Raw genomic sequence first — 57,671 nt, forward strand, 5'->3', positions numbered from 1 at the left:
TATTACGAGACTACCACAAGGGTACGACACTGTTATTAGTGAGGAAGGTTCGTCTTTATCGGGAGGAGAGAAACAGCGGTTGTCCATCGCACGAGCTATTTTGAAAGATGCACCGATTGTACTGCTGGATGAAGCGACGGCCTCACTTGATTCGGAAAACGAGCTTTATATCCAGCAAGCGATACAAGCGCTTGTTCGCTCCAAGACGGTCGTGGTGATCGCCCATCGCCTTAAAACGATCCGCAACGCCGATCAGATTATTGTAATTGAGAATGGCCAAGTAGCGGAAGCGGGCACCCATTCAGAATTAATAAATGACATGGGGATATACAATCGATTGTGGAATGAACAGCAAAAGGCAGGCGGCTGGAAAATGAGTAAAGCAGCTTATAAAGGTTAGTCAAAAATAGTGTTGATGCTGTCCAATTAATCGCCCGTTAACTCCAACCAGCTTGGAGACGGGCTTTTTTTGTTATACTCCCCTTTCAGAATTCCTATTTAATGGTATGATAAGCAAGGAGATATGACCTAGGTTGATATGAGATGAAACGGAGTGTTGACGCATCTTGCGACGAATATGTATAATTCCATGCGGTTCCCGAAAAATATGGGATAGTGATAGAAATGCTGTTGGTCCTTATGAAGCGCAGTATGCATATACCGGAGCGCTGCATCGGAAATGTCAAGCCTATGCCCGTGCTCACTATGAGCATTGGGTTATACTGTCAGCCAAGCATGGCTTGTTGTTGAAGCACGATATCGTGCCAGACAACTATAACGTTCGTTTTGGAAGCGATCATCCGCAGCTTGTGACGATATCGGAATTACAAAGGCAAGCAGCAGAAAAAAAGTTAGATCAGGCTGCTGAGGTAGTCATGTTGGGTGGAAAGAAGTTCCGAACGATACTGCCGTTGATTTTTACATCCGAAGATCTAATCTTTAATTATCCTTTAAGTGACTGCTCGGGTATCGGATACATGCTGCAAAGATTAGACAATGTTATCGAAAACAATTTAGAAATGAAGCCGATTCTTTTGTGAGGCGACACACTCGTTTGAAGGGGTGATATTACCGATAACGTCGTATCACTTGAAAAGTTCAACGTCATGCGAGTGATGATTAAGGTGAGGATACATGTTAAAGTCAAAAAAAGTTAGAGTGGGATGCGCAATCCTTGTTGTTGGTTTGTTGGGTTGGATATATCAGATGATTGGAGTATGGCTCGATTTCAGAAATGTATCCCCAGCAGGCAAGCTTATTTCGATTAATGGGCATCAGATGTTTGTTTCTGCAAGTGGTCAGCCAAGTGCTAAGGGAACGCTCGTGTTGTCGGCTGGAAATGGGACGTCTTCTCCTTATGCTGATTTTTATCCAATAACAGCAGAAATGAAGCACTATACCCGTGTAGTTACATATGAAAGACCTGGATATGGCTGGAGCGAAGCTACCGACATCTCAAGAGATATCGATACGATGACTAATGAAATGCGGCAGCTGCTGCAGCAATCTGGTGAACATCCGCCTTATATCATACTAGGTCACTCTATGGGAGCTCTTGAAGGAATCCGATTTGCACAAATGTACCCAGAAGAAGTGAGCGGTCTAATTATGTTAGATGGCATCAGTCCTGAATTCGCTCGCGATGCTGACATGGACTGGGGATATAAAATGGGCTGGTACATGATTGAAGGTGCTAAAAAGCTAGGTGTACTGCGTGGATTAAGTGATCTAGGCATAATGACCCATTCGTTTAATGACATGGAGGATCTCCCAGAGTCTATTGAGAAGCTTAAAGTCAGCATGATTCTAAAAAACGCCAACAATCGGATGATGCTGGAGGAACGGAAGCAATTTCATCAGAGCGGTCTCAAATTATTGGAAAAAGGTAAGGTTGGGGATATTCCTGTACTCATCCTGTCTGCCCCCAACAACGGCTATCCGAATTGGCGCGAGGTGCAGCGTCAGCTTATGTCTATTTCGTCCAAGGCGACGCAAAAGTCGTACATTAGAGCAGGGCATTATATTCACCATGACTACCCACAGGACGTCAATAACCGTATCTTGAAATTTATTACAAGTATTCCTCCACAGGAGAACTCCACAAAAAAAGCTGATTAAGAAAGAAGCTTGCTCTTTACAAGTTGTTTCCTCTGATTGGTTTGGTATGTTATGTTGCAAAAGGCGCTCGGTCTTGAGCGCTGTTTTTCGTATCTTTTGATGGCCCGTGGAGCATGGTATATTCCGAAAGGCCTCATCGATCCATTTGTTATTTTCCACTGTAAGAAAGAGGGTCAGAATTACAGATGAATGATTATTTATTTCCAATTAAGCAAGCGATCATTACCTTTCCGTTTATCGCTTTGGTACTCACAGCTCCGTTTCTCATTGTTCAATACCGTAAATACGGGTATGTCAACAAACTGCGGTCTGTCGTGCTGTATTCCTTGCTGCTTTATTTGCTCTCTGCTTATTATTTGGTCATTTTACCTCTGCCGGCAGACTTCAGTAATTGTCTTCGTGAGGGTTCATTATGGTCATACATGCAGACAAAGCCCTTTACCTTTATAAATGACATCAAGAAGGAAGCAGTCATTACTTGGAGCAGTCCCGCTTCTTATATTTACCTGCTTAAAGAACGTTCATTTTTACAAGCGTTGTTTAATGTGGTGTTAACATTGCCCTTAGGTGTCTACTTGCGTTATTATTTCCGTCGCGGATGGATGAGCACCTTGCTGATCAGTTTACTTGTCTCTATCTTCTTCGAGACTACTCAGCTTACAGGTTTATATGGCATATACGAATGTCCGTACCGTCTTTTTGACGTAGATGATCTTATGCTGAATACGTTGGGTGGTATGATCGGTTTTGTTGTGGCGCCTATTCTCACTTACTTCCTGCCGCGAGCAGACAAGTTGGACGAGCATATAGATTTGGAAAAAATGACGGTTGGATTTATCCGCCGCGGTATCTCTTTTGTCATTGACACTACTGTGCTCGGGATGCTTGCGAGTATTGTCGGTCTTGTCTTGTACGGTGCTGATACGATGACATTGGGATATATTGATCGCAACATGGATGCCACTTCGTTCCGCTTAGTTGCACTTGCCATATCTGTGTTTTTATATTTTGTTGTAATTGCTGCGATCACGAACGGGCGCACGCTTGGCAAGTGGATTACTCGAATTCACGTCATTGAAGATGCTCGCCGCAGCAGTAAGCCATCGATTACGTGGCTCGCCTTATTAAAACGATATGGAATGCTGTATTACGGAGTGTTTGGATTAAACTGCATGCTGGCGATCATTTACACCTATGGCGAGTTGCCGTATAGCACCAGCTTGATCCTTGTTATTGTTCATCTCGTGCTGATCGCAGTAATGGGAGTCCATGTCGTTTTATGCTTGTTCAGTCGGGACAAACGGTTATTCTATGAACGTATAAGCGGTACGCGAAACGTCGTGACCCTGCATACAGATAAGGAGGACGAGGGCCTCAAAGGTGAGCGGAAAGCAGCAAACGAGATGGAGCAGATAAGTGCTGATGAAACAGTAACTACATCTGCTCCAATAATGGAACCTGTTAATGTTCCTAAGCCTGAACGTGCACTTATTGGTAACAGGAATGATTCTAATTTGATGCAGGTGACAGCTAAGGCAAATGTGGTTCATTCTGATCACGTTACAGCATCCACAAAACCGGAACAGCTTGCCAATCTGTCTACTGTGGATCAAGTCGATCTAGAGCTGGAACGATTAAGAGCAAAGCTGAGACGTGAGCAGATTCAGACGAAGCTGCCTGCGGAACAGGACGAATAGGACAGGAAGATTCATGAATTATACTCACCATTCCTTAGTCCAATGACTATACTAATAGCAGTTGATATTAAAGTATTGTCGTCAGACAAGAATGAAAGGTGGGCTTGTTATGGGTCCACGGCCAAATCAGCATCCTCATAGTTCTGGATATGGCGAAATAAGGAACGACAGTAACGAGCAGTTCTCCGCATCATCCATGCGGCAAGGGGAACCTTCTCCTGCCGCGTATGGTGAAGGTCCGTTTGTTCACGAAGGCGCAGAGCCGCGGCCGAAGGAAGGCGGCAAAAGACAGCCTCCGTTTCCCAGGCCGCCCAACTGCCCTTTAACGGTGCAGAAGGCTGCGCTTATTGCAGCGCTGCTATATGATTGGCTGCTCATAGAGTCTGTCATTATTAACCGGAACAAATCGGTACAGGTCATTTTGGCTGGAGATTTCGGCAAGATCGGATTTTCGCCGGATTTGTTTAATAGCGAGCAGCTTGCTGAAAATGTAGGTTTGTTCGAAGCGTTAGAAGATGCGCAAATATTCCCTAATGCTGGAGAAATTGCAGCGGAAGAGGCGTCTGTCGTCGAAAGGAATAAGAAAAAGAAGCCGCCGTTATCAAGAAACAAGCAGCGTCCGGGGAATACGCCTGTCCGTAAGCCGAGACGAAAGCGGTTGAGTCGAACTCCATTCTTTAATAAGAACATATAAGATCAGGTAACAAAACTGCATTATGAATGAGCACGGGGCTGTCCAACAAGTCAGTACAAATTGACTGCTGGAAGCCTCGTTTTTGTTAATGTTAAAAATAGGAACGATTTAAATTTTAGCTACACGAACAGTGTTACCGTGCCTCTGTATAAGTCTTAGTAAATCCTCAATTGAAATCCAGATTGTTGCGGTATTTTCATTTGGATGTATGCCGATGTTATTAAGTGGTAATAAATCCTCATCGATTATAACTTCGACTTTACGTTCGGTATCGTTTAGTACGCCCAAGGGTGTCACTGCGCCTTTATGCAAGCCAAGATAGTTAAGCAGATCGTCTTCAGAAGCAAAGCTGAGTGGTCTTGAATTCAGTAGCGCTCGCAATTCCTTCAAATTTACCGTTTTATCTTTTTGAATGGTTAGTAAATAATAACTTCTTTTTTTATCGTCCCGAACAAATAGATTTTTCGCAACTTGATTGGCATTAGGCATTGCGAAACGATCCATTTCTTCGATCGTATACGCAGCGGGATGCTCCACGATGTCATAGCTAATATTCAATTGCTCAAACAATTCCAAGATTTCTGTTTTGTTCATGTTGTTCACCTGTCTTTATGATTATATATTCTCGACTAAGCTAATTACTTATTGGACAACCCTTGGTTATGTTATTCCTCTTGTGAAGCGGCGGTCCTGGCTTGAGATGACGCCCGCCCAATCGGACGAGGCTTCTTGTCCCGAAAGCGAGGGGCGACATAATTATGTTTCTTGTCCCGAAAGAAAATCCAACCTCCGATAAACGAAACGCCGATTGCAAACAAGAGTAAGCCAAATAAAAAGGAAAGCCACTCGAAAGTAGGAGACACGATTGTGCTGTTGCCATTATCCGCTATGTAATGGAAGATAGCGTTTTTCATTTGTAAAAAGCCGATAGTGGCCAGCACTCCAGGAACAACTAATAACAAGATGGCGATAAATCTGGAAATCGTAGTCCTTATGCTCATGCGTTATTCCATCCCTCTGTCTGAATAGTCCAATTCTCTCCATATTTTACCTTGAAATAAGAACGTTGTCTAATCCCATTCATTCGGACGTGCATGATGTCGTTATAGGTGGCGGTTGGTTTGGCGAGAAATAAAATAAGTTGTACAATAGGGCTATATGCAGCATTATCGATCGTAACGGGGAGTGGATATGTCAAATGACCAAACAAGTGGATGTCGCCATATTAGGTGGCGGTACAGGTGGTTACATTGCAGCAATTGCTGCTGCACAGGCTGGGCATCAAGTGGTTGTTGTGGAACGAGACCTTCTTGGAGGGACGTGCCTGCATCGAGGGTGCATTCCAAGTAAGGCGCTGCTTCGTAGTGCAGAAGTATACGCGCAAGCACGTGAGAGTGAACGATTTGGTATACATATGGAAGGCATAACCTATAACTTTGAGCGTGTACAATCACGCAAGCAAGAAATCGTAGACCAGCTTCATCGTGGTGTTCAGTACTTAATGAAGAAACATAATATTGAAGTGATTTATGGAAATGGCCGTGTGATGGGCCCTTCTATTTTCTCACCGCAGAGCGGATCAGTAGCGGTTGAATTAGAAGAAGGCGAGTCGGTTACAATCGTTCCAAAACACCTCATCATTGCTACGGGTTCACGGCCGCGTATTTTGCCAGGATTGGAGCCTGACGGCAACGCTGTTGCAACGAGTGACGAAGCATTGGAGTGGAGCAGCTTACCCCAAAGCGTTGCGATCGTGGGCGGCGGCGTAATTGGCGTGGAATGGGCCTCTCTGCTAGTTGACTTTGGTGTGGACGTAACCGTAATTGAAGCAGGACCGCGTCTATTGCCAACAGAGGATAAGGAAGTATCCAAAGAGATGGAACGATTGTTGAAGAAACGTGGGGTTCGTATTCATACTAACACCACTGTAGGTCATGACGGTGTTCTGAAAGCGGATGATTGCGTACAATTGTTGCTAAACAAAAAGGATGAGCCGATCTCCCTAAAAGTGGAACGAGTGCTTGTATCGGTCGGGCGTCAAGCTAACGTTGAACATATAGGGTTAGAAAATACGAATGTTCGTATTGAGAATGGTTTTATTAAAGTGAATGAATGGATGCAGACACAGGAGCCTCACATTTATGCGATAGGTGACTGTATTGGCGGTTTGCAACTAGCACATGCCGCTTCTGCTGAAGGACTTGCAGCTGTAAAACATTTCAGCGGTGAATCTCAATCGCCGTTATCTGAACATACGATTCCTAAATGTATCTATTCGCGGCCGGAAGCCGCGTCAATCGGAGTGACGGAAGAACAGGCGCGAGAAGCAGGTCTTGACGTTGTGACAGGGAAGATTCCTTTTAAAGCGATTGGCAAAGCAATCGTGCAGGGGGAAACTGATGGATTTGTAAAAGTTGTCATTAACAGCCTGACGCAGGATGTGGTAGGCGTACATATTGTGGGACCGCACGCGACAGAACTGATAGGTGAAGCTTCGCTTGCACAATTGCTCGATGCCTCGCCTTGGGAACTGGGACAAGTGATACATGCCCATCCATCGTTGTCCGAAATTATGAGTGAAGCCATGCTTGCTGCCGAAAATAAGTCTTTAGTGATGTAAGGTAAAGGATAGTAACAGATCGGTGAAAACAGGCTTCGTTGGTTGTGTGAGGAATGAAGTTTTCTTTTTTAAAATGTCGGAGTATAATGGATTTAGGCTCAAGTCTTAGTACCTGGTATTAGTTCCAGCCATAAGTACAACAAGATGCTGTATAAGCTGGGCTATTTTAGCTGTGGTTGCATGAGCTTATCATATCCAGAAAGATAGCCCTGTTAATTCTAGTTTCGGCTAGCAAGGGAATAATAAAGCTACGGCTTGAATAAAGGGAGGAATACTCCATGACACCAGAAACTTCGGTTCGTCAACAAACGAAGCATGAACAGGTTGGTCTAACGGATGCGCAGGCAGTTGAGATGTACAAGATGATGCTGCTTGCACGCAAATTTGATGAGCGTGGCATTTTGTTGCAGCGCTCGGGCAAGATTACGTTTCACATATCAGGTATAGGTCAAGAAACGGCTCAAGTCGCATCTGCTTTTGCGCTTGATCGCGAGCGTGACTACTATTTGCCTTATTACAGAGATTATGGATTTGTGCTCTCCGTTGGTCTTACGGTTAAAGATTTGCTGCTGGCCTCTTTTGCAAAAGCTGAAGATATTAGCAGTGGTGGACGCCAGATGCCAGCGCACTTTGGTGCGAAGCGTCACCGCATCGTCACGAGTTCAAGTCCCGTAACGACACAAGTGCCACACGCTGTAGGCATTGCACTGGCAGCTAAAATGCGCAAGCAGGATATCGTTTCTTTTGTTACCTTTGGAGAAGGCTCAAGCAATCAGGGTGATTTCCATGAAGGCTGTAACTTTGCAGGAGTGCATAAATTGCCTGTCATTATAATGTGTGAGAACAACCAATATGCCATATCTGTACCCTTCTCCAAACAATCGGCTGGACAGATTAGTGACCGCGCCATTGGTTACGGGTTCCCAGGGGTGCAAGTAGACGGAACGGACCCATTAGAAGTGTACCGTGTCGTCAAGGAAGCCCGTGCCCGAGCGGTACGTGGAGAAGGTCCTACATTAATTGAAGCAATGATGTATCGAATTGCTCCGCATTCTACATCAGACAATGACTTGGCTTACCGTTCAAAGGAAGAAGTGGATTTACATCGTGAGCGTGACGGCTTGCCTCGTTATCGTCAGTATTTGATGGAATGTGGCTTGTGGTCGGAAGAGCAGGATGCTGCACTCGTGAAGGAACTGCAAGCTCATATCAATGAGGCGACGAAATATGCCGAAGAAGCACCTTATCCGCAGCCGGAGGATACGTACACACATGTGTATGCACAGTCAGAGGAGGGGCGCAGCTAATGGCAGTTATGGAATATATTGATGCCATTCGATTGGCAATGAAAGAAGAAATGGAACGCGACGGAGAAGTGTTTGTACTGGGTGAGGATGTGGGCCTGAAAGGCGGCGTGTTTACGACGACAAAAGGCTTGTATGAACAATTTGGCGAGCAGCGTGCTATCGATACGCCGCTCGCGGAGTCTGCCATTGCAGGCGTGGCGATAGGTGCAGCTATGGTAGGCATGAAGCCAATTGCCGAAATGCAATACTCAGACTTTATGTTCCCGGCTGCGAACCAGATTATAAGCGAAGCGGCCAAAATCCGTTACCGTTCAAATAACGATTGGAGCTGTCCGGTCGTCATTCGTGCGCCAATTGGTGGCGGTATATTTGGCGGACTATATCATTCACAGTGTCCGGAGTCTGTATTTTTTGGTACGCCAGGTCTCAAAATTGTCGCGCCATTTACAGCTTATGATGCTAAAGGGCTGCTCAAGGCGGCGGTACGTGACCCTGACCCGGTCATTTTCTTTGAACACAAGAAATGTTACCGTATGATTTCAGGCGAGGTACCAGAGACGGATTACGTCGTTCCAATCGGGAAAGCGAATGTGCTCCGGGAAGGAACGGATATTACTGTTATCGGATATAGTTTGCCGCTTCATTTTGCTTTAGAAGCTGCGGAAGAGCTGGCGAAGGAAGGCATTAGCGCTCATATTCTCGATCTTCGTACCATTCAGCCGCTTGACCGCGAATCCATCTTAGAAGCTGTAGCCAAGACAGGAAAAGTTTTGATTATTCATGAAGATAACAAGACGGGCGGTGTAGGAGCAGAAGTAGCTGCCATTATCGCTGAGGAGCTCTTGTTTGAGCTTGATGCACCGATTATGCGGCTTTGTGGTCCTGACGTTCCTGCGATGCCGATCAGTCCTCCGCTTGAGCGTACCTTTATGCTTAACAAAGATAAAGTGAAAGCAGCGATGCATCAGCTCGCGATATTCTAGTTCGGGTGTATGCTTGCCTGTATAACACAGCAATAACGATGCGTAGCGGCGGTACGGGTAGTTCCCGTACCGCGCGTTAGCGATAGGAGTGAATGTGGATGTCCGGAAACGGAATGGGGAAGGATGTAGTCATGCCGCAGCTTGCGGAATCGTTAGTATCGGCTACAATCGGCAAATGGTTAAAGCAGCCAGGAGAAGCAATCGAGGCCTACGAACCGATATGTGAGGTTATTACGGACAAGGTGATGGCTGAAATTCCCGCTACAGAAGCGGGGATTATGCGGGAAATTATAGCTCAGGAAGGTGAGACCGTTCAAGTTGGAGCGGTTATTTGTCGTATGGATCACGGCTCAGCTGAGGTTGCAGGTTCGACTCCCGCTTTTAAGGCTGAACTTTCAGATTTGAGTGTGTCTGAAGCAGTGCCTGCACAAGGGCAAGAGATGCGCAATCGTTATTCTCCGGCTGTTCAGCGCCTTGCCCAAGAACACGGAATTAATCTAAATGATGTGCCCGGAACTGGACTTGGTGGGCGTATTACGCGTAAAGATGTGATTCAATTTGTAGAAAATCATCAAGCGATTGCTGTATCTGTGCCTGCTGCGTCCGTTCATCGGAGCAACCCGGCGGAGCAAGGGACGATATCTTCTGTTTCCACACAAAATGCAGTCTCAGCTCAGCAGCCATCAGTTGTTCATCCTTCCGCGGCACAGGTGTCCCAGAGCAGCAACGGGCATAATGAACCTGTTCGTACGACAGGATTACACTTATCTGAGAATCCTCGTCTGCCGACGATTGAGATTGATAACGGTCAATCGGGTCGCGGCGAGTACTTGATTGACGTGACACCGATTCGCAGTACGATCGCTCGCAACATGAGACAGAGCGTATCTGAGATTCCGCATGCATGGACAATGATTGAGGTGGACGTGACCAATCTGGTTCAGCTTCGAAATAAATTAAAAAATGAGTTTATGCGCAATGAGGGCATTAACTTGACATACTTGGCATTTGTACTTAAAGCTGTTGTTAATGCCATTAAAGATTATCCAATCATGAACTCGGTCTGGGCCGTGGATAAGATTATCGTGAAGCGGGATATTAATATATCGCTAGCGGTAGGCACTGAAGATTCGGTCATAACACCAGTTATCAAGAAAGCCGATCAGAAAAATATTGCCGGCTTGGCTCGCGAAGTGGAAGAGCTTGCTCGCAAAACCCGTGAAGGTAAACTTAAGCTTGATGATCTGCAAGGAGGAACCTTTACGATCAATAATACGGGATCATTTGGTTCAATCTCTTCTTACCCTATCATCAACTACCCGCAAGCAGCGATCCTTACCTTTGAATCGATCGTTAAGAAACCGGTTGTTATTAATGATATGATTGCCGTTCGCTCAATGGCTAATATGTGTATGTCACTTGACCATCGTATTCTGGATGGTGTCATTTGCGGCCGCTTCTTGCAGCGTGTGAAAGAGAACCTTGAAGGGTTTGATCTTGAAACGAAGCTGTATTAATGGCATGCTAGACAGTGGAGAATGAGGATGTCAGATAGATAGAAAGAAAGTGTGAGCGGTTATGGATGAACAGCAGGTACAATCAGTTGGAACAGATGACAATGAACTAAAGCGACTTGTCGTACATACGTTTGATATGCTGGACTACAAGCAGGCTTGGGAAATGCAGAAGCAGGTTGTACGTGCGGTGGATGAAGGGACACGTTCGGATACATTGTTCCTATTGGAGCATCCGCCTACCTATACTATTGGTTCGCAGCGTCACCCTGAGCATCTGCTGCTGTCTCCCGAGCAGTTGAAGCAGCGCGGCATTCAAGTGTATGAGATTGACCGTGGCGGTGATATTACTTATCACGGACCTGGGCAATTGGTGGGTTACCCGATTTTGCTGTTGGATGGTCAGCGGCTGGATTTGCATGGCTACTTACGTAATCTGGAAGAAGTGATTATCCGCTACTTAGCGTCTTTTGGTCTGGTGGGCATCCGCAAGCCTGAATTTACAGGCGTCTGGGTCGGAGAAACGAAGATTGCAGCAATTGGTGTAAAGTTTAACAAGTGTCGCCGGCATCGTGGTTTTGTAACGAGTCATGGATTTGCATTTAATATTAAGAGCGGTATTCAGTATGAGGGATTCACCGGAATTGTCCCATGTGGTATTCAACAATATGGAGTTACCTCGCTAGAAGATGTAACAGGCCAGACTTTTACCGTTCAACAAGTTGGTGCGCAATTATTGCCTTACTTTGTTGAAGTATTTGGGTACGATCAAGTAGTCAATGAGAACTGGTCTGAGTCAGTAGAGCATACGAACACGAGCCATGCATAAAGCATGGCTCGTCCGTCATTGTTGCGGTGGATATATGATATCCATTAATGTACTTGTAATTGGCTTGACTGGCTGATTACAGTCCGTATAAGAATGGTTCAACCAGTACGAACAAGGTAGAAGCTACCATGGCGATAAGCATAAGATAGACAATGATGCGGAACCAGCGCTTTTTATTCATGGATGTAAGGCACTCCTTTCTCGTACGGAACGTTCATATATTCTATTCTAACGAAAATCAAGTCAGGAGGAAAGTCAATATGGTACAGCAGCAGCGTTTAATCCAACATTTTTTACAATTGATACAGGTGGACAGCGAGACAAAATACGAGCGTGACATATGCAATCTATTAAAACAGCAATTCAGCGAGCTGGGTCTTGAAGTGGTGGAAGATGATACAACAGCAGTGACGGGACATGGCGCTGGCAACTTGATTGTCACATGGCCGGCATCGACTGGACAAGAACAAATGACACGCTTATTCTTTACTTCTCATATGGACACCGTTACCCCAGGCAAAGGGATTAAGCCTATTGTAGATGAGGATGGTATGATCCATAGCGATGGCACAACGATTCTGGGTTCAGATGACAAGGCAGGTCTGGCTGCAATGTTTGAAGCGATACGTGTCATTCAAGAAAACGACATCTCTCACGGGCAAATCCAATTTGTGATTACGGTTGGCGAGGAGTCAGGACTGCAAGGCGCACGTGCGATGGACGCCAGTTTTTTGCAAGCTGACCTTGGCTATGCGCTTGACTCTAATGGCGAAGTTGGAGCAATTGCGGTTGCGGCACCCGCCCAAGCCAAGATTCAGATGGAGATTTACGGCAAGTCCGCTCATGCAGGTGTGAATCCAGAAGACGGGATTAGTGCGATTCAGGTCGCTGGCAAAGCGATAGCTCGTATGTCGCTTGGCCGGATCGATCACGAGACCACAGCCAATATCGGACGGTTTGAGGGTGGCGGCGCGACCAATATTGTGACAGATTATGTAAAGCTTGACGCAGAAGCACGCAGTATTGTCCAAGAGAAGGTGGAGCGTCAAGTTGCTTCGATGAAAGAAGCGCTCGAGTCAGCTGCTGTTGACTTTGGTGCCCGAGCTGTCTTTGAAAGCAAACTTATGTATCCAGGATTCCACTTTGAAGAAGGGGACGAAGTCGTGCAGCTTGCTGCACGTGCAATCGAAGGACTTGGTCTGAAGACACGCGTATTTCATTCTGGGGGCGGTAGTGATGCCAATATCTTTAATGGTTTTGGCGTTCCGACGGTGAATCTGGCAGTTGGTTATCTGGATATTCACACCACCAAGGAGAGAATTCATAGCGATGATCTAGTTAAAACCGCTGAATTGGTCGTCGCCATTATTAAAGAAGCAGGTAAATCGTAATTGTCCGTTATTGTTACACGATAGTTGTGTACAGATAATCGAATAATGTAACTTTAAACAGCAATGAGCAGACATGACATGCTGCATTAGTTGGATTTGCAAATAGAGGAAGCCGTCTGCTCTGTTATTAGAGTGTGACGGCTTCTTCAACTATCTATTTTAAATTATTTCTAACTCGGGAATCGATATACCGAAGCGGAATGCAGGCTGATTGGCGCTGATTGACATCGTTGCTGCTCGTTAAAACTAGATCCTAATACGTCTACAAGCTTAATGTCTGTACCCATCCTTAATACCAATCGTTTTAGTGCAGCTTGTATTTCAGTGCTTGTACCACTTATCCATAATTGCTGCTGGTTATGACTCATTTTTACAGACATATGAGGGTCTTCCTTTCTGTATGGCCGTTGGATTTTTTGGTCGAGCCGGACAAGCTGCTTTGATATAATGATTATGTGCGTCTGTCTACAGATATGCATTTAATAAGAACGGATGAATGAAATAGAAATCCAAGTGTACGTATGCTGGATTGTGAAGGAGAGATATGACTATGAGTCAACATGATTCAAATTTTGCTGACAGCCCTTTGTTTGAAGAAGTGACACTGGAGACAAAGTCAATATTTAAAGGAAACATCATTTCATTGGAGATTGACACTGTTACACTCCCTGATGGGTCACAGGCGACCCGTGAAATAGTTCGTCATCCAGGCGCAGTAGCTGTACTTGCGATTCATGAAGAGAAGATGGTTGTAGTGGAACAATACCGGAAGCCACTAGGCAGATCACAAGTTGAAATTCCGGCTGGAAAGCTGGATGCAGGAGAGCTGCCTGAGGATGCGGCTAGACGCGAACTGGAAGAGGAAACAGGCTATAGAACGGAAGCACTGGTTCATCTGGGTTCATTTTATACGTCGCCAGGTTTTGCTGACGAGATCATTCATTTGTATGCTGCTGAGGAGTTGATTGCAGGCAATATGCACACGGATGAAGATGAGTTTCTGGAAGTTAGTGCATTAACGCTGGAAGAAGCTTATGAAGCAATTAGAGCGGGACGTATTAGCGATGCCAAAACGATTAATGCAGTCTATGCTTGGCAGCTCCGTCAATTGACAGGAAAATGGCCTGTTTAGTTGTGAACATGAAGAAAGTGGTTCACACTGAGATGGCTATAATTAGCTGTAGTTCCGGTTGTATTGTGGGAATAATGAACGCATGATGAAATAAAACAGATACAAACAGGATGAGCAAATGACAATGAACAAGTCTGAATTAACAACGTATTATGGGGATTTTCATATCCATATTGGTGCGACATCTGATGGCGCACCTGTCAAGATGAGTGGCAGCCGCAACCTGACATTTGAGGCCATCGCACGTGAGGCGTCTGAACGCAAGGGGCTGCAGTTAATCGGAATTATCGATTGTCATGCGCCAGGCGTGCTGGCTGATATTGAACGATTGCTGGACAGTGGCGAGATGAAGGAACACGCCGATGGCGGTATACGTTATGGTCAGACGACGATTATTCTGGGAACAGAGATCGAGTTCAGGGAAAACGGGCGAGGTGCCGCCCATGTGTTGAGTTACTTGCCGAGTGTCGATGCAATGAAGCACTTTTCAACCTGGATGTCGCGATATGTACGCAATATGAATTTATCCACCCAAAGAAATTACGCGCCCATATCCGTCATTCAGGAGGAAACGGCTGCGCATGGTGGCGTGTTTATCCCTGCCCATGTGTTCACACCACATAAGAGCTTGTATGGAAGTTGTGCGGATCGCATGTCTGATGTGATGGATCTGTCTCTGATCGACGGCATTGAAGTGGGGCTAAGCGCGGACAGCAAGATGGCGTCCAGAATAAAGGAATTGGACTCGTATCCATTCCTGACCAATTCAGACGCCCATTCCCTAAACAAGATTGCACGTGAATACAATGCACTGAGTCTGGCAAGGCCAACTTTCAAAGAGTGGTTGATGGCACTTAGAGGTATAGAAGGAAGAGAGATCCAAGCCAATTATGGCCTCGATCCACGACTTGGAAAATATCACAAGACAACGTGTATTGAAGGTCATCATCAGGCAAATAATCGACAGAATTGTGAAATATGCGGAACCAGCCGATTTGTCACAGGCGTGTCTGACCGAATCGCGACACTTGCCGATCGGAGCGAGACGGAAGCTGACGTGGTTGCAGCGATGAGGGCGCCTTATTATCATCAGATTCCGCTGGAATACATTCCGGGTGTTGGCCCTAAAACGCTAATAAAACTGCTCACCCAATTCGGGACTGAGATGAACGTACTCCATCAAGCAACAGAAGAAGAATTGTCAGCAGTTGTTGGAGAGGATACAGCGAGGCGTATTCATGCAGCTAGGGGAGGCGATTTAACGATTGCTAATGGCGGTGGAGGAAGGTATGGAAGAGTAACGCTTTAATTTAGAACTGTTCACCTGCTCATATGCTTATAGCGGCCGAGTGAAATGTACGGACAAAGAATGATATAGAGAAGACAAGCAGTCATACCCTTATGCAGCACGGCATACAATGTGAACGAATGATAATTGTTCTGATGATCGTGTGTGAAAGGGGAAGATTGCTATGCCTGCGATGATGCCTAATGTCCGGCAGCATCTCCATCTGTACATTTTCGTATCCGTAATTTTTGCAGTAGGTATCGTGTTCGGAGCCCTCTTGGTAAATACGTTGACGTTCGAACAACAACAGGAATTATCAAGGCAGTTAAATCAGGCGTTTGTTAGTGTGGCACAAAATGCAGATGAAACGACTTTTCTTGGAACGTTATGGTCCTATTGGCGCTGGGTTTTTATGATTGCATTATTTGGCCTTTCCATTATCGGTTTTCCACTTGTCCTGATTATGGACTTTGCTAAGGGAGTACTGGTTGGTTTTACAATCGGAACATTAGTCGGGCAGTATTCCTGGAAAGGTGTCATAATAGCGTTGATTACCGTTGCGCCGCAAAATGCAATTGCAATTCCGTTGTTGCTTATCGCCAGTGTTTCATCCATTTCGTTAGCTCTCTATGTGATGAAAAATCGACTTTTTGTGCAGCGAATAAAATCGCTGCGAGAACCGCTTCTCCATTATGCAACTGTCCAAGTAGGGGCTGGTATTGGCATGGCTGCAGTTGCAGCGATCGTAACTTGGATAAGTCCTGCGCTGATGAATTGGGTGTCTACGCTAATTCATCCGGGCATTGCGTTTAACTTATAGCTAAAAGATTTGACACTACTTGCGTTTCCCCCCTATAATAATAGAAGTGAGTCGAATTGCGGCTAGGCGGCAAGGGGGGAGACCATGGAAGCGCGGATTGATAAGATTAAACAACAGCTGCAATCCCAAGGATACAAGCTGACACCGCAGCGTGAAGCTACAGTGCGTGTCCTATTAGAGAACGAGGAAGATCATCTTAGCGCAGAAGATGTCTTTATGCTCGTTAAGGAGAAAGCGCCCGAAATCGGTCTTGCCACCGTGTATCGTACACTAGAGCTGTTAAGTGAACTGCATGTAGTTCAGAAGCTGAACTTTGGTGATGGAGTAGCGCGCTATGATTTGCGCGGGGACAATACGAAGCACCATCATCATCATTTAATATGCGTCCAATGTGGATCGATGCAAGAGATCTTGGACGATTGGCTTGGTCCATTGGAAGAACGGTTAGAGAAGGAATTCCAATTTCAAGTCATCGATCACCGTCTCGATTTCCAAGGCATTTGCAAGAAGTGTCAGGAGAAAGAGAAAGATCAACAAGCGGACCAGTAACTGTAACTTTTGAATTGAATTCCGTCCCTATTGACGGTCAACTTATACGAAGAGCCCCAGACGCAGAGCTGAGGCTCTTTTCGTTGTGCTGTAGAGTGGTTTGCTTATGATCAGATTATTTCCTAGGCTGTCGACTCAAACGTTGTAGATTGTGAGCAGAAGTTCGAACGAGGGCGTCTATACGTTTGCTTTTAAGTTGGTGACTGTTCCGTTGTCTGCGTTGTCTGATCGCACCAGTACGTCTGCCTGAAGCAGCGGCCAAGCTATTTTCAGGTACAGAAGGGAGGTCAGTACGTCGGCGGAGCACAGGAACGAGCGGACGGCGCTTTATGACGCTGCTCTTAACGGCGGCCTTTACGGCTAGCTTGGCGTCTACTAAGCCGTGTCCTTCTGAGCGGCTGTTATACCCCTTCAAATGATGTGCAGTAGACATGATGATTTTTCGCACTTGATCTGGACCAAGCGCAGGATTTGATTGCAGCATGAGCGCTACTGTACCTGTTACGTGAGGAGCGGCCATTGACGTGCCGGAATCCATGGACAAGCCCTGCTTATTATTCGTGGAGACAATGTCAACTCCAGGAGCTGTAATGTCGATTCCTTTGCCACGACTGCTAAACTCTGCTATTTGCCCTTTCTTGTCAGAAGCTGCTACAGCAATCGTTTCCTGATAAAATGCAGGCGCGTCAATTGTATGGTTATCGGGCCCGCTGTTACCAGCAGAAGCTATAATAATGATTCCTCTGCGATAAGCCCTGCGAATAGAAGCATGCAAGGAATCGCTTGGACCATCAAGGCCAAGACTCATATTAATAATGTTCATATTTTGTGCGATACACCACTCGACACCTTCGACAATATCCGAGACAAAACCGTCGCCTTTTTCATCCAATGCTTTAATGGCATATAACGAAACTTGTGGAGCGACGCCATACGGCAGTTTTCTTTTTCCAAGACCAGCTATAGTACCCGCAACATGAGTGCCGTGCCCATTGTCATCTTTGTACGAAGAATCCCGGCTAATCGTATTTATACCTCCAGCGATTCGCAGGTCTGGATGTGGTGATATCCCTGTATCCAGCACTCCCACCTTAATTCCTCTACCTTTTGAACGTGGCCACACTGAGGGCGCGTGTACAGCCGTAATGCCCCAAGGATAATGATGATTATGAAATTGATTGCTGCTGATTTCTTCGGTGGGTGCTTGCAGTTGGAATGGCGCGGCATGAGTATGAACGAGCACATCAGTCTCGATTCGTTTAATACTTGGATGGTGGAGCAAGTCTTGAATCGAAATGTCCTGATCCAAGTGACAACAGACCATGTTCGCTTTTGCCACTTTTTTTACTGGGGTAATCCCTTGCTTAGTAAGCACTTTTACACAGTCCTCATAGCTCTTGCGGTCTTTAAGGACGATCATTTTCCGTACTGTTTGGCTGCTCGGCTTGCAGTGGATCACCGCTGTGAGCATTCGTGATAATTGGCGCATCCGGCTAATCCTCCACTCTACATGCATACTTGCGCAGAAATTTATTAGTTCTATATCTTATGTGACAAGAGCGGAACGGTGAGTGGACCCACGTTAACTTGGTTCCGCCCAGTGTGTCAACTTGATGCGTAGAGGTGAATGAATGGCTCCTCAGAGGAAATGGATCTGAAAGTGCCCTATTTTCCAACAAATGGCGTTAGATGGCAGGAATAGAAAATAGGATTAAACCTAAAGCATAATGAAACACTCCCTTTCATACGCTAATCTTAGCCAAAGCTATCTATCTACGTATCAAGCTTCAAGTGGGAGGGAGTTCATATGATTGTTTCCGTGCGACGATGGGCGGGAAGGCTAAGGTTTGTTGCTTTATTTTTGGTATGTACTTATGCAATGGTTCAGATACTTGGGATCATGTCCAGTTGGATCGCTCCTGTTGATAAATATAAAGAGCCTCAGGGCAGAGCTATTAAAGTCTTTCACAGCGATCCGAATATTAGGATGGAGCCTGACACGATAACGGAACGATTGCGATTATTCTATTGGATGGGTGAATAGCGTTTAAGTAGGGATATGTTGTATGATAGAGAGGTAGTAGATGATGAGCATTAAGGGGTTACGTGGCAAGTATGAAGACTCAATTGGAACGACAGTTGGAGCAGTATGATACCCATTTAAAGGAGGAACGTCATCTATCAGACCATACTCGCGATGCGTACATGCGGGACATGCATGCCTTCCTTATTTATGCACTCGCAGAAGGCTTACAGTGCGCGTCTGAAGTACAGGCACTCCATATTTCACGATATATCGTTCAGTTGCGCACGAAAGGCAGAGCGGCCTCTACCGTCACAAGGCATAAGGCAACGATAAGATCATTCTTTTTGTTTATGCACCGTGAAGGACTTGTTAGAACGGATCCGACACTGGGTGTGGATACGCCAAAGGCTGAGCGCAAAGCTCCACATTTACTTACTATTGAACAAGTAGAGCAATTGTTAAGTGCACCTGATCCAGACACTGCGCAAGGTATCCGGGATAGAGCAATGTTGGAAACGCTTTATGGCACAGGAGTAAGAATCTCAGAACTTATTGCACTGAACTGCGATGATGTGCATCTGAACTTGGCATTTCTACGCAGTATTATGAATCAGAAAGAGCGGATTATCCCGCTTGGTCAGGTTGCAATCGAGGCGCTTGATACATATATGAATCAAGCCAGGCCTCAATTTGTAATGAATTTGCAGCATGCTGAGCTATCCATGTTGGATAACACAGATGCACAGAAGCAAGCGTTGTTTGTGAATACGAGAGGCCAGAGAATAACACGGCAAGGTTTCTGGAAAATAGTAAAAAAATATACGAATCAATTATCGTGGGACATTCCATTTACCCCACACTCCCTAAGACAGTCTTTTGCGGCGCATCTGCTGAATAACGGTGCGGACGCAAGAGCCGTGCAAGAAATGCTTGGGCATGCGGATGTCTCGACAACACAGCGCTATGCTCATTATGGAGAGCGACTCAGCATGAAAGAAGTGTATACGACTTCGCATCCTCGGGCGAGAAAGCCACCTAACAGTTAGCATTGAATCAGGCTTGGCATGTGTAGAATGGAGAGCGTTCACATAACACAGACTAATCAGGAATACACAGAGGAGTGATTAGTGATGAGCCAAGCTGACAACCAGCGTTTTCGCAGAATAACTGTAATTGTGCTAGATAGTGTCGGGATTGGAGAACTACCTGATGCAGCTAGCTTTGGAGATGCAGGTGCCCATACGCTTGGGCATATAGTCGAACGTGTACCTACGATCAAGATTCCCCATATGCAGCGTCTCGGTTTAGCGAATATCGCGAATCTGGGAGCGGTGGAGGAAGTAGAGCAGCCAACAGGCATCTTTGGCAAAATGGCAGAAATATCGGCGGGGAAAGACACAATGACAGGCCATTGGGAACTGATGGGATTACATATTACGACACCTTTTAATACGTTCCCAGAAGGTTTTCCTGATGAGCTTATTCAGCAATTTGAGGAAGCGACTGGACGCAAAGTGTTGTGCAACAAGCCTGCTTCAGGCACGGATGTACTTGTTCAATACGGTGAGGAACAGATGAAGACAGGCGCATGGATTGTCTACACGTCAGCAGACAGCGTGTTCCAGCTAGCAGCGCATGAGGAAGTTATCCCGCTTGAAGAACTGTACCGAGCTTGCGAGATTGCACGTAAGCTCACGTTAGTTGAACCTTATACGTTAGGGCGTGTGATAGCTCGTCCATATGTTGGCGAACCGGGCCACTTTACAAGAACGTCCAACCGTCACGATTATGCGGTAAAACCACCCTCTCCAACCGTTATGAATGCGCTTCACAACGGAGGAAAGGATGTAATTGCAGTTGGCAAGATCAACGATATTTTTACAGGTGAAGGGGTCAGTGCCAGTTATCCAACCAAGAGCAACCAGCATGGGATTGAGATCACAATCGAACAGATGGGACAAGCATTTGAAGGCTTGCTGTTTACTAATTTGGTGGATTTTGACTCCCTATATGGCCACAGACGTGATCCGGATGGATATGCGAAAGCATTGGAAGAATTTGACCTCGCAGTTCCAGCTCTGTTGGAGCGAACAGGACCGGACGATTTGCTTGTCATAACGGCTGATCATGGCAACGATCCTATTCATGCGGGGACGGATCATACGAGAGAATATGTTCCGTTGTTGATCTACAGTCCCTCGCTCCAACCTGGTCGTTCGCTCGGTATTCGCGAGACGTATGCGGACTTAGGCGCGACGATAGCTGACAACTTTAATGTTGTGATGCCGCAGATTGGAAAAAGTTTCTTAAAGGAGTTATAGAATAACGATATAAATCATGGGAGCGGGAGGTTGTTAAGATGAGTTTAAAGGTATTGGCGTATACGCATATTCAGGAAGCTGCGGAATATATCCGTAAGCAAATTCCATCTGAGCCAGAGGTAGGCTTGATATTAGGCTCTGGACTAGGTGTGCTTGCAGAATTGGTAGAGAATCCAGTTACCATTGCTTATGAGGCGATTCCTCATTTTCCACAATCGACGGTAGAGGGGCATGCGGGCGAACTCTTGATTGGTACTATTAAAGGCCGGACGGTTGTAATGATGAAAGGCCGTTTTCATATGTATGAGGGATACGGTCCTGAGATGACGGCATTCCCGGTACGGGTCATGAAAGCAATCGGAGTGAAGCAGCTGCTGGTTACCAACGCGGCAGGCGGTATTAACATGACTTACCAGGCAGGTGATTTAATGCTTATTAGCGATCACCTGAATATGACGGGGCAGAATCCGCTAACGGGTGCCAATGATGACAAGCTTGGAGCTCGTTTCCCCGATATGTCGGAGGCATACAGCCGACGTCTGCGTACGATAGCAAAAGAAGTCGGGGCGCGCCATAACTTTACGTTCCAGGAAGGTGTGTATGCAGGCTTGTTAGGACCCAACTATGAGACACCTGCCGAGATTCGAATGCTAAGAGCTTTAGGCGGAGATGCTGTAGGCATGTCCACGGTATCCGAGGTGATCGTAGCACGTCATGCCGGGATCGAAGTGCTTGGCATTTCTTGCATCAGCAATATGGCTGCGGGTATTCTGGATCAGCCGTTGTCGCATGCTGAAGTAATGGAGACTGCAGAGAAAGTAAAAGGCCAATTCTTGCAATTGGTGCTTGATATTATTCCTGCGATGGCCTAATGACATATGACATTATATGCGAACATGTAACTGCCATTGGCATACAATACGATTGAACCAACTAGGGAGGCACACATCCGATGAGAGCTGTTGATATCATTCATAAGAAACGTGAAGGTCATGTTTTAACAAACGAAGAAATTACATTTATGGTTCAAGGTTATAGCAATGGAGAGGTTCCTGACTATCAGGTTGCGGCTTGGGCAATGGCCATATTTTTTAAAGGAATGACTGCGCAAGAGACTGCTCAGCTCACTCTAGAGATGGCCAAGTCGGGTGATCAGATCGACTTAAGTCCTATTCAGGGAATTAAGGTGGACAAGCATTCTACAGGCGGTGTAGGTGATAAGACAACATTGGTGCTTGCACCAATGGTTGCGGCCGCAGGTGTGCCTGTCGCTAAGATGTCAGGTAGAGGACTGGGGCACACAGGCGGAACGATTGATAAGCTTGAAGCAATAGCAGGGTACCAGGTAGAACTGTCCCGTGAAGATTTCTTCCGACAAGTTAATGATATCGGCGTATCTCTCATTGGTCAGAGCGGAAATATTACGCCTGCTGATAAGAAATTGTATGGTTTGCGTGATGTAACGGCGACTGTAGAGTCTATTCCGCTTATTGCTAGTTCGGTTATGAGCAAGAAGATTGCAGCAGGTGCCGATGCGATTGTACTTGACGTGAAGACAGGCAGTGGCGCATTCATGAAAACGTTGGACGATTCCATTGCGTTGGCGCAGGCAATGGTGGATATTGGAACAGAGGTTGGCCGGGATACGGTTGCGATCATTTCGGATATGGATCAGCCACTTGGGCATTTGATTGGTAATGCGCTTGAAGTGGAAGAAGCCATCCAGACGTTACGAGGAGAAGGTCCTGAGGACCTTCATGAATTATCCTTAATTCTTGGTTCACACATGCTTGTACTTGGTGGACAAGCAAACAGCGTAGAGGAAGCGAGAGGCAAGCTTGAGCAGCATATTCAAGATGGATCAGCATTGGATCGGTTAAAGCAGCTAGTCGAAGCCCAGAAGGGCGACGTTGAGATGATTACTGATCCAAATAAGCTTCCACATGCAGCGAAGCGCATTGAAGTACAAGCGGAACAAGCTGGATATGTTGCTGGTATCGAAGCCGAAAGCATTGGGATTGCAGCTATGCTGTTGGGTGCAGGGCGTGAAACGAAAGATAGTATCATCGATCTTGCAGTTGGTCTTGATTTGCGCAAGAAAGTCGGTAATCAAGTACAAATTGGTGACGTGCTTGCTATTCTTCATGTCAACGACGAGAAGCGGGTAGACGAGGCAAAGGCGCGCATCCTGCAGGCATATCAATTATCTGCAGAGCCTGTTCCGCCGAAGCCGCTCGTTTATGCAATCGTAACAAAAGATGGCGTGCAACGTTTTGTGTAACCTAATTATTTACTTACAATAGAGGACTATAAGGCATACCCTAGACCATTTTGGTTTAGGGTATGCCTTTTTTGCGCAGCACATTTCCTATGTTGGAATATTTTACTTCTTTGTGGACAACAATGAATAACAGGCACATCTGTCTTCTGGTCACCTGTTCTACATAGCGGGTGAGCTTCACTCTAGAAACGGATCGAACGGATGATGCATCACCTTTTAGAGGTATAGGAGGGAATCTTTTGAATCCATGGAATCGCACGTGTATAACGATGATCGTATTTGCGGCGCTGCTGCTTCCAGGTCAAGCAGCTGCTTATTCGGCGGACGTGCCACCTGATTATTCAGACTCCGCCCTGCTGCCGAATAATGGTCAGCTCACGATGCCAACAGCAACCAATGAAACGAATGCGCTGCAATTAGCAACGAGCGCACGTTCTGCGGTGTTAATGGATGCGGACACAGGGACAGTAATTTTCGATAAAAACAGTCATGACCGTCTGCCACCAGCTAGTATCACAAAAATAATGACGATGCTGCTTATTATGGAGTCTGTCAAAGATGGAAAACTGAAAATGACGGATAAGGTTAGAACCAGTGAGTACGCCGCATCTATGGGTGGATCGCAGATCTTCTTGGAGCCGGGTGAAGAGATGACGGTTCAAGAGATGTTAAAGGGAATTGCGATGGCATCTGGTAATGATGCTTCTGTTGCAATGGCAGAAAAAATCGCAGGTTCTGAGCAGGCATTTGTTCAAATGATGAATGAAAAAGCGAAGCAACTGGGGATGAAAGATACCCACTTTGTAAATTGCAACGGCTTGCCAGCTAATAATCACTATACTTCTGCTTTTGATATAGCTTTGATGTCGCAGGCGCTGCTGCAATATCCAGAAATCACAAAATTCACTGGCGCGTATGAAGATTATCTTAGACAGCATACAGATAAGAAATTTTGGCTCGTTAATACGAATAAGCTTGTTCGCTTTTATTCTGGCGCTGATGGTTTGAAGACGGGTTATACGTCTGAAGCAAAATATTGTCTGTCAGCTACAGCGAAACGGGATAATATGCGAGTAGTTGCGGTTGTGCTTGGCGAACCGAATACGAAGACACGCAACAGCGAAGTATCTCAATTGTTCGACTACGCCTTCGCTCAGTATACCAATGTGCCACTAATAAAGAGTGGCGATCGTATTGGTGAGATTCGTATTGAAAAGGGCATGAATGAAAAGTTGGAGCTAACAGCAAAACGTCCTTATCATGTCCTGCTCAAAAAGGGTGAGGCGTCCAATCAAATTCGGTATGCGCTGATCGCACCTGAATCAATCAAAGCACCTATTGCTGCAGGTCAGTCGATTGGCAAAATAGTCGTGTATCAAGGTGAAAAAGTCGTTAAAGAATTTCCTGTCGAATCGGCTCAAACGATTGAAAAAGCAGGCTGGTGGACGATGTTTAAACGCACGTGTGGAAAGTTGTTTTTTGTCAACTAAACAGATGTAGCTTCTAGTTTTGTCGGCAGGCAGGAATTGGCATGCGCTATCACGAAATCGTTCAGCATCGCGGGAGGAGAGTGAGACGCATGAATTTGCAGGTAGAGCTAGTGCATCAACGTAACGTATTAATTACCCGGCTTCGGGGAGAACTGGACCACCACACATCTGAGCTAGTACGCATCCAGTTGGATGAGGCAATTCAGCGTGGCCAAATAAACCATGTGGTGCTTAGTTTAAAAGATCTTACTTTTATGGACAGCTCGGGCTTAGGTGTTATTTTAGGACGTTACAAGCTGATCAAAGCAAAAGGCGGCAGAATGGTTGTATGTGACATGAACCCGGCGGTAAGCCGTTTGTTCGAGTTGTCAGGCTTATTCAAAATTGTAAGTGTGTATGATAACGAGCGCACCGCGCTTACCGGTCTGGAGGTCGTATCATAATGAAGCACTCGGGAACGAACAGAATGAGCCTTCAATTTTCAAGTCGTTCGGAGAATGAATCCTTCGCACGTGTCACGGTAGCTGCCTTCGTATCTCAGCTTGACCCAACATTAGAAGAACTTACTGATATGAAGACAGTGATCTCGGAAGCAGTTACCAACTGTATCATCCATGGATACGACAATGACCCAGATGGTGAAGTTACGATTTCAGCGGAGATCAAGGGTGAGGAAGTGACGATTACTGTGTCGGATAAAGGCCATGGAATCGAAGATATTGACTTGGCACGACAGCCGTTGTATACGTCAAAGCCAGATATGGAGCGCTCCGGTATGGGATTTACGATTATGGAAAATTTCATGGACGAGTTCGAAGTCAGCACTGAACTCGGCGCCGGTACGAGTATTCGCATGAAAAAGCGGATTGAATCGAAAAAAGCGCTTTATAATTAGGGGTTGAAGCCATGAAAGTGGATATGAAGCAATCGTCAAATGCGTACTTGGACGACGCGGAGGTTAAGCGGCTCATTGCTTTAAGCCAGTCGGGAGACGGATTAGCCCGTGAACGGCTTGTAAACAGCAATATCAGGTTGGTGTGGTCTGTCGTACAACGTTTTATGAATCGGGGCTATGAACCTGAGGATTTGTTTCAGATCGGCTGTATCGGCTTACTGAAATCCGTTGATAAATTCGACTTGTCCTACGACGTGAAATTTTCGACTTATGCGGTGCCGATGATTATCGGAGAGATCCAACGTTTTCTTAGAGATGATGGAACACTAAAGGTAAGCCGTTCGCTTAAGGAAATGGCAAATAAGGTCAGAAAGATGAAGGACGAGCTGTCGAAGACACTGGGACGGCTGCCTACGATTAGCGAGGTGGCGTCTGAACTTGGCGTCACGCCTGAAGACGTGGTCTTTGCCCAAGAGGCGAACAAGCCGCCTACATCGATTCACGAGACGGTGTTCGAGAATGACGGCGATCCAATCACGTTGATGGACCAGATTGCTGACGAGTCACAGGATCGCTGGTTTGACAAGCTTGCGTTAAATGAGGCGATTGAAGGACTGAACGAGCGTGAACGGTTAATTGTATATTTAAGGTATTTCCGGGATCAAACCCAGTCTGAGGTAGCTAGTCGATTAGGAATATCACAGGTTCAAGTGTCACGTTTAGAGAAAAAAATATTACAGTCCATCAAGGCGCAAATTGCACAATAGCAGGACTGTCCAACAAAACCGTTCGTCTCACTGCCAGTCAGGAGTGATAGAACGGTTTTTTATTTATTTATCGCTCATGAAGATGATGTAACTGTTCCATACTAATACCATTCCGGTATGTTCGTTCACTGACCGCAATGAACATGTTTTAGGAGGGTAAAGATGTCAAGCACAACGACAACAGGCGGCAAAGAAAACAATAGTGACGGTGAAGGTCTTCAATCTTCGCTCGCGGGATCGTCCCGGCATCAAGCGTCAAGACTTGGTACGATGGAAAGTTCTCAGCAAGGCCATCAATCCAGAAACAATAGCTCACATGAATTGGCATCAAATCAGCAAGTGCCCATGAATACACATTCTACACGCCGCTATCAACAATCGCTAACCGCTGATTATCATCAACAGCATAAGGAGGAAGGTGCTGAGCAAGGAAAAGGATCACCTGGCAGGCAGCGTGACAATAGTCGTCCCTATACATTTGCAGGATTTAGAAACAGCTATGTATCGGATGCTAGTCAAAGTGGTAACCAGTCTGGTGGAAGTATCCACATGCAAGGAGATAATCATCATCCATCATCCATGCAGTCAGGACACGAGGAACAGATTCCTGATAACTACCGCGATAGGGAGGAGTCTAACCACGAATCCGCTCTTACTTCAGGCAATACATCATCACACGAACAGCTCAAGCAGAATAAGCAGCACGAACAGCACAAGCAGGGAGGGAAGCAGGGGGACTATCATACAGAGGATGACAATAAAGATCAGCAAGCCAATCACCATCAAGACAGCCAATCTGAATCCAAGGCAGCAGCTGAAGCAAAGGCTTACGGATCGCACACTGAAGGCGACAGCGATAAGCCATCAGAATCAGAAGAGCATCGTTATAAACGAGAACATGAACTTTCAAACGACTTGGTTGCTTCAATCCTATATTGGCAGAAAGATGATGCGATTCCAAGGCGATTAAAGGACACGAAACGTACGTTAACGGATGTAGTCGGATTCGGCAAGTCATTTGATATTATGTTTCGTGAGATGACATTTGGTCAGCGTAATGTAGGATTGTTCTACATAAATGGGTTTGCCAAGGACGAAGTGATGACGATGATTTTGGCCCGGCTCACGATGTTAGACAAGTCTCAAGTAAGTGCGAACGCCTTTAAATCGTTTTTTGACTGTTACATTCCCCATATCCAAGTGGAGAAAGTAACCAAAATGAGCGAGGCGATTAACAAGGTATTGTCGGGGTGCAGCGCCTTTTTTATTGAACATGAGGCGGCAGCAATTATTGTGGATGTGAAGACATTTCCAGGAAGAGGGCCAGAGGAGCCTTCGCTCGAAAGAGTCGTGCGAGGGGCACGAGATGGGTTTACCGAGACTTTGTTAACGAACGTAACCTTAGTCAGACGTCGTTTGCGGGATCCGGGACTCAAATATGAGATGGTGCAGGTGGGCCGTCGCACTCGAACGGATGTCTGCATAGCCTATATCGATGACATTGCGGATATGCAGATGGTGAAGTCTGTCAGGGATAAGATTAAAAAGGTTAATTTGTCAGGCTTACCGCTTGCGGATAAACAGTTGGAAGAAGCGATTATTAATAAAGGATGGAATCCATATCCGCTTGTGCGTTATTCAGAGCGTCCAGATTCAGTCGCTTCTCATTTGATGGATGGGAGTATCGTCTTGTTTGTAGATACTTCACCTTCTGTTATGATTTTGCCGACGACCTTTTTTGATCTTTGCCAGCATGCGGAAGAGAATCGACAGACTGCGTTTATGGGGACTTACTTAAGGTGGGTTCGGTTCGCAGGTATTTTCGCATCCTTGTTTCTGCTTCCGTTATGGCTGCTAATGGTTATGGAGCCCGGGCTGAAGCCTGCTGCCCTTCAAATTCTAGGTCCGCAGGAGTCCGCGAAGCTTCCGATCATTTTGCAGTTTTTGCTTGCAGAGCTAGGCGTTGATCTGATGCGGATGGCTGCTGTGCATACACCTACGCCGCTTGCAACCGCGATGGGACTAGTGGCCGCGATTCTTCTTGGTGATATAGCGGTAAAGACCGGCGTATTTGTGAACGAGGTCATTCTATATATGGCCGTGGCGGCAGTGGGGATGTTTGCGACACCGAGTTATGAACTGGCACTGGCGAATCGGATTATTCGACTGATGCTGTTGGTTGCCGTCGCAGCCTTTAAGGTGCCGGGCTTTATTATCGGCATTACACTATTTATCGTATTTCTGGCATTGCATCGCTCGTACAACTCATCGTACTTGTGGCCCTTTATTCCTTTTAATGCAAAGGCGCTCTACAACATCTTTGTACGCCAGCCTTTCTTGTTGTCTAAGGAGCGGCCTAGCTTTAACAAGACAAAAGACGCATCCAAAATGCGTCCGAATTCCGATTCCTGATTGAGGATTAATGCAAATGTTGTGCACATTAGTCCATTCTGTGAATTGGAACTTTCCTGTTATAATTTTGGTAATGAATAACTATTGGAAATGGTACAGGAAATGGGGAATGGACAGTGTATTTACATGGAACTAGCACGATTAATGAACTAGGACATTTAACGATTGGCGGTTGTGATGTGACTGATCTTAAAGCCCAGTTTGGCACGCCGCTTTATATTGTAGATGAGCAGTTAGTCAGACAGCGTAGTAGCCAATATATGGAGGCATTTCGAGCCTCTGGATTAAAGTTTCAGGTTGCTTATGCAAGCAAGGCATTTTGTGTAATGGCGATGTGCAGACTTGTGGATGAAGAGGGCTTGTCTTTGGACGTTGTGTCTGACGGTGAACTGTATACGGCGCTGCAGGCGGGCTTTCCGGCCCATCGTATCCATTTCCATGGCAATAACAAGACACCAGATGAGATTGAGATGGCGCTTGAGGCGAATATCGGATGCTTTGTGGTAGATAATTTCACTGAACTACAATTGTTGAATGTGATGGCCAAGCAGCGGGCACGGAAGGTTAGTGTATTACTTCGTGTAACACCCGGCGTAGAAGCACATACACATGAATACATTTCCACGGGACAGACGGATTCCAAGTTCGGCTTTGATATCGGCAATGGCACAGCCTATGAAGCGGTTCAGCAGGCAGCTGCAGCTGAAGGTTTGGATCTATTGGGAGTTCACTCTCACATAGGGTCACAGATCTTTGAAGTAGAAGGTTTCCAAATGGCGGTTGAACGGGTTGCTCAATTCACTCGTCAAGTGAAGGAGCAGTCAGGCGTCAGCTTCCGGGTTGTGAATTTGGGGGGCGGGTTTGGCATTCGCTATACTGAAGGAGATACACCACTTGCCGTGGCAGATTACGTTAAGGCGATTACGGATGCGGTGAAAGTTCACTTTGCAAATTTGAATGAGACATTGCCTGAAATTTGGGTTGAGCCAGGACGCAGCATCGTTGGTGATGCAGGGACAACTTTGTATACAGTCGGTTCTGTTAAAGAAATACCGGGCGTACGCAAATACGTTGCGGTTGATGGCGGGATGACGGACAATCCTCGCCCAGCCTTGTATGAATCCCGCTACGAAGCTTTGCTTGCTAATCGGGCTAATGAGAGTGCCGAAGAAGTAGTATCTATTGCAGGTAAATGCTGTGAGAGCGGTGATATGCTCATTTGGGATTTATCGTTACCGCTTGTACAGCAGAACGATCTGTTGGCGGTATCTTGTACAGGCGCATACAATTATGCAATGGCAAGCAACTATAACCGAATTCGTAAGCCTGCAGTTGTATTTGTACAGAATGGTCAAGCGGACCTCGTTGTTGGCCGCGAGACACACCAAGACATCGTAGGTAAGGACGTCATTCCGGCAAGATTGCAGAAAGTGTTAGTCAGTCAATAATAATTGCGATAGTCGAAGCAGGCGCAACTGTTGCTAATTAGTGCGTTGTGACTTTGTTCGCTGTTGCTGGTGTATAACGAATGATCTACACCGAGCTATAGGAGAATTCTCCTTGGCTCGGTGTTGCTTTTGATTAAGTGAAGTTGCTAAGCTTGGATGAAATCAGGTTGTAATTGATTTCGTTCTGGCTGTAGTCATGACGTGTTTGTTGTGTTGAGTCCACCTGCAATGATATACTGTACACGGTGTGTTTATTTCGTATATGAGAAAGGATGTTTATTATAATGAAAAAAGCAAACATCACGCTGGAAAACGGCGGCCAAGTTGTCATTGAATTGTTCGAAAATGAAGCTCCAGGCACAGTTGCCAACTTTGAAAAATTGGCGAACGAAGGATTCTATAACGGTCTGTCCTTCCACCGTGTAATTAAAGGTTTTGTAGCTCAAGGTGGTTGTCCTAATGGTACAGGCACTGGTGGTCCAGGTTATACAATCAAATGTGAAACAGCTGGAAACACGCACAAACACGTTAAAGGTGCTTTGTCAATGGCACATGCAGGTAAAGATACAGGCGGCAGCCAGTTCTTCATCTGTTATGATGCATTCCCGCATCTTGATGGCGTACATACTGTATTTGGCCAAGTCATCGAAGGTGTTGAACATGTTGATGCCATTAAACAAGGCGACAAAATGGCTAAAGTTGAAGTAGCATAAGCAGCAGCATATAAAAATCCTCTTAGTGTGCATTTCAATGCTCTAAGAGGATTTTTTATATGCTGAAAAGTAGATCTCATCTTATCATTAAGTCGTTCCTTGTACATAAAATTATTCTAAAATAGTTAATACATTGAAAGTCAAGCAAAAGGATTTAATAAAACCAGCGATACTCATTTAACTAACTTTTAGATTGTGTTCCCGCAGAATGTTCGCGCTATTAAAATGTGGAAACCTCTATATTGATTTTCGTTCCACCTTCTCTTCCTGAACCTGTAAGATGATGATGAATCTACTATATGAGGAGAAGAGAGGATGAAATGCAATTGAAGAGAATTGGTTTGATGATTTCCGTTTCCTTGTTGGTACTAACGGCTTCTTTGCCGAGTTTTCAAATTGCCCATGCTGTTGAAGCTAAACAGAAAGGAAGCGATACTGTAAGTGGCATACAGAGCATAAAAACCTGTTATCTGGACGCACACATTGGTATGGTGTTGGGCCTTAAAGGAAAGGTGACAAATGACTATTAAACGTGTTGGTTTGATAATAATAGTTCTCATATCCATTTTCAGTTCAGGTTGTTCGGACGCTCTAAGCAATGTAAAAGCACCAAGAGACCCAATGTTAAGTGAGGGCTTGACCGCTGGATGGATCATGTTTGAGGGAAAAAAATACCCGCTATTCGAGATATACAAGTCAGACACGTACGATGAGAAAGATTTCGAGTCAACAAATTCAGTTACAGGATCAGATGATAAAGCACATCAAGGTTTAACGATATTTATTAATAAAAAAACAGGAAGCCTTTTTATAAAAGATAACGTTGGTGATTTGAACTGGATGGAATATAAGGTCGAAGAAAACAAGTAATGATTTAACAAAGGAAATCTCAGCATTAGTCTTTAAAATGATCTCTTCTTTAAAAAATACCCCTATATCAGAATTGATAAAATGGATATAGTTGTATAAATATTTACTTACTGAAAGACAAGCCTTCTATAACTATGATCTCAATCAATCGTTGCTCTTCTTCTGTTATAGTAATACTCAATTCGTTATAAAACTTTGTTTATTGTATCTAAAGCCAACTTCTCCTTATCTCGTATATAGTCAGTAGCGATATCAGCAGTATCTAATACAACGTTAACATGATCTGTAATATTCTTATCGAGCTTTAACACGGTCATGATTCTTTTTGAAAATGACGGATTGTAATATGAAGTGCGACGGCTAAAATAACAAAGAGCCATGAGCGGAGAGCTTCTAGCGTGTCTGTAGGCAAATATACCAGGGCACTTGCCGAAGGACTCAATCTTAAACTGCAGGAGACTTGGTCACCAGAGCAGGTCGCCGAGAAACGTCGTTCCAAAGGGAAACCTTTCGTGTGCTTCGAAACGATCTACAGATGGTTATACGAGGGCGCCTCGGAGCGGGAGTCAACGCATTACGGCATAAGGGCAAGCGTCATAAGCCGATGGCAACTTGGTATTATCCCCTTCAAGTAGACACTTTCAAAAGCCTTGTGTGGATTAAAGCTTTCTCATGTATAACAGACAAAGCGAATATGTTATGGAGGTTGAAGCTGATTCATAAGAAGCAATAGTCAAAAATGAACATTTTGATTGTATTTGTAATCATAAATCTCAGGAATTTGAAGAAGAAATAAACACATATTTATTAGGAAGTTCAATTCATTGGGTAAAGAGAAGACAAAACAGGAAATGATCCTTTGAAGATAATCTTTGATGATATATAAAGAGTAAAAAATAAATATAGTAATCTATTAAAAGAGTTAATCTGAATATTTATAAGGAGTAAATTGCATATTTGTAGAAGCGACTTTGAAGAATTAACACATTGTTACAAAGAGTTAATAGATTCAGGAGAAACGAATACGGCCAAACATAGAATAATATGCTTGGCCGTATTCATCTCTATGCAATTTATTAATATACTTGATGTAAACTAACAGGTCCTAGACTACCATAAGATCCTTGGAATTGTCCTTTAAGGACATAAGTTCCTGAACTAAGATAACCTACTGAAAACTCAACAGGACTTGGAGTGGTGGGTCCGATATTCACGGTAGTTGAGAATACTTTATGAAGTTGACCGGAGGGCCCTTTGGAATAAAGCGATAGCTCAACGGTTTCATTCGTAGAACTCCATAGGCCAACACTTAATTTATGTTGAGCAGGTTGGCTAACTGTCAAATCATGTGATGTTGCAGTATAGGCAGCAAGTGCGTTAGTAGAGAAAGAGAAGAATGCTAAAAATAGGATCAGTACTACCTTTTTCATTAAATTCACCTCCCTTCTAATTTATGGAGTGTCTGTAGAGAAAAGGTGTGAAATGGTCAGTTTAGATAGTAATATTTTAACTATTGTATCAAAACAAAGAGTATATGCATATATATTTTGAATTAAAAAAATTACACCCGAATATGTACAAAGAGCATATACAATTAAAAAGATTATTTCATCTTAATGAAATTGGTGGTATTAAATCGTGAATAAAGTTACTAGAAGAATAAACGACACTCACATTATTAATTTTGTTGATGGTAAGGGCTACGCGAATTTATCACATGAATAATCTATAAAATTTTGTTTGAAACACTGGCAGCTTGTGAAGATATGCTCGAACCGTGTAATAGCATTATGACTGCTTACTTTAAACTAGAAAATTGGCTTTATAGTGACAATGGAAAAGATAAGTCTACAGAAATTCAAGCTTCAATGATATGGGGAAGCTTTATGGATTGTAAAAGAATATAGTGACATTGATTGGGATACGATGAGAAATTTTTTTGGTGAATTTATGAGTAAAAAGATGAATCTAAGATAACGCGATTAAAAATTTAATGAAGGAGACTGTACTGTGTTATGAATGAAATCAGAATAAAAATGTGGGCAGATCATGACTTTGAGGAAATATACAAATTATGGATGGGTTAGTATGGGATGTCCAAAAAATTAAGGTTTCTACTGAAGGTGTCATTGATTCGGTTCAAGAAGTGGATACTGATTTAGCAGATAGAACTGGGATTGGGCGAAAAAGCCAATAAGTGTGCAATTGGGAGTAGTTGGCAGAAAACGCAATTCGCGAAAAGTGACTGGACAGAAGTTACAGATAAACTTGTCATTGTTGAGGACAAAGCACGGTGCATGATAGCTGAAGCTGATGGAGGAACCCAAGAAGAAATTAACGTAGCGTGGCAGCAACTAAAAGATGCGTCAGATGTGCTCAAACAACAAGCAATTGACTCCATGAACACAATCGCGAAAGAGGTTTAGGATCAGTTTGTGCAAGAATTATGAAATAGGCTAAGTGATGAACAGAAAGCATATGTAAATTCGATTATTGATGTATGAAAATAAAAGAACTCAAAGAAATGTTTGACATTAAAATGATTATTGATGAATTGTTGAATAAAGCCAAAGAGATGGTAGAGAAATATTTATGCGAGAAATTAGTGTTTCTTGAGCAACTTAAGGTCAAATAGATACCCAATGTCAACATAAATCTAGACGGACCATTATAAGTTTTGATGTATTCATTTATACTTTGGAGATTTATGATGATCGCGATCCTCCGCATTAAGTATTCAATTGGTAAAGAATTCTACTGATATACCGAGACCACGGGTCGATCCCAAGTTTATACGGATCGAGTAGTAGATGAGATCAAAGAAAGAGTTGAGCAGGACTTCAAGAGGAGAAGGATGACATGGTTGAAACATTATTGGAGTTGTTCTTTGCTGAATATCTTGGCGCCTTTAAAAAGTTTAAGCCGTATTTAGACGATCTTTTAACAGATTGTTTCACGGGAGAGGTTTAATACAAAGAAAAACACATGCATAAGTACAACTAAGTTAATGGAAGTAATATGATGAAAGGACTCTTATATAGGAAGGGGTGATATTATTATGGGTTGGAAAATCAAGTTTATTATAAATATGAGAATTATAAAATAGGAGATACATTAGAATGCGATGAAATGGGCTTACCATTGTTTTATTGTAGCGTGATGAAAGTGGAAAACAGAATTGCTTGAGATTGTCTAATGTCTTAATAGACAATCTCAAGCATTCGTTACTTCATTATTGTTTGATCCATATAGTCCACCAATGTGTATTAGTGGTTAAATTATCATCAATACTTGAAAAATAGTATGTAGAACCATTGTATTGAATTGTAGAACTAGTAGTAAAGTCGCTTCTTTTGTAATCTTTTTTAGCATATGCTATTCCGACCGCATTACATGTTGGACAGTAAAAAGGTTTAATTATAGAATTTAAATGAGACTGAGATACATTAGTAGGTAGTGCAGCAGCAGGCATAACCATCATTATGGTTACAGAGGCTGATACTAAAGCGGTAATAATTTGTTTCTTGAGCAATGCAAATCCCTCCTAAAATTGTTTTGATCGAACAAGTATCTAAACAATTAAACTCATACTTTATAGGATATGGATGCAAGTCCTCGATTATTACTTTTCTGATGGCATTGATACATTGTTTTTACATGATCAAATTTTATGGGAAAAATTACAAAAATATAAGTAAATAACTAACCCTATAATTAAGAGAGTACAATGGATTGTCAACACTAAATCAGACTACTTTTTTAAGGGCTCGTTTCTTGAACTCGATAGAGCTTAAATAACCTAGGGTTCCATGAACACGGTGAAGATTAAACCATTTCATGTAATCATCAAGCTCAAGTTTTAGATACAATAAGAACAAAAATCACCAAGACAAAATCATTGGCAAGTATTAGCTGGTTTTTCTGTCCAACTTACTGTAGCCGATCCAGGATGTCATTACGCAAAATCAAAGGTGTTAACGGTTCTGAGAATCTAGATTTTGCTTTATTTTGCTTTTAGGTTTGATGAATAAACTATTATATAGAATAAGGGAGATGGACTAAAATGCATGGTTATCAAAATAAAAAATAAGGACAAATGGATTATGAAAAGGCTTATTATGCATAAGCCTACTTATCATGATGAAACTCCACGAAAACAATGGTCAGAACTTAGTGACATAGCATGATGGTCATGGTCACGAAAAACAACTGTGTTGGATTATAAATAATAAGATGAGTGGAGCGAGTAAATGGGTTACATTTGGTGTGAATACAAGGGATAGATTTTCTACTGTTTTATTATGACGATTCCAACTAAAGATAATCTACTTCATAGAATATCTTATACTCAAGGCGCAATTAGATTTTATAAAGAAAACAAGAATCTTGAACAAGTGTAATTATTGCAGGATGAAATAACATAATATACAAAAAAGTTTGAAAACAATAAAACAATAAAACAATAAAACAATAAAATGTTACTTTTAACTGAGATTAATACATTTATAGAAAAGACTATTTTGATGAAATCTTTTTAGTAAATAATTAGATGGTGGTTGATTAAAGTGGTTTTAATTGTTAAAATATTCCTAGATAAACACAATCCAATACATCACTATAATATGTAGGAGAGTGTACCCTTGAAAAAACAGTTAATCGTATTGACCGCAGCTTTATCATTACTAATCCTTCCTACCAGCATCTTCGCCCAAAGTAACCATTCCTACAATGCTAACATGAATTCAATCAAAACTATCAAACTTCTTGGAGGGTATGAATCTAAGGATGGCGTGCTGCCAAGTAGTGGAGAAGTTGAATATTCTTTTACTTACAATAAGTCAGACGGTGCTAACTTTAGAATATACTTAGGAGACGACAACAAAAAAGGAATGAAGCTCGTAGTTTATGATCCAGATAACAATGAGTTTGCTTCGGGCAAAACTAATGCGGGAAACAACTGGCGTGTTTTGCTGGATACGAAACCAAAAAAGGAAGGCGATTACACAATAAAGATTGTATCTAATGACGGAGATGGTGGTTGGGATTACTCATACTCTTCAGCTGCTAGATCATATTAATTAAATAATATAAGGGTTATCTCGTTGGCACTTTTTATGGCTAACTGATAACCCTTTTAATGTTAACCAGTTTTCATACCTTTATCTATTGCACCCATTTTGTTAGCTCGTCTCAATATTTGCATCAGTTGATCTAAATCCTCTGTACTACTGTTCCTTTTTAAATCAGCATTCTCTTGTTTCAGTTTTTCAATAGTCTGTTCTTTTTCATTTAATAGACTTTCAATCTGACTAAGATATGAAGTGATTGAATTGATAACTGAGTCCATTTCATAATTATAGTTAATATTTACATTTTGTTTAAGTGCGATCTTTTTAGACTTCGCGTTTCGTATGAAGTCCTTATAACTCCACATACTTACGAGTCAAAGTATTGGAAACCATAAACGGAGAACCGGTTAGAGATAGTATAAAATTAATCTACAACTTGGTATTTAGAGAAGTTGAACCTGATCTTAAAAAAGGGATGAAAATAGTTACTGCTATTTCCGCAGGTAAATATGCTAATGAAGGGAAATATACTTCCTAAGATGTGGAACTTACTATATAGTAGACAATGATTATATGCTTTCAGCAGTAGATGACGAGTTCTCTATGCAGATGAACGGAAGGACGTTAAAAACTTTATTGATGAAATCAACACGCTACCATTACCTGCTCCTCGTTAATGAAAGACGGTAATAGTTGTTGTGATGAGCAAGTCTTATGTTTATTCCTCAATATTCCAATTTGATGGCTGATGCAGGCAAAGATAGAGGTGGGAAACAATTTTCATCTGTAGTGATGCAGTCCATCATCTTGATGACGTAAAATACTGTATTTGGCCAGGTCATCCAAAGTGTTGAACATGTCGATGCTATAAAACAAGGCGACAAAATGGTGAAGGTTAAAGTACAATAAATAGAGGTAAAATGTGGGATTTCATCTGGTATATACAGGTGTCGTCTTTTTTATTTTGTTAGGAGTGGCGGGCTTCTTTACTAATGTAAGCGCATGCGTAAATGTGAAAATTTTTGAAAAATAATGATGGGAATTCATGTAAAGGCGTGTTTTATTCTGAAATTTATGGTTTAATGTAAAAATGTATTCGGCAGAAACAAATCCCTAGGAGAAAAGTCATAGTTCTCTAGGAGTACAGTTCAAGGAGTTGGATATGGCTAAAATAGTTCTATCTCTGTTGGGTGCAGTAGTGTTTTTTACATCTTCTACTCAGCAAGAAACGAACAAGGCGGCACTGTTGTTAGAAAAATTCAAGACAAGCCATGCTTATGTCATTGATTTTTCACGTTCATTTATAGCTAAGGCTGGCTCCAAAAAACCAGTTGATCAGCGGAAGGCTGTTAAGTCTAAGGAAGTATCGGTGCTTGGCACGTCCAGCATGCGTCCAGATGTTCCATCTATTAAGCTTCCAGAGGATGTACTAGATATGATCTGGGATGAAACGAATAAAGAAGGTATCAACTACTACACGTTTCTGGGCTTGATCAAGGCAGAGAGTAATTTTGATGGACATACTGTTTATCATAACGATAATGGCACAAGTGATTATGGCCTCGTGCAAATGAACTCACGGAACGTCAGCAGATTGGCGAAAGAAATTGAAGTAGCCAAGATTGATGTCTTTAATCCTCAGCATAATGTGCTGTTAGGAATTGAGGAGTTAATCGAATGTCGTACCTACTGGGAAGGCGAGTATGAAGGCAAGCAGTTGGAGAAAGCGATGCTGCTGGCATATAACCGCGGGCGCGCTGGTTCGAAGAAATGGATTGACAATAAAGGAATAATGGATAGTTCCTATACAAAAAAAGTATTAAAATATAAACAGCAATTTGAGCATGAAGCGCAATTGGCGCAATCTCGATAAAGCTGATCATGATCATTATTGATGCAGGAATAAATAAATGACGAGTTGGTTGACGTCATTTCATACCGTAATGAGAAGGAGCGCTTGATTATTTATTGCTCGCTGCAATTTAATTTACTTTTATGACACCTTAAGTTATCCCCGTTTTCACTCTCTCTCATTACACTTCCGAATACATGCTTTTCATAATATATAAATATACCTGCTTTATTCCTGCATCTTACTCTTTTTATAATGCTAACGATTTACTTACACAATTGCTTGTTGTGGGCGTCTTTAACTTAATTCGGCATCTGAACCTTGCTTTAAATTAAACATGAAGGAATATGGAGTCGTACAGCCAATTATGGTAACATAGAATAAGTTGCTCGAACTTTCTATTTAATCCAAGGAGTAAGAAGCAGCAGCGATAGAGGTATTACTTCTTTTGGATTTACACTGAAAAGAGGTGTGAAGGTTGCTTTATGTCATAGTAGCTGTAATTTTGGCAATTGCATTGATTGTCTATGTTGTGCTGCGGCGTATCAAGAGTCGTGAAGCCAACAGCAATATCGTGTCGATTGATAGGTCCAAGGCCAAGCAGTTGGGCGGACAGAAATGTTCCTATTGCAAACAAATGTCTGGTAAGCTTGTATTTTATGCTGATCATAATGGATCAGTGGTTGGTGTATGTAGACAATGCCGGCCAATTGCAGAGCGCAAAGATATGCTGCCTATATGAGTGAACACAGCCCGTATTCCTGAGGACAGGAACACGGTTTTTTTGTGTTCAAAAAAAAGAGGAAATGACGCGGTTATTACTGTGTACTGGTCTTTAGGTTACTTGATTGTGAAGCATTTAGGTACCCGCTCCTTTTATCAAAGTGATTGTAATCACAAGAGGGTTTTGCATCCTGTGTTACATTTCTTGTGAGAAGTATTCTCATTTTGAAAATGGGGTGATTAGATTGGGTGTATCCTCACTTGATTTATCTAAAAGTATATATGAATTGTGCCAAGAAAATGAGGAGATTGTCTCGATTATGGTTCAATTGGGGTTTGACCAAATTGCAAATCCGATCATTCGTAATACGGCTGGCCGTGCGATGACAATTCCTAAAGGCGCTAAAGCTAAAGGGATTTCCATTGGTGTTATTATAGAAGCTTTTGAGGAAGCGGGTTACATGGTTATAGGGAAGGAGCTGTTTATTCATGAGTGAGATCATTAACAATCGTGAACGGGACCGATTAAATACAAGCATGCGACAGCAATTGTTAAAAGACATCATCAAACAGCTGCATGAAGGCAAGAGTGTTGATGACGTCAAGCGTCAATTTGAGGAGGCTGTTGGGGACGTCACCGTCGCCGAAATATCCGCAATGGAACATGCACTGATGCAGGAAGAGGGCATCCCTGTGGCAGAGGTACAGCGGTTGTGTTCCGTCCATACGGCGGTATTTAAAGGATCGATACAGGAGATTCACCAGCCAGCAGCCACAGAAGAAGCTGGCCATCCAATTCATACCTTTAAGCTGGAGAACCGCGAGCTGGAAAAGCTGGTTCAATTCAAGTTGGAGCTTCATACGGAACGATTTGATAAGGATGATCAGGAGCGGAATAAACTCAAACTGCTTGAAGACCTCGCACAGTTGAGGGGAATAGACAAGCATTACAGCCGAAAGGAAAATCTGTTGTTTCCCTATTTGGAGAAATACGGTATCTTTGGCCCGACGCAGGTCATGTGGGGAGTGGACGATGGCATTCGTTCGATGCTAAAAGACGCAGGACAGCAGTTAGAAGCGTACGCAGCAGGCAGCGGATGCCAGCAAGCGATAGTTGAATTGCTGCGCCATATTATTCAAGAAGTTAACGAAATGATCTTCAAAGAAGAGAATATTTTATTCCCGATGGCGATGCAGACGTTAACTGAAGACGAATGGGTTCGTATAGCAGCTGAGAGCGCAGATGTGGGATACTTCTTGGCTGAGCCGAATGGAGTCTGGGTTCCTGCACGCGAGAAGGTGGATTCGAGTGGAATGTTAGATGGTGTTGTGCGTATGGAAACAGGCATATTGTCCGTAGCACAGCTGGAACTGATGATGAACCATCTGCCTGTGGATTTAACGTTTATAGATGAACATGATGTCGTTCGTTACTACAGCCACGGCAAGGATCGTGTGTTTACTCGAACTCCGTCCGTAATCGGGCGTACGGTTCAGAACTGCCACCCGCCGCAGAGCGTTCACATCGTCAATCAACTGCTTGATGACTTCAAAGCGGGACGCAAAGAAGCAGAGGATTTTTGGATACGTTTTAAAGACAAGTATGTATTGATTCGTTACTTTGCTGTACGTAATGCAGCAGGGGAGTATAAAGGTACACTGGAATTCACACAAAATATTGCGCCTATCCAGGAAATCACTGGGGAGAAACGAATTAATTCGTAAGCAGATGATAGAAGGATGTTAATTATAATATAATCTTAAGGTTCTAGAAAGGGATCATTCCATATCAACTAAGGAATGATCCTCTTGCATGCAGAAACTATGGTTGTTGTTGATAGCGGAGACATTCTTCAATGATGAGTTCAAGCCACCGTTCCTCTTCGCCAGATAGCTGGACATCTAATTTCATTAGTACATCTTTAGATGCTTGGAGAGCTATACCTTTTTGTATTTCTCCATTGTGCGCAACCAGATCCGTTACAAACTCAGTTATTAAGTTGGCGATATCTGACATCAGAACTGCGCGTTCTTTTGCTTTTGGCTGCATGTGGATGAGCTGTAGGACAATATTTACGATTCCGAATATCACCTTTGCATGATCTACTCGTTCTTTATTTATGATTCCATTTCGAAATAACTTAGGAAACAGAATCAGACTGGCGCTAGTACAAATAACTACAATGAGTATTATAAAATAATCTGACATGTTTGGACTCCTTATTGTTTATGTAGTGATATAGATTTCTTTTCCTGTCCAGTTCACTTTGATATGCAGCAACTGTTCAAAAATTCGAACAGGTACGTATAATTGTCCGTCCTTCATTTTGGCCTCAGACACGTGTTTCCCGTTTACTGCTGCTGACACCCCATTCCAGGTTATGTTGGCCCCTAGACGCTCTCCTAGAAGGCGTAACGGGGCATACGTCATGCCGTCTAGATAAGTGCCATTACAAATGAATTTATTTTGAATGGAAATAGGGATTGGCTTTGTTGTTGTTTCTGTCTTCATGGTTTTTAGTAAATAGGTTTCTGGGTGAGTATCGGTTTTGAATCCGAAACTTGGAGTTGTTTGGCGTCGTACTTCAAAGTGGAGGTGAGAACCGGTAGACCTTCCAGTTGATCCTTGTGTACCGATTTTCTGCCCTGTTTTGACAACTTGTCCTGTTTGAACCGTGATGTTATCCAGATGCGCATAACATAACAGAGCCCCATCATTAGCTTGGATAGCTACGACGTTGCCAAAGCCTCCAAAGCCAGAGCCCGTAATTCCCATTCGTGCATGAAGCACGGTGCCGTCTGTAAAAGAAAGAATAGGGGCCTGATGGGATTTAACCAAATCAATGCCTGTATGCCAGGTGCGATTCCCAGTGAAGGGATCAGAGCGCCAGCCATATGGGCTTGTAATGCGATAGCCGTATGTCGACCAAATCGTTGCAGTCATGATGATGTTTTCCCCCTATTTTTGTGAGTTCCCCCTGTTAAGTTCTTGTTCGATGCGATCACCGATCAACGTAATATGTTTTTGGCCTGCATCTTTCAAATTTTCATAGATGGAACGAAATTCTACTAAACTGAAGCCACCTAGGATTGCGTACTGGAATAAGTCTTGCAAATAAAATGAATGCTGTGCGAGCGTAAAGAGCACCATATAGCTAGTAAATTTCCCGAAAAACCCCGAAAATAACTTGCGTGATAAAATACTTCGGTTATTTCTGAGTTCTGCCCACACTCTAGTAGCTACATCCAAAAAGATAATGAGTAGAATGGATTGGAGTTGTACCACGGACAGACCTGTAAAATAAAAAATCCATCCACCGACAATTCCACCAACATAGAACGTATAATCTGAAAACATTTTAAATGAATACTTGGCCGTAGATAATGTTAATTCTTTTAGGTACACAAGATCAGTCATCCTTTCTCCGCGTTAAATAAAAAAGCTACCCCAAATGGGGCAGCTTTACATAATATAATAATAGGCGCCAACCATGCCTTTTATCGTAATCGAGCAGTGAAGATCGGATACGTCTCGTACTCGAATTTGAGCGGTTGCTGGCAAGTTGTCGTATACGGTCACTCTAGGATGTATGTGAGCAGAAAGATCTAATTTAGATACTGTTAGGGAACTGTCTACCTGCTGAATCTGATGAACAGTCAATTGGCCGTCTATTTGACTAATTTGATGGACGGTTAGTGTTGAGTCGAGGAACTTGCGTTCATATACTTGGATAAAGGCATCTGTATAATGGGAGTATATAACGCCAATTGAAGCTGACAGGTCAAGTTTATTGATGTTAAGCATTGCTGCTGTTGAATCGTAATGTGGAATGTGAATGAATGCAGGGAACTCATTTTTATCCTGTACTCTAATTGTAATGCTGGCAGGAATATCAGGTTTGCATACACCCAATAATGCGGATGCATCGTGTTGCCCCTCTAGCTTCACTGTTAATACAGCGTTGATATTAGATGAAGTTTGTTTGACATTGGATACGACAAGACAACTATGCAGATCCTGCACATTAACGCCAAGACAGCTTGTTTGGTATGCTTGTTCCCATCTGGCTACTTTTACATAACTTGATAAAAAGGCGTTAGGATCAATAATCACGGTTGCAGTTAAATCTCGTTTAGACACTGTCAAGCTCGCTGTTTGTTCAGATATGCTAGCTTCAGAGATGTACATGTAGCTTGCGATATCATCTGTCATCGGGATTGAGCAGGTGACCTGGGCTGGTAAGCTTAGATGTGTAACGGAAAGTGTCGCTGACAACAGTAAATGTAAAGGTACTTCAGGTCTGTGCACGTATAAGGATACTGGTATGTCAGTAGCTCCATAATTACTTTTAATAGTGAGTTTCCCAACTATTTCTTTGCGCCCTGTCCCATTAATAAACACGGTTGCTTCGGTATGGCTTCTCCCGATACTATAAATCGCATTTGAGATGTACGCAGCGATTAATAAGGGAGGATTTTTGGATTCCCGTGTATAGAAATGAACACTTGTATCATCAGGACTTTCCATAAGAAATCCATAGGCAGGAATAGCTTGACTAATATATCGATTGCAAACGTCAAGTATATCAAATTCAATGTACCGTTCCTGTTTATTAACCGTGTACTGGTGCTGAAGCAGCTCGACCGCATAGGGTTGATTGGCGTAAGTAACTCCTAATTCACGCCAGATCGTATTAGGCTGCTGCAAATGAATACGTGGCTTGTTAGTCAGTGCGCCAGCATAATAGATTCTTAATTTGGCTTGTTCAAGCGCATATAAATCAGTGATGCGTTCTTTCAGGTTCCCGATATCAACGAAGCTGGTGTATTCTTCGTCTCGCTCTTTCCCGATCATCATACGCTGCATGTCACCGTAGTTTATCGTCTGGAGATCTGCTCTTGAGCGCGTAGTAGCATCTGCAATAATCGGAAGTTCCAAGTGTTTTCTCGGCGCAGGCATTAACTCATAGTGCACATACATTTGATTATGAGGTCGAACATCGATAGTTGAGCTTAGATTATCAGCGCCAATGACCTCAAGCGTTGCATTTAACTCGTTTTCACCTTTGTATTGAATTTTTAATGTGGAGTGCAGGTTATATTGAACATTTTGTTGTACGGTGAAAGTGGTATCCATGTACTCCTTAACTCCAGTTGTGACCAGCAGGCTAGAGTTAAGATGTCCTTCTCCGTATCCGTACAATTTAAACGTACCGACCATTTTATTTGAGGGAGTACGTATAAATAAAGTACTGTCTATATCGTGATGATCCATCTTTTAATCACTTCCAATCTCATTGTATTGAGATTAAGCCTTATCGGCTTTGGCTCGAATTTCGATTCGTCCGTTCGGAGTAGGAGGGGCGTCAATGTGGGTGGATAGTCTCACATAAAATTCGATCTCAGCGCCGTCTTTAACTGTAGATGCATAATTTAGTTTATCGTTTGCAAGGAAGGGATTCGTTGTAGATGATAGCTCTAGTGCGACTCCAGATGGAAGGCCTGTCGGTTCCACTTCCAAAAGCAAATTTTTAACATCATAACCTAGCTGATTTTTAAGCTTTATTTTATGTTCTAATGAGGTTTGACCAGCCACTAACGTGCCAATATCCAAATATTCAAGAATACCGCCGAAGGTGTCGGAATAGTAATCACCAGACTCATTCATAAACATTAGGCCCGCATAAGTGCCTGTAAAAGTAGTCTGCCAGGTTTGAATGGAACCCCAATAATCCTGATATTCAAAACGGAGTGTATTCGACTGGTTAAAGAGAAGATTTTTTTCAGGAATATTGATACTAATGTCATGTGGTGAAGGATATAGGCTCGTAAATTCACCTGTGGTCGGGTAAAGTGGTTTATCATTAAGTACAATTCTATATTTTACTTTACCATTGTCAGCATCCACCAACTTGCCAATTAGTTTATTCCCTTGCAGTTGTAAGTCAAGGGTTGCTGGTGTATTCAGGAGATGTAAGGAAAGGTCGCTAAGCTTGACGTCATCCAGACTCGACTTGATAATGAGCTTGCTATGATCAACTAGAATCTCTTCATTTCTATGGATGCTCAAATCCAAAAAATAGGCGAATCGTACGGAACGACCTTTATTAGAAAATTGCTCTGGTTTAATAGCCGTTATTTCTGCCAAAGTCATGCCTTCTGATTTTACTTGTTCCAGAATAGACAGATCTACAGATCTCCATGTTCCAGCAATTAAGGTTTCCCAAGTGGTGCCATTATCAAATGACAGGGCATACCTAGCGGTGCCTTTGTATCCATTTCCAGTTAATTCTTCGATCAGGATAGATTGTAAATGTCCGTGTAAAGGATATTCGACATCGCTGATGACAAGCTCAGGGTGTGGGATCGCCTTCATTTGTAATTCAAGAGGAATATCATCATAGCTTTGAATAAAAGTAGGTTGTGGGTTGCCTGTTGGGACGTAAGTAATAATTTCAATTGTTGGTGAAATGGCAGCAGTTGAAGTCCATAACGCTTCACTGATGACGGAAAGATCTACCATGCCGTGTTTATCAAATTCCTCTTTGGTGGGGGGGGTCGTGCTTACGGTTGCCCAGCCTTCCATTATTTCGGGTAGCTCCGGCGTAATCATTTCCAATTCACCAATAACTAGAATACTATTACTTCCATCTACTTCTTCTGTAACATTAATGCGATATTGAGAGTAAGAGTTATGATTACTGATAATAAACTGCTTTTTCCCCCCAACAACCCAATCCGTAATATTTTTTTGAGTATCTAATATTGACCAAGTCGATCCATCATTAGATGCTTCAAAAGTCCAATCTCGTGCCATTCGGGGAAGCTGATTTTCTGCACCTCTCGGTTCCAGTGTGTATTTTACTATGTTAGTCTTCGTGTAAAACTCAAACCCAACATAACCTAATTTACCAGTGTTGGAAGCCCATGCGTTTGTTCCGTTTGCGTTTCCATCAAATGCTCCCCACAAATTGTAACCAGACAATACGGGGCTGCTAATGACTTTACCAACCGAAGATGTTGCGCTAGACATGACCGGAATTGCATTCATACTTGGTTGAAAAGGACGGTATGGAATGTGCTTCTTATATTCGCTATTCTGCATAAGGACAATGCTTTTATTTTGTAGTGGTAGTGTTTTGAACTCGAACTCATGTATATAAGGTGATTGACTTTGTATACCAGACACACCTAACAATCTATAATACCGATAATATTGGTTGTGGGAGATTAGGGTCTTAATAGTCGATGCAGCGGCCCCACCGAGAGTAAATTGACTAGTGACTTCTATCCAAGATGAGTTATCATTGCTTCCTTGCCATACCCAAATACCGTGAGTAGAGGCATTATTTTGAACTAGTTTAAACTCATCAATATAAATTCTATTGTTAAAGTCGAAGGATATAAATTTTTGAGCCACTTGTTGATTTCCTGAAAAATAAATATCACTATTCATGTTCCCATCAATTAAATTGTAAATATCGGTCGTAGAAAATGTAATCGTATTGTTAATCGTAATTAAGTGTTTTCTATAACCTCTACCACCATAATTATCGTAACTTGTATTCATTCCAGATCTCCTCTGCATTGATGTGAAATAAAATAACTAGTGGTTCATTATTGACCACCAGTTATTGCTTTAGTGCCATTGCCTTTGTGTAGTTCTATCTTCGTACTGTACATATCTCCCTCCGAATAATGTCCCTTATAATCAGCACGAATATGGTCAGAAATAGTTCTGTTGGTTTCTCTGGTCCACGTTACAACTTCAATATCACCACCTAGTTCATCTAGTGGACAATAATTTGAATGAATATACAGATCAGCATTTTGGATGGATTGATTAAGGGTATAATACAACACTTCAAATGTGTCAGCATGTTTGTCAGTAAAAGATAAATCATCTGAATTGACCTTCATGATTATCTCTGATGCGGACAAGTCATGGGTGTATACACACAACTCAATATCGCCTTCGAATGCACTCCAAAAAGCTTGGCTGATCAACGAGATATTATCCATGCCGTAATTTAGATAATGTTGATCTGTTGGCTCTAATTCCGTTACTTTGTTCCAAATGAAATGGTTGAAATCAAAACTGTATGCCGCATTTTTGTTTTTAACTAAACATTTTAGGTTGAGTTGGTGTTCACTTTTAATATCCACAAAGTGAATAGATGCTTTGGACGTTTCTATTTTTTGTTTAAATAATTGTCCATTACCAAGAGGAGATCTGTTCTGGGCTACAATAAAATGTGTATCAAATGATTGGTTGAGAGGGAAGAGTATTTTATTGTCCATTCCATATTGTATAAAGTGGTTCTGATCGATATTTGTTGTTTTGGAACCATCAATAATATGTAATATGTTTTGATACATTTCCAGTCTTCTGACTAGCATGTGATCGCCGCCGTTGTTATCTGTAATATTAATTCTATACTTTTTAAATTTTTGCTGGGACGTCAGGTTAGTATAATATCTAGTTTCATTCTGTTTCCAATTGATTTGATTATGTTGCTTGTCCAAGACAATCCAGGACACACCATCATTACTCCCCTCAAACGCCCATGTTCGAGGAGATCTGTTGAGATCAGCTATACTATCAATCGTTTGAACTGAATATGAATCGACAGTTATCGCAGTTTGAAATTCATAGCATAACCAAGAGGGGATCCTCCCGCTGCTCTCCCAGCATTCCTGGTACTTGCTAGTATGAATAAAGTAGGAGAAAGCTTTCCAAGCATCATGACTTGAATTAGCAATTGAACTTGCACTTGCAGAGCCGCTTGGTGATACGTTGGATGTCATTATAGGTATAAGATTAGGGCTGTTAGATGTAGCGTAATACTTATTATCGTGTTTAATAAGGTAGCTGCCTTCAAAATTAGATTCAAACATTTCAAATTCTTGTACTCCAACATAGGAGGTGCTGCCATTATTTTTTGTAATATTTATTCTGTACATAAGAAAATGATTTGTATTAGAGAGAACAAATTCTTTCTTGCTCCATAGTACCCAGTCTGTTACATTTGTTCTTGTGTCCAAAATAACCCAAGTTACACCGTCATTAGACGCCTCAATTGTCCAATCTCTTGGAGCTGTGTTCGTACTGTTATAACCATGTATAAGACTATATTTGATAATACATTTTTGGGTGGGAAATTCATATTGCAGCCATCCTGTTAAAGTGCCCGAAGCGGTGACCCAGCTGTCATAGGATCCCGTATTTGTTATTTTTCCATCAAATGCTCGATATGCAAAATAAGCGCCGCTCGTACTAAATACCGAACTTGCGCTTGCTTTCCCACTAGGGGTCGTATCAGAGATCATATCAGGTGTTGCCTTCCTTAATGCACGAATCATTTTAGTACCACCCTTTCTATTTTATATCTAATCTATTGATTTCAATAAATTTGTTATAATCAACCTGGGTTTTAAATAATGAACCTTTTCCTAAAGTTGATTTAATCATAGACTGTTTCGTCATTTTTTCATTCCTGTTTAATATAGACAGGTCGTCTATACCGTTATGTTCGAACAATTGCTGTGAAGGGGCTGAGGTTAGCGTTACCCATTGTGATCCTGTATGGGATTGGATAATCCCATGTAATTCAAGCTCCCAGATATAAATATATGAACCTCCATTGCCTGTGGTTATAAATATTCTATATTTTTTATAGGCAATTGTATTATTTATTTTAAACTCTTCTCTAACACCTGCTTTAAAACTAGAAAATGATTTTTGTGTATCCAAGACTGTCCAGTTGATACCATCATGCGAGCCTTCAAAGGTCCAATCTTTTGGAACTTGCACACCGCCACTAGTTATTAAAATATATTTATCTACTACTTTAGGTTGCTCAAATTCGTAGGATAACCATTCATTTGATGTGGTCTTGGAGTTCCAATAATAGGTGCCTGATGTCGTATAACCGTCAAAAGCTCTCCAGGCAGTATATGTTGAATCATAGGAGCTGCTAGCATTAACGATTCCACTAGGTGTTGTATTGGACGTCATCGTACTGTTTAACTTTCCATAAATCTTAGGAGTTTCTGGTATATATTTTTTATATGCTCCATTATGATAGATTAATGATTTAGTAGGTTTGTAATCTACAATGATCATTGGTCTAAATCCGAGATCGATTGCAGAATACACACCAGTATTATCACTAATTTGATTGACAGCACTTTTTCCTCTGAATATTCGACGTGTAGCATCTGTAGATTTGGATGATCTTGTCATGGACCACATGGAAGACCAGTTCCAGATCTTATCGTCACCAGCAGCAATAGTCCCGTTGAGAGTACTGTTAACGATATACTTATCCCAATCGTTATTGAAGTCTGATGCGCTAGTACCGCCTGTTAGAAGTTTTGTTGTAATTTTATATTTAGTTTTTTCATATAGCCGAATTTCACCAATTCCTGCGACACTTGATTGTCCTTTTTGAATATCGAGTCTGTAATATCTGTATTTATTAGCATTAGCAAAGTCAAAATGAACGAATTGTAAGATGTTAGGATCTGGAATGCTTGCTAATGTTGATAAGGTAGTCCAGTTGGCATTATCATTAGAAGCTTTGATCATAAAATCTTTAGGGAAGTAGCTAGGAGAACCATTTCGTTTAGATAATGATATTCTTTGAATTCTTTTCTCATTACCCATACCCAAATCAATTTGAAAATAAGAAATTGAGTTTACGCTTTGCCAAGATGAATGATGTGTTCCATCAATTGTTTTATCTGGCGTATTCGAGCCAGAAGAATCAGAAGCGGACAACATGTTTTCGGTTAGAATCACGTGTTCATAAATCAATTCAGTTCCAGAGAAACTTTCCATACCATTTATGATATAATCATTTACGGTTACTCCAGTTTGAAGATTGCGATCCGCAATGAGCATATATCTCCCCTGTACATCCTTGTCCACACAAATTAAATAAAAGTCCCCATATGGAGTGTTTCCAGGAATAGAAGGAGATAGAATTGGTTTGGATGCTTTGCCAAAAGAGGAGAGGCTCGCTTGCGCTAGATGGTTAGAACCCCAATAATTACAGCGAATACGTTTTCCTATGTCCATCTGAGAAAAGTCAGAAACCTCATTATCTGCTATTAGATAACCTGTAGTGTCAATAGCATCTAGTGTCAGGGCATAGGTTGTGCCTTTATCCATAGCCGTTATTTTAACATTATGTATTGTATCTTCTAATCCTTCTTTTTCATATACTAAAGTCAATACATCTTCCCAATTTAAACCGACCTCTACGTAAGTTTCCTTTTGTCCATCAATTTCAATTTCTACGTAGCTTGAAGAGAACCCACCTTGTTGGGTATAGGTTAATATTCTTAAATCAGTACCTTTGAACTTAAATGAAATTGTACTGCCAATTTCCGTAGTAGTATGCAATCCTCTGCCATAAAAATTTGCTCGATCCCAAGTTAACCATGTTCCTGTATATTTAATGTCAGGATAAGAGCCATCATATCTTGTCCAGCCTGACTCTGGAACAGCTAATGCTGCACCTATTACTGCCATTTTGCTCACCTACCTTATTCTTTATATTGAAATACTGGGCGTAATCCTGTGTATGCTGCGTCATTTATTCCATAAGGAAATACATCACCAAAATCTCCTTGCTCAATTCCTCGTCTAATCCTTCTATTATGACCATCCATGGATTTCCCATTTAGATATAAATAGTTCCCCGTTATGGAGGCATCTGTGGTTAATGTATACTCTGCATTATAATGAAATACATCATCTATAGTATTACCATATTTAATCAAATAGGAAGGGTATCGCTTAATGTAGGTGTCATATTCGTTAGTAGTGGGGAATGCGCCATATTTTATATCTATTTGTTTCAGCGTTGGGTTTCCGTCTGCATCCGCAAAAGCACAGCCGCCACTTAATGAACGTGCAACGTAGGAGAAGCCTCGATCGTTCATTTCTGCACCTTCGATTTGCTTATTGGCATTGCAAGTTCCCCAAGAAATGCGAGTCTGCACGACCCGGTCAGAAATGATAAACCCTTTGTCTACCTTGATACCGTACCAATAAGAACCGGTCATGGGATCTGTTTCGCCCTTGATGTCTCTTTCTTTTAATCCAGCAGTATTTACGCCAAAAGAATACACTAAACCTGTATAGGTAATAGTGATATAATCTCCTATTTTCATGTCAGCGACAGTCGTTTTTAGACTGCCTGTTGTTGCAGGAGCTGCCATTTCAACACCTCATCTACTTTTTAATGACTTCCAAAGCATTAATTTTTTTGAATTTCTGATGTTCTATTTTTTTTCTTAACAGTGTGCCAGTACCCTTCCAGCTTCCGTCGAATTCATATTTATAGGTGTACTCCTTTTTAAGTCCTAAGGCACCCGTATTAGAAGTAATCGTTTCTTTGTTGTATTTGCCCTTGTCAAATGCATCTACTGTAAAAGTAGCATCTGTGGGAGAAGAGGAAAATTCAATTTTTATTCGCACAAATTTATTTTTAGGTGTCTGCATATTGCCCGTTTGTACATCTACTTCCACATAGGGTGACCAAGTTATTTTGTCTGCTGAAGACTGTACATAAATGGTATAACTTCCGCCATTGCCACTTACTACGGTGTTGGATGAAATTTGGTGAAATGATGCTACTTGATCATGGATAGGGATAATGCTGGATTCCCAAGTTCCTGAGGGCTCATAAACGGTGTTTCCTTTGTCATCTTTTGTAATTTCAGACAACTGAAGTTTGCCGTCTTTTAAAATGGTTTTATTAAACGTACCCATTTGCAAATCAATGGGAAGCTTTATTTCCTGTGTGTTCGCCACTACTATTCACCTCTCTATCGAATTTCCCAATTTATTGTTCCCGCTGCTCCACACTTTAATGGCGCTTGAATGGTGTCAATCTTAAATCCATTACGGCGAATAATAAGCTTGCCATCCAGATCTTTATCCGTAGTTATTTTAATTTGCAGGAAAGAAGCATTTTGGTAGGGAACACCGAGCACACATTGAAAGTGAATGTTTACATCCAGCAGCTGCATCGTTTTTTTATAGCCCATATTATACTGAACGATGGTCTGCTCAAACATACCGTGGTTTTGGTTTGTTCCAAGCATACACGCATCTGCAATCGCGTCCTTATATGAAATAATGTCATTATAGAGGAACGTACGACCGGTTAGTGGAAATTCTACTCCATCAGCTTCATAGGATATCGTGAGACGGTGATCATTCAGTGTGAATGTACCATCCGCTACATTTATATAAACCTGAGAACCTTCTCCTATTAACCCGAACCGGATCAGTTTATCGCGTTGAATATGGTAGAAGGAACTAGATTGGTGTGTGGTTAAATTGTACTCGGCTAAATGAGTACCATCATAATATTCGGCTATCCAAATAAAATTTTGAGGCACGGGAGAATACGTGTACCGCTTGTTTCCCAATATCAAATCGATCCCTCCATTGTATTGTGAGATGTTATGTAACAACATAAGTAAAGCAAAAAGGCCTCGAAACAGACGTTTGAAGCGTCGTTTCGAGGCCTATTTTAGTTTCTTCGCTAAACAGCTCTAACGTTAAATTTACAGATTAGCTATTGTTTGTGCATTATGAAAAACTATAACCTACACGGAACCGGAAATCTTGTCGGCCTGCGCTGGCGTTTAGGGGCACTTCGGCTTGTAAAGCGACTGTAACATAATTGCCTGCAGCATCAACAGGATCTCCGTTATTATTAACACCCAAAATGTCACCAGCAGCTGGAACGATAGGAGAAGGATAGGCTTTGCCTGTGTAATCTTTGGTGGTTACGCCTTTTGTCCCGATAGGCTTTTCGTAATCTTTCCCAATTAGAGAGGAGGGGTCCTTTAGATCGGTTTCTCCGAGGGAATTAACCTGTGCATGGAACCAATTGTTTTTGACAACTTCGACTTCGTTACCAACAGTATCACCCGTTCCGCCCTTCATGTCGCGAGTAGTAATTCTGCAATTTTTAATAAGGGGGACATCGATCGCTTGATTGCGGTTGTTCCAAATATTAAAGGTATATACAGGACCCCAATCACCTGCATCAATAATCCCAAAGTCAACAGGGGCATTCACCTGTGCAGAATGTGTTTCGTTGTACCAAGAAATAATCGGCTTTGCCATAATAATCAAACTCCTTAAGTTATATTTTTATAATCATTTCTACTGTGACATTTTGAATATTTAATCCTTGTTTTACTACATGAAGCCGGAAACAATCGCCAGCATAAACAGTGGCACGATCCACAACAGCTTGCCCATCATCATAGTGGCTAAAAGCGTCCAATTGAACAGGTCGAGACATAATATTGTGCCAGTCCTTCATATTCATTGACTTTTCAATTATGATTTCTGAATCGGTATCGCCTGGAACACCACAGATCGCTTTAATGCCAACAATTTCACCTTTAAATGGAAAACGCGCAACAATATTTTGCACCCCTTGAAATAAATAAGAAGGCAGGCAAAATACGATTACACGTTCTTTCGTCTCTAAAGGGATTGATTTTAGCTTGCTATGCTCGCTGCTAGACATCAGTCCATCGGTATGTTCATTGACTAGCTGAATATTTTTTCCGAAAATATCGATCGGAACCCAGTCTTTCCCGTCGTATCGGTATCGGATGCCATCCTTGTACGTTTGTACCGTCCAGCCCACTTGTGGGTTCAGATGGGTACGCAAAAGCTCCTTCATATCACTTACGGCAGGCTTGAAGAGTAACTTAGTAGAGTCGACGGCGTGCGAAGCATTGTGAGCTGCATCCGTTGCATTCGCAGCGGCTTGGCTGGCCCAATCTGCTGCCATGCTAGCCTTGGCTGAGGCATCATGTGCTTCACGGATCGCTTGTTCAACTTGATCCATAGCCAAATGGGTGTCATTCAGCTTCGTGTGAGCCTCATCAATAATTTCTTGCAATGTCTTCACGACATCAGGGTGTCGTCGTACCATGGCATAAATACGGGAAGCAGGGTAGAGAATGAGCCCTTTCCCTTTGTACTTGCATGAGAAGGTGGCCCCTTCATGCTGAGGGTGAAACTGAATGCTGCCGTTAGCATAGTTAACTAGAAACTGCTCGGGCAAAAGAGCGGATGTTTGATTGTACAATTCCTGATTGATCTCGACCATACCATCAATATGTACTTTGTGCTGACTAGAAGGAATTTCAAGCAACGTGATGATCCCGTTAATGACAGGCAGCAGGTCATTGCGATCTGTAAAGGGATCTTGACTGTTGCCTTTGCGCCATACCATAGCAACGGGATCATTTAATTCAAGATAGTGGTGAAGCTCGGACATTTGATTAACACCTCCTTATTTTAGTATCCATATATATTTTACACTTAAGGGATAAACATTTTACTGCTACCGGTCGCAATCGTCGTTTCTTGGTTGAGATGTGTATTGACGCGGGAGCCGATTTTGGCAACTGCTTTTCCTTGTAAAAACATCTTTGGACTGCCTGAAGTGACACGTCCTTGACCACTCCCCTCTGTGGTAGGGAAGGGCGGTACAATCTTTCCTGAACGGTCAGGATAGTGAGGATAGGGTGTGGGATCGGCCTCCCATTCTTCCTGAGTAAGGTTATCTACAGTGCATACTGGTTTATTTTGAACTTTAAGCTTAGCGCCTGACACCACTTTTCCATTGATCTTGGCATCGCTGTAATGAGTCACTGGAATATCGTATGGTCTACTAGGCATCGGGGTTCCATCTGGTAGGTATCCGGGGACAAACCAGTCAATGTATTCCTCGATATACCTCACATAGTTGATTTTTAGCGCCGTTTCCAATAAAGATCCATCTACACATACTCCTGACATAGTTCACCTCCCACTAATAGTAAAAAATGATCATTATTCAAAATCATAACGCTGTGCATTAAATTTCATATTGCGTGCCGCTTTGAACAGGATGTCTCCATCTGCTGTTAGCTGGATCGAAGAGCCGCTGCCATTGGAAATCTCAGCCACACCATTCTCAACCGCTACCTTAAAGCTTTTGCTGTTCAGTTCAATGGAACCTTCGGTCGCTTTTACGTGAATTCCTTTGTCCGTCCAGTCGACAACACGCTCCTTCGCAGTTGCGCTTGCCAAATATTGCAGCTTAAAGCCCCCATTGTATTTCGTTTCCACTGCCTTGGCACTGTCGTTAGGGCCACCGTCCCCAACTCCAATAATACGCTTCGGCTCGGCAGTGCCGCCGTCGCCGTCAAAGCGGATGCAATGCTTTTCCCACTTTGGATTAAGGATACTTTTCTCAGCAATAATACCCGTATTTTCAGGCGTCAGCATTTCTCGATTCTGATTAGTCCAGTATAAAGGTCTGCCTTGCGGATCTTTTAGCTGTTCTTTGGCGGAAACTTTGGCGGTAATAAATTTAATCGCATGGTCCTTGATCTCGACGTAATTGACATGAGAACCAACAGGCTCATCCTTCCAAAGCGTATTCACTTTGTTTACGGTAAGATCGCTAATGTATCCGCCCTCGGCGGTTATCATTTTAACGGCAATCATCTCGGAGCTTAATCGGCCAACCCCTTCAATGTCAAAGTTGTTCAAATTAATTTTGCCTGCTTCGCTGTCAATAAGCAGTTTATTCTCGCCGTTTGTGATGATCGCTTTGCGAGTCTTGAGTGTTCCATCCAATGTAACCGAGAAGGGGGCACTCGCAAAATTGAGGCTGCCTGCCCATATGCCTTGCTGTGGATACACACTAAAGGATCGATCCCCTTGACCAATAAATAAGCTGGAGCCTTCAATATGACCGTTTTTAAAAGTAGATTCGGTAATGTCTGCTCGTTTGGCAATCAGCTTGTTCATCCATACAGTACCATAATAATCAGCATGCAATGGAGCATCGGACCAATTTGAGGCACCTAACGAGAGCCCTTCATGGTTCACCTTAAATACACGTTCTCCTTCGCCAGCCTGGAAATTTCCTTTCATAAAGAGATCCCCATCCAATGAAGTGTACAGCGTATTTTCATATGAATTGCTGCGTTTGCGTTGAATGATCAGACCGTCTGATTCATTCATAATAACTCGATTTGTAATCTCTTGATTGCATTGAAGCGCAGGGTTGGTCGGATCATGGTAATAACGGTTTAGGAGTATGCCAAACTTGTCTTTTTGCTCGTCATACAAGCCGATTTTCATCACTTCACGTTTGCACTTGTCTGTAATGGTTGCTTTCGCACCTTCGATAAGAAACAAGCCATCATTGTCTCCGATGATGACACGGTTCGAAGTAATAATTTTCCCGAGTACTTGCTCAGCGATCAATCCATCCGGTGTAATAGCAGTTTCGTAACGCAAGCCGCCGGAGCGGGTGAGGCCCAAAGCACCGTGTGTAGCTCGTAAAAAACGTAAAGAATCATGCGGATCGGTAATTGTAATCCCTTTGCGATCGATTGTGACATATTCATTGGAAGCCATATTGATGTCGTTGGTCACTTTATTCCAGAAGTTTGTAAAAAGGTCGTGAATTTCTGAGGAGTCAACGACTGCTTTGTCCCATTGCTGCTTGCTGCTGTCTACTGTAGTGGTCGTTTTTTGACTATCATATATAAACTTTTCTAATTTTTTATAATCATCTGAAATCTCTTTGACATTGCTAATCGTCAAGCTGATATCACTATTTTCATAGTTATACGTAATTTCAGAGATACGTGCTTCGATATTGGTGTTTAACTTCTCATATTGAACGGTGACATAATCGCCAAGCACAAGCTTGTCCCAATTATGCTGTTCTTCCAGCAGAGCGAGAAAATTAACGGCACTAATAGAGAAACTGGTCTGCGGACGCTGAAGCTCTTTGAGCTTCTCCCATG

General features: G+C 42.7%; 60 protein-coding genes and 1 pseudogene (2 of these 61 running past the window's edge). 38 read left to right on the forward strand and 23 right to left on the reverse strand.

Annotation, left to right across the window (positions count from 1 at the left end; genetic code table 11):
- The 5 genes from MH117_RS02770 to MH117_RS02790 form a co-directional block, all read left to right on the forward strand.
- On the forward strand, positions 1-400 hold the final stretch of the coding sequence (locus tag MH117_RS02770; RefSeq protein WP_239327102.1) for an ABC transporter ATP-binding protein. 1,343 nt of this gene lie to the left of the window's left edge; only the last 400 of its 1,743 coding nucleotides appear in the window; the start codon falls outside the window, past its left edge; the stop codon is at positions 398-400.
- 166 nt (positions 401-566) lie between these two features.
- Positions 567-1,040, forward strand: coding sequence for a DUF6884 domain-containing protein (locus MH117_RS02775; protein WP_239327104.1), 474 nt, complete (start codon positions 567-569; stop codon positions 1,038-1,040).
- 94 nt (positions 1,041-1,134) lie between these two features.
- Positions 1,135-2,118, forward strand: a complete 984-nt coding sequence (locus tag MH117_RS02780; protein ID WP_239327106.1) for an alpha/beta fold hydrolase — start codon at positions 1,135-1,137, stop codon at positions 2,116-2,118.
- Positions 2,119-2,303: 185 nt separating this feature from the next.
- On the forward strand, positions 2,304-3,815 hold the full coding sequence (locus MH117_RS02785) for a VanZ family protein (RefSeq protein WP_239327108.1): 1,512 nt from the start codon (positions 2,304-2,306) through the stop codon (positions 3,813-3,815).
- A gap of 109 nt (positions 3,816-3,924) precedes the next feature.
- Positions 3,925-4,509: a hypothetical protein gene (locus tag MH117_RS02790; RefSeq protein WP_239327110.1), complete on the forward strand. Its 585-nt coding sequence runs from the start codon at positions 3,925-3,927 to the stop codon at positions 4,507-4,509.
- 108 nt (positions 4,510-4,617) lie between these two features.
- On the opposite strand, the gene MH117_RS02795 is transcribed toward MH117_RS02790, so the two are convergent.
- Positions 4,618-5,103 (reverse strand): prolyl-tRNA synthetase associated domain-containing protein, encoded by a 486-nt coding sequence (locus MH117_RS02795; protein WP_239327112.1) that lies wholly within the window; start codon positions 5,101-5,103, stop codon positions 4,618-4,620.
- Positions 5,104-5,174: 71 nt separating this feature from the next.
- Positions 5,175-5,510 (reverse strand): DUF2627 domain-containing protein, encoded by a 336-nt coding sequence (locus MH117_RS02800; RefSeq protein WP_275444473.1) that lies wholly within the window; start codon positions 5,508-5,510, stop codon positions 5,175-5,177.
- A 197-nt stretch (positions 5,511-5,707) separates the two neighbouring features.
- On the opposite strand from MH117_RS02800, the gene lpdA reads away from it, so the two are divergent.
- The 5 genes from lpdA (at position 5,708) to lipB (ending at position 11,762) form a co-directional block, all read left to right on the forward strand.
- Entirely contained in the window at positions 5,708-7,129 is a 1,422-nt protein-coding gene (gene lpdA / locus MH117_RS02805; protein WP_239327114.1) for a dihydrolipoyl dehydrogenase, read from the forward strand.
- A gap of 278 nt (positions 7,130-7,407) precedes the next feature.
- Entirely contained in the window at positions 7,408-8,436 is a 1,029-nt protein-coding gene (locus MH117_RS02810; RefSeq protein ID WP_239327116.1) for a thiamine pyrophosphate-dependent dehydrogenase E1 component subunit alpha, read from the forward strand.
- On the forward strand, positions 8,436-9,419 hold the full coding sequence (locus MH117_RS02815) for an alpha-ketoacid dehydrogenase subunit beta (protein ID WP_239327118.1): 984 nt from the start codon (positions 8,436-8,438) through the stop codon (positions 9,417-9,419). The genes MH117_RS02810 and MH117_RS02815 overlap by 1 nt, the downstream gene beginning before the upstream one ends.
- A 98-nt stretch (positions 9,420-9,517) precedes the next feature.
- Positions 9,518-10,936 (forward strand): dihydrolipoamide acetyltransferase family protein, encoded by a 1,419-nt coding sequence (locus MH117_RS02820; protein WP_239327120.1) that lies wholly within the window; start codon positions 9,518-9,520, stop codon positions 10,934-10,936.
- Positions 10,937-10,997: 61 nt separating this feature from the next.
- Positions 10,998-11,762 (forward strand): lipoyl(octanoyl) transferase LipB, encoded by a 765-nt coding sequence (gene lipB / locus MH117_RS02825; protein ID WP_275444474.1) that lies wholly within the window; start codon positions 10,998-11,000, stop codon positions 11,760-11,762.
- Between the two features lie 76 nt (positions 11,763-11,838).
- On the opposite strand, the gene prli42 is transcribed toward lipB, so the two are convergent.
- Complete coding sequence (prli42, locus tag MH117_RS02830; protein WP_157277469.1) at positions 11,839-11,943, reverse strand: stressosome-associated protein Prli42; 105 nt, start codon at positions 11,941-11,943, stop codon at positions 11,839-11,841.
- Between the two features lie 79 nt (positions 11,944-12,022).
- On the opposite strand from prli42, the gene MH117_RS02835 reads away from it, so the two are divergent.
- Positions 12,023-13,153: a M20/M25/M40 family metallo-hydrolase gene (locus MH117_RS02835; RefSeq protein WP_239327122.1), complete on the forward strand. Its 1,131-nt coding sequence runs from the start codon at positions 12,023-12,025 to the stop codon at positions 13,151-13,153.
- Between the two features lie 170 nt (positions 13,154-13,323).
- Here MH117_RS02835 and MH117_RS02840 read toward each other — a convergent pair whose 3' ends face one another.
- Positions 13,324-13,533, reverse strand: coding sequence for a hypothetical protein (locus tag MH117_RS02840; protein WP_239327124.1), 210 nt, complete (start codon positions 13,531-13,533; stop codon positions 13,324-13,326).
- A gap of 170 nt (positions 13,534-13,703) precedes the next feature.
- On the opposite strand from MH117_RS02840, the gene MH117_RS02845 reads away from it, so the two are divergent.
- The 4 genes from MH117_RS02845 (at position 13,704) to fur (ending at position 16,942) form a co-directional block, all read left to right on the forward strand.
- Entirely contained in the window at positions 13,704-14,285 is a 582-nt protein-coding gene (locus MH117_RS02845) for an NUDIX domain-containing protein (RefSeq protein WP_239327126.1), read from the forward strand.
- A gap of 118 nt (positions 14,286-14,403) precedes the next feature.
- On the forward strand, positions 14,404-15,594 hold the full coding sequence (locus tag MH117_RS02850) for an endonuclease Q family protein (protein ID WP_239327128.1): 1,191 nt from the start codon (positions 14,404-14,406) through the stop codon (positions 15,592-15,594).
- A 163-nt stretch (positions 15,595-15,757) separates the two neighbouring features.
- Complete coding sequence (spoIIM, locus tag MH117_RS02855; protein WP_239327130.1) at positions 15,758-16,393, forward strand: stage II sporulation protein M; 636 nt, start codon at positions 15,758-15,760, stop codon at positions 16,391-16,393.
- A gap of 84 nt (positions 16,394-16,477) precedes the next feature.
- Positions 16,478-16,942 carry a ferric iron uptake transcriptional regulator gene (gene fur / locus MH117_RS02860; RefSeq protein ID WP_239327131.1) on the forward strand — a complete coding sequence of 155 codons (465 nt, stop codon included), beginning with the start codon at positions 16,478-16,480 and terminating at the stop codon, positions 16,940-16,942.
- Between the two features lie 115 nt (positions 16,943-17,057).
- Here the strand turns inward: fur and MH117_RS02865 are convergent, their stop codons facing one another.
- Entirely contained in the window at positions 17,058-18,431 is a 1,374-nt protein-coding gene (locus MH117_RS02865) for a S8 family peptidase (protein ID WP_239327132.1), read from the reverse strand.
- A gap of 318 nt (positions 18,432-18,749) precedes the next feature.
- Between MH117_RS02865 and MH117_RS02870 the strand changes: the two genes are divergently transcribed.
- From MH117_RS02870 to MH117_RS26775, 15 genes and pseudogenes are all read left to right on the forward strand, one after another.
- Entirely contained in the window at positions 18,750-18,986 is a 237-nt protein-coding gene (locus MH117_RS02870; RefSeq protein WP_239327133.1) for a DUF4227 family protein, read from the forward strand.
- Positions 18,987-19,057: 71 nt separating this feature from the next.
- The gene (locus tag MH117_RS02875) at positions 19,058-20,014 is read left to right on the forward strand and encodes a tyrosine recombinase (RefSeq protein WP_239327134.1); all 957 of its coding nucleotides are present in this window, start codon (positions 19,058-19,060) and stop codon (positions 20,012-20,014) included.
- Positions 20,015-20,098: 84 nt separating this feature from the next.
- Positions 20,099-21,289, forward strand: coding sequence for a phosphopentomutase (gene deoB, locus MH117_RS02880; protein ID WP_239327135.1), 1,191 nt, complete (start codon positions 20,099-20,101; stop codon positions 21,287-21,289).
- Between the two features lie 38 nt (positions 21,290-21,327).
- A complete protein-coding gene (locus MH117_RS02885; RefSeq protein WP_239327136.1) occupies positions 21,328-22,161 on the forward strand; it encodes a purine-nucleoside phosphorylase in 834 nt (277 codons plus the stop codon).
- Positions 22,162-22,241: 80 nt separating this feature from the next.
- Positions 22,242-23,570: a pyrimidine-nucleoside phosphorylase gene (locus MH117_RS02890; RefSeq protein WP_239327137.1), complete on the forward strand. Its 1,329-nt coding sequence runs from the start codon at positions 22,242-22,244 to the stop codon at positions 23,568-23,570.
- A gap of 380 nt (positions 23,571-23,950) precedes the next feature.
- The gene (locus tag MH117_RS02895) at positions 23,951-25,060 is read left to right on the forward strand and encodes a D-alanyl-D-alanine carboxypeptidase family protein (RefSeq protein ID WP_239327740.1); all 1,110 of its coding nucleotides are present in this window, start codon (positions 23,951-23,953) and stop codon (positions 25,058-25,060) included.
- Between the two features lie 89 nt (positions 25,061-25,149).
- Positions 25,150-25,503 carry an anti-sigma F factor antagonist gene (gene spoIIAA / locus MH117_RS02900; protein ID WP_028544187.1) on the forward strand — a complete coding sequence of 118 codons (354 nt, stop codon included), beginning with the start codon at positions 25,150-25,152 and terminating at the stop codon, positions 25,501-25,503.
- Positions 25,503-25,955 carry an anti-sigma F factor gene (gene spoIIAB / locus MH117_RS02905; protein WP_239327138.1) on the forward strand — a complete coding sequence of 151 codons (453 nt, stop codon included), beginning with the start codon at positions 25,503-25,505 and terminating at the stop codon, positions 25,953-25,955. Before spoIIAA ends, spoIIAB begins: the two co-directional genes overlap by 1 nt.
- Before the next feature lie 11 nt (positions 25,956-25,966).
- Entirely contained in the window at positions 25,967-26,722 is a 756-nt protein-coding gene (gene sigF, locus MH117_RS02910) for an RNA polymerase sporulation sigma factor SigF (protein ID WP_028544189.1), read from the forward strand.
- Positions 26,723-27,271: 549 nt separating this feature from the next.
- Complete coding sequence (locus MH117_RS02915; protein WP_481857239.1) at positions 27,272-29,134, forward strand: spore germination protein; 1,863 nt, start codon at positions 27,272-27,274, stop codon at positions 29,132-29,134.
- A gap of 116 nt (positions 29,135-29,250) precedes the next feature.
- Positions 29,251-30,582 carry a diaminopimelate decarboxylase gene (lysA, locus tag MH117_RS02920; protein WP_239327139.1) on the forward strand — a complete coding sequence of 444 codons (1,332 nt, stop codon included), beginning with the start codon at positions 29,251-29,253 and terminating at the stop codon, positions 30,580-30,582.
- Positions 30,583-30,866: 284 nt separating this feature from the next.
- Positions 30,867-31,295, forward strand: a complete 429-nt coding sequence (locus tag MH117_RS02925; RefSeq protein ID WP_239327141.1) for a peptidylprolyl isomerase — start codon at positions 30,867-30,869, stop codon at positions 31,293-31,295.
- A gap of 326 nt (positions 31,296-31,621) precedes the next feature.
- Positions 31,622-31,825, forward strand: a complete 204-nt coding sequence (locus MH117_RS02930) for a hypothetical protein (protein WP_239327143.1) — start codon at positions 31,622-31,624, stop codon at positions 31,823-31,825.
- On the forward strand, positions 31,815-32,165 hold the full coding sequence (locus tag MH117_RS02935) for a hypothetical protein (protein ID WP_239327144.1): 351 nt from the start codon (positions 31,815-31,817) through the stop codon (positions 32,163-32,165). Before MH117_RS02930 ends, MH117_RS02935 begins: the two co-directional genes overlap by 11 nt.
- Positions 32,166-32,545: 380 nt before the next feature.
- Positions 32,546-32,778 (forward strand): annotated as a pseudogene (locus tag MH117_RS26775) (IS30 family transposase); the annotation flags it as partial.
- Between the two features lie 463 nt (positions 32,779-33,241).
- Here MH117_RS26775 and MH117_RS02940 read toward each other — a convergent pair.
- Positions 33,242-33,595, reverse strand: a complete 354-nt coding sequence (locus MH117_RS02940; RefSeq protein ID WP_239327145.1) for a hypothetical protein — start codon at positions 33,593-33,595, stop codon at positions 33,242-33,244.
- A 747-nt stretch (positions 33,596-34,342) separates the two neighbouring features.
- Between MH117_RS02940 and MH117_RS02945 the strand changes: the two genes are divergently transcribed.
- Both MH117_RS02945 and MH117_RS26470 read left to right on the forward strand, forming a co-directional pair.
- Complete coding sequence (locus MH117_RS02945; RefSeq protein WP_239327146.1) at positions 34,343-34,591, forward strand: hypothetical protein; 249 nt, start codon at positions 34,343-34,345, stop codon at positions 34,589-34,591.
- A 74-nt stretch (positions 34,592-34,665) separates the two neighbouring features.
- Positions 34,666-34,800, forward strand: a complete 135-nt coding sequence (locus tag MH117_RS26470) for a hypothetical protein (protein ID WP_275444475.1) — start codon at positions 34,666-34,668, stop codon at positions 34,798-34,800.
- A gap of 597 nt (positions 34,801-35,397) precedes the next feature.
- Here the strand turns inward: MH117_RS26470 and MH117_RS02950 are convergent.
- Positions 35,398-35,697, reverse strand: a complete 300-nt coding sequence (locus MH117_RS02950; RefSeq protein WP_239327147.1) for a hypothetical protein — start codon at positions 35,695-35,697, stop codon at positions 35,398-35,400.
- Between the two features lie 214 nt (positions 35,698-35,911).
- Positions 35,912-36,043 carry an IS3 family transposase gene (locus tag MH117_RS26780; protein WP_481857222.1) on the reverse strand — a complete coding sequence of 44 codons (132 nt, stop codon included), beginning with the start codon at positions 36,041-36,043 and terminating at the stop codon, positions 35,912-35,914.
- A 762-nt stretch (positions 36,044-36,805) separates the two neighbouring features.
- Here MH117_RS26780 and MH117_RS02955 point away from each other — a divergent pair.
- A complete protein-coding gene (locus MH117_RS02955) occupies positions 36,806-37,243 on the forward strand; it encodes a hypothetical protein (RefSeq protein ID WP_239327148.1) in 438 nt (145 codons plus the stop codon).
- A 62-nt stretch (positions 37,244-37,305) separates the two neighbouring features.
- Here MH117_RS02955 and MH117_RS02960 read toward each other — a convergent pair whose 3' ends face one another.
- Positions 37,306-37,599, reverse strand: coding sequence for a hypothetical protein (locus tag MH117_RS02960; protein WP_239327149.1), 294 nt, complete (start codon positions 37,597-37,599; stop codon positions 37,306-37,308).
- A gap of 17 nt (positions 37,600-37,616) precedes the next feature.
- Between MH117_RS02960 and MH117_RS02965 the strand changes: the two genes are divergently transcribed.
- The 5 genes from MH117_RS02965 (at position 37,617) to MH117_RS02985 (ending at position 41,534) form a co-directional block, all read left to right on the forward strand.
- Positions 37,617-37,772: a hypothetical protein gene (locus MH117_RS02965; RefSeq protein WP_239327150.1), complete on the forward strand. Its 156-nt coding sequence runs from the start codon at positions 37,617-37,619 to the stop codon at positions 37,770-37,772.
- Positions 37,773-38,396: 624 nt separating this feature from the next.
- Positions 38,397-39,107 (forward strand): transglycosylase SLT domain-containing protein, encoded by a 711-nt coding sequence (locus MH117_RS02970; protein WP_239327151.1) that lies wholly within the window; start codon positions 38,397-38,399, stop codon positions 39,105-39,107.
- Between the two features lie 457 nt (positions 39,108-39,564).
- Positions 39,565-39,828, forward strand: coding sequence for a hypothetical protein (locus MH117_RS02975; RefSeq protein WP_239327152.1), 264 nt, complete (start codon positions 39,565-39,567; stop codon positions 39,826-39,828).
- Between the two features lie 217 nt (positions 39,829-40,045).
- Entirely contained in the window at positions 40,046-40,306 is a 261-nt protein-coding gene (locus tag MH117_RS02980) for a DUF1858 domain-containing protein (protein ID WP_343224428.1), read from the forward strand.
- The gene (locus tag MH117_RS02985) at positions 40,299-41,534 is read left to right on the forward strand and encodes a DUF438 domain-containing protein (protein ID WP_239327154.1); all 1,236 of its coding nucleotides are present in this window, start codon (positions 40,299-40,301) and stop codon (positions 41,532-41,534) included. Before MH117_RS02980 ends, MH117_RS02985 begins: the two co-directional genes overlap by 8 nt.
- A 97-nt stretch (positions 41,535-41,631) precedes the next feature.
- Here the strand turns inward: MH117_RS02985 and MH117_RS02990 are convergent, their stop codons facing one another.
- The 14 genes from MH117_RS02990 to MH117_RS03055 form a co-directional block, all read right to left on the reverse strand.
- Entirely contained in the window at positions 41,632-42,018 is a 387-nt protein-coding gene (locus MH117_RS02990; protein ID WP_239327155.1) for a hypothetical protein, read from the reverse strand.
- 18 nt (positions 42,019-42,036) lie between these two features.
- Positions 42,037-42,753, reverse strand: a complete 717-nt coding sequence (locus MH117_RS02995; RefSeq protein WP_239327156.1) for a peptidoglycan DD-metalloendopeptidase family protein — start codon at positions 42,751-42,753, stop codon at positions 42,037-42,039.
- Positions 42,754-42,768: 15 nt separating this feature from the next.
- Positions 42,769-43,227 carry a phage holin family protein gene (locus MH117_RS03000; protein ID WP_239327157.1) on the reverse strand — a complete coding sequence of 153 codons (459 nt, stop codon included), beginning with the start codon at positions 43,225-43,227 and terminating at the stop codon, positions 42,769-42,771.
- 45 nt (positions 43,228-43,272) lie between these two features.
- Complete coding sequence (locus MH117_RS03005) at positions 43,273-45,084, reverse strand: CBM96 family carbohydrate-binding protein (protein WP_239327158.1); 1,812 nt, start codon at positions 45,082-45,084, stop codon at positions 43,273-43,275.
- A gap of 33 nt (positions 45,085-45,117) precedes the next feature.
- Positions 45,118-47,379, reverse strand: coding sequence for a discoidin domain-containing protein (locus MH117_RS03010; protein WP_239327159.1), 2,262 nt, complete (start codon positions 47,377-47,379; stop codon positions 45,118-45,120).
- Between the two features lie 47 nt (positions 47,380-47,426).
- Positions 47,427-49,172: a discoidin domain-containing protein gene (locus MH117_RS03015; protein ID WP_239327160.1), complete on the reverse strand. Its 1,746-nt coding sequence runs from the start codon at positions 49,170-49,172 to the stop codon at positions 47,427-47,429.
- 16 nt (positions 49,173-49,188) lie between these two features.
- Complete coding sequence (locus MH117_RS03020; protein ID WP_239327161.1) at positions 49,189-51,348, reverse strand: discoidin domain-containing protein; 2,160 nt, start codon at positions 51,346-51,348, stop codon at positions 49,189-49,191.
- A gap of 14 nt (positions 51,349-51,362) precedes the next feature.
- The gene (locus tag MH117_RS03025; RefSeq protein ID WP_239327162.1) at positions 51,363-52,040 is read right to left on the reverse strand and encodes a hypothetical protein; all 678 of its coding nucleotides are present in this window, start codon (positions 52,038-52,040) and stop codon (positions 51,363-51,365) included.
- A 13-nt stretch (positions 52,041-52,053) separates the two neighbouring features.
- Positions 52,054-52,635, reverse strand: coding sequence for a hypothetical protein (locus MH117_RS03030; RefSeq protein WP_239327163.1), 582 nt, complete (start codon positions 52,633-52,635; stop codon positions 52,054-52,056).
- A gap of 14 nt (positions 52,636-52,649) precedes the next feature.
- Complete coding sequence (locus tag MH117_RS03035) at positions 52,650-53,264, reverse strand: hypothetical protein (protein WP_239327164.1); 615 nt, start codon at positions 53,262-53,264, stop codon at positions 52,650-52,652.
- A 157-nt stretch (positions 53,265-53,421) separates the two neighbouring features.
- Entirely contained in the window at positions 53,422-53,964 is a 543-nt protein-coding gene (locus MH117_RS03040) for a hypothetical protein (RefSeq protein ID WP_239327165.1), read from the reverse strand.
- A 19-nt stretch (positions 53,965-53,983) separates the two neighbouring features.
- Complete coding sequence (locus MH117_RS03045; protein WP_239327166.1) at positions 53,984-55,138, reverse strand: hypothetical protein; 1,155 nt, start codon at positions 55,136-55,138, stop codon at positions 53,984-53,986.
- A gap of 44 nt (positions 55,139-55,182) precedes the next feature.
- Entirely contained in the window at positions 55,183-55,662 is a 480-nt protein-coding gene (locus MH117_RS03050; RefSeq protein WP_239327167.1) for a PAAR domain-containing protein, read from the reverse strand.
- A gap of 33 nt (positions 55,663-55,695) precedes the next feature.
- Positions 55,696-57,671 carry the 3' portion of a phage tail spike protein gene (locus tag MH117_RS03055; RefSeq protein WP_239327168.1) on the reverse strand. Its footprint extends 1,549 nt past the window's final position, so 1,976 of the gene's 3,525 nt are visible here — the last part of the coding sequence; its start codon lies off the right edge, out of view; its stop codon occupies positions 55,696-55,698.

The organism is Paenibacillus sp. ACRRX, from assembly GCF_022346885.1.
In the GTDB taxonomy this organism is placed as follows: domain Bacteria; phylum Bacillota; class Bacilli; order Paenibacillales; family Paenibacillaceae; genus Paenibacillus_B.

Bases quoted from the DNA above. Each gene is read 5' to 3' on its own strand.
- MH117_RS02780 (WP_239327106.1), top strand. From the start codon at position 1,135: ATGTTAAAGTCAAAAAAAGTTAGAGTGGGATGCGCAATCCTTGTTGTT.
- MH117_RS02785 (WP_239327108.1), top strand. From the start codon at position 2,304: ATGAATGATTATTTATTTCCAATTAAGCAAGCGATCATTACCTTTCCG.
- MH117_RS02790 (WP_239327110.1), top strand. From the start codon at position 3,925: ATGGGTCCACGGCCAAATCAGCATCCTCATAGTTCTGGATATGGCGAA.
- MH117_RS02795 (WP_239327112.1), bottom strand. From the start codon at position 5,103: ATGAACAAAACAGAAATCTTGGAATTGTTTGAGCAATTGAATATTAGC.
- MH117_RS02800 (WP_275444473.1), bottom strand. From the start codon at position 5,510: ATGAGCATAAGGACTACGATTTCCAGATTTATCGCCATCTTGTTATTA.
- lpdA (WP_239327114.1), top strand. From the start codon at position 5,708: ATGACCAAACAAGTGGATGTCGCCATATTAGGTGGCGGTACAGGTGGT.
- MH117_RS02810 (WP_239327116.1), top strand. From the start codon at position 7,408: ATGACACCAGAAACTTCGGTTCGTCAACAAACGAAGCATGAACAGGTT.
- MH117_RS02815 (WP_239327118.1), top strand. From the start codon at position 8,436: ATGGCAGTTATGGAATATATTGATGCCATTCGATTGGCAATGAAAGAA.
- MH117_RS02820 (WP_239327120.1), top strand. From the start codon at position 9,518: ATGTCCGGAAACGGAATGGGGAAGGATGTAGTCATGCCGCAGCTTGCG.
- lipB (WP_275444474.1), top strand. From the start codon at position 10,998: ATGGATGAACAGCAGGTACAATCAGTTGGAACAGATGACAATGAACTA.
- prli42 (WP_157277469.1), bottom strand. From the start codon at position 11,943: ATGAATAAAAAGCGCTGGTTCCGCATCATTGTCTATCTTATGCTTATC.
- MH117_RS02835 (WP_239327122.1), top strand. From the start codon at position 12,023: ATGGTACAGCAGCAGCGTTTAATCCAACATTTTTTACAATTGATACAG.
- MH117_RS02840 (WP_239327124.1), bottom strand. From the start codon at position 13,533: ATGTCTGTAAAAATGAGTCATAACCAGCAGCAATTATGGATAAGTGGT.
- MH117_RS02845 (WP_239327126.1), top strand. From the start codon at position 13,704: ATGAGTCAACATGATTCAAATTTTGCTGACAGCCCTTTGTTTGAAGAA.
- MH117_RS02850 (WP_239327128.1), top strand. From the start codon at position 14,404: ATGACAATGAACAAGTCTGAATTAACAACGTATTATGGGGATTTTCAT.
- spoIIM (WP_239327130.1), top strand. From the start codon at position 15,758: ATGCCTGCGATGATGCCTAATGTCCGGCAGCATCTCCATCTGTACATT.
- fur (WP_239327131.1), top strand. From the start codon at position 16,478: ATGGAAGCGCGGATTGATAAGATTAAACAACAGCTGCAATCCCAAGGA.
- MH117_RS02865 (WP_239327132.1), bottom strand. From the start codon at position 18,431: ATGCGCCAATTATCACGAATGCTCACAGCGGTGATCCACTGCAAGCCG.
- MH117_RS02870 (WP_239327133.1), top strand. From the start codon at position 18,750: ATGATTGTTTCCGTGCGACGATGGGCGGGAAGGCTAAGGTTTGTTGCT.
- MH117_RS02875 (WP_239327134.1), top strand. From the start codon at position 19,058: ATGAAGACTCAATTGGAACGACAGTTGGAGCAGTATGATACCCATTTA.
- deoB (WP_239327135.1), top strand. From the start codon at position 20,099: ATGAGCCAAGCTGACAACCAGCGTTTTCGCAGAATAACTGTAATTGTG.
- MH117_RS02885 (WP_239327136.1), top strand. From the start codon at position 21,328: ATGAGTTTAAAGGTATTGGCGTATACGCATATTCAGGAAGCTGCGGAA.
- MH117_RS02890 (WP_239327137.1), top strand. From the start codon at position 22,242: ATGAGAGCTGTTGATATCATTCATAAGAAACGTGAAGGTCATGTTTTA.
- MH117_RS02895 (WP_239327740.1), top strand. From the start codon at position 23,951: ATGCCAACAGCAACCAATGAAACGAATGCGCTGCAATTAGCAACGAGC.
- spoIIAA (WP_028544187.1), top strand. From the start codon at position 25,150: ATGAATTTGCAGGTAGAGCTAGTGCATCAACGTAACGTATTAATTACC.
- spoIIAB (WP_239327138.1), top strand. From the start codon at position 25,503: ATGAAGCACTCGGGAACGAACAGAATGAGCCTTCAATTTTCAAGTCGT.
- sigF (WP_028544189.1), top strand. From the start codon at position 25,967: ATGAAAGTGGATATGAAGCAATCGTCAAATGCGTACTTGGACGACGCG.
- MH117_RS02915 (WP_481857239.1), top strand. From the start codon at position 27,272: ATGCAAGGAGATAATCATCATCCATCATCCATGCAGTCAGGACACGAG.
- MH117_RS02925 (WP_239327141.1), top strand. From the start codon at position 30,867: ATGAAAAAAGCAAACATCACGCTGGAAAACGGCGGCCAAGTTGTCATT.
- MH117_RS02935 (WP_239327144.1), top strand. From the start codon at position 31,815: ATGACTATTAAACGTGTTGGTTTGATAATAATAGTTCTCATATCCATT.
- MH117_RS02940 (WP_239327145.1), bottom strand. From the start codon at position 33,595: ATGAAAAAGGTAGTACTGATCCTATTTTTAGCATTCTTCTCTTTCTCT.
- MH117_RS26470 (WP_275444475.1), top strand. From the start codon at position 34,666: ATGAAAATAAAAGAACTCAAAGAAATGTTTGACATTAAAATGATTATT.
- MH117_RS02960 (WP_239327149.1), bottom strand. From the start codon at position 37,599: ATGTGGAGTTATAAGGACTTCATACGAAACGCGAAGTCTAAAAAGATC.
- MH117_RS02970 (WP_239327151.1), top strand. From the start codon at position 38,397: ATGGCTAAAATAGTTCTATCTCTGTTGGGTGCAGTAGTGTTTTTTACA.
- MH117_RS02985 (WP_239327154.1), top strand. From the start codon at position 40,299: ATGAGTGAGATCATTAACAATCGTGAACGGGACCGATTAAATACAAGC.
- MH117_RS02990 (WP_239327155.1), bottom strand. From the start codon at position 42,018: ATGTCAGATTATTTTATAATACTCATTGTAGTTATTTGTACTAGCGCC.
- MH117_RS02995 (WP_239327156.1), bottom strand. From the start codon at position 42,753: ATGACTGCAACGATTTGGTCGACATACGGCTATCGCATTACAAGCCCA.
- MH117_RS03000 (WP_239327157.1), bottom strand. From the start codon at position 43,227: ATGACTGATCTTGTGTACCTAAAAGAATTAACATTATCTACGGCCAAG.
- MH117_RS03005 (WP_239327158.1), bottom strand. From the start codon at position 45,084: ATGGATCATCACGATATAGACAGTACTTTATTTATACGTACTCCCTCA.
- MH117_RS03010 (WP_239327159.1), bottom strand. From the start codon at position 47,379: ATGAATACAAGTTACGATAATTATGGTGGTAGAGGTTATAGAAAACAC.
- MH117_RS03015 (WP_239327160.1), bottom strand. From the start codon at position 49,172: ATGATTCGTGCATTAAGGAAGGCAACACCTGATATGATCTCTGATACG.
- MH117_RS03020 (WP_239327161.1), bottom strand. From the start codon at position 51,348: ATGGCAGTAATAGGTGCAGCATTAGCTGTTCCAGAGTCAGGCTGGACA.
- MH117_RS03025 (WP_239327162.1), bottom strand. From the start codon at position 52,040: ATGGCAGCTCCTGCAACAACAGGCAGTCTAAAAACGACTGTCGCTGAC.
- MH117_RS03040 (WP_239327165.1), bottom strand. From the start codon at position 53,964: ATGGCAAAGCCGATTATTTCTTGGTACAACGAAACACATTCTGCACAG.
- MH117_RS03045 (WP_239327166.1), bottom strand. From the start codon at position 55,138: ATGTCCGAGCTTCACCACTATCTTGAATTAAATGATCCCGTTGCTATG.
- MH117_RS03050 (WP_239327167.1), bottom strand. From the start codon at position 55,662: ATGTCAGGAGTATGTGTAGATGGATCTTTATTGGAAACGGCGCTAAAA.